Genomic DNA, 57,671 nt, shown 5'->3' with positions numbered 1-57,671 from the left:
AAGAACTCTAGTGGATAAACGGTGACACCACCTAAGAGATTTCTTTTAAGAGATTCCTTTAAGTAGCCAAGAAAACCTTGACTACGAGATACAGTCACCCAATAGTTTTGCAGTGAGATTAAATACTGAACTTTGGTATTTTTCTGTCAATGCTATAGGTTAGGGTAATTCTGTTGAAGTACCAATAACCTGCCATGGCTGACAAGCTATTCACGGTGGGCGATCGCGTCACGGTCACCACCCCACCTCCCTATCTCAAAACCGCTGCCTCCATGCCCATGTTGCGCCCCCCCGATCTAGTCAATCTGGGAGAAGAAGGCATTGTCCTTGAACAAAAACTGGGCGGTTATTGGGCCGTTAAATTTGAGAGAGGCTCTTTTCTAATTGATGGCCGCTACATCGACCGTGTTACCACCTAAGCAAAACCACACGACGCATGCGAAGTGGCCATTGTCCATCAAAAACGAATTCCACAGACCCGCAAACCCAAGTAGCCATTAGGCTTAACCCAATTGACCCAAGACCAATCCACAGGTTTTTAAATTTTCTACTCGAACTTGGAAAACATCTGTTATATTAAATAACTGTGTTCGAGATAATTTTCTCAACGCGGGTTGCTAGCTCAGCGGTAGAGCACTCGGCTTTTAACCGATTGGTCCTGGGTTCGAATCCCAGGCGACCCATATTGTAAAGCTCGTTTTAAACTTGTTTTGATTCGAACTAATTTGGTTAGGCCTAAAGGGCCTGATGGGAAGGTTTCTAGATTTTTATTGACAAAGGAATTGTCAAAGTTACCGATTCCACAGAGCCATTATTATGGATGCTGCTATCCTTAATGAAATACTCAGGTTTCAGAAACAACTCGTCATAAGTTCGGGGTTGTGACCTAATATTGATGAGTAGGGATACCTATTCGACCCTTTAATTGAAGCTGCCAAAACGGCGAAAAGTACTAGGAGGATTATATGGCGCTTGTACCTATGCGGCTCTTGCTGGATCACGCCGCTGAGAACGGCTACGGCATTCCCGCTTACAACGTAAACAACATGGAGCAGATCCTGGCAATTATGCAGGCTGCTGATGAGACTGATAGTCCTGTAATTTTGCAGGCTTCCCGCGGTGCCCGTAAGTACGCTGGTGAGAACTTCTTGCGCCATCTTGTTTTGGCGGCTATCGAGACGTATCCTCACATTCCGGTGGTTATGCACCAAGACCACGGTAATAGCCCTGCAACTTGCTACTCTGCAATCCGCAATGGCTTTACTAGTGTGATGATGGACGGCTCCCTTGAAGCTGATGCCAAGACTCCCGCTAGCTTTGAGTACAACGTTAACGTAACTGCTGAAGTGGTTAAGGTTGCTCACTCCATTGGTGCCAGTGTTGAAGGAGAACTGGGTTGCCTGGGCTCCCTAGAGACTGGTCAAGGTGAAGCTGAAGATGGTCACGGTTTTGAAGGTACTCTTAGCCATGACCAGCTCCTGACTGACCCTGACGAGGCTGTACAGTTTGTAGAAGCGACTCAGGTTGATGCCCTGGCTGTTGCCATTGGTACTAGCCACGGTGCTTACAAATTTACCCGTAAGCCCACTGGCGAAATCCTAGCCATCAGTCGCATTGAAGAAATTCATAAGCGTCTGCCCAACACTCACCTGGTAATGCATGGTTCTTCCTCCGTTCCCCAGAAGTGGTTGGACATGATTAACGCCCATGGCGGTAGCATTCCTGAAACTTACGGTGTACCTGTTGAAGAAATCCAGAAGGGTATCAAGAGCGGTGTTCGTAAGGTGAACATTGATACTGACAACCGTCTGGCTATCACAGCTGCTATCCGCGAAGCCGCGATGAAGGATCCTGCCAATTTTGATCCTCGCCACTTCCTCAAGCCTTCCATTAAGTACATGAAGCAAGTGTGCTCTGATCGCTACACTGCATTCGGTACTGCTGGTAATGCTTCTAAGATCAAGCAGGCTGGTGTTGAAATCTTCGCTGCTAAGTACGAAGCGGGTGAACTTAACGCTAAGGTTGCTGTTGCTGTTTAAGTTTCAGCACGCGTTAGTTTAACTGAAGTCGTTAACAAAGCTAAGTAAAAGGGGGATGGCTGTGGCCATCCCCCTTTTTTATTAGCTGAGAAAGTTTTTAGCGGTTAACCCACCCCCGAGCCCCTTGTATGTTGAGAGAAGGAAGCGAAAAGAACTCGGTTGGTGTTTCAAAATTGGAACAGTGCTGGAAAAACATCAAGCCTTCTTCGCTACCCAGTACTTACTCATAAAGTGGTTGGACATCTCTACACTTTGGAATCCTGCAGACTCCAGACGAGCCTCAATATTATCCGTGCTGTACTGACGGTAGTAGGGCTCGTGGAAAATAGTAGGGAAGTTTTCCATCATAGGTGCAAACTCAGGGGCATCGAGTTTTTGGATCGAATCGCAGATGACAAACACCCCGCCAGGCTTAGTGACGCGGTAGCACTCATTAATCACGGTCTGGCGCACCTCGGCAGGCAATTCATGGAATAGGAAGACGCTGACCGTGGCCTCAAAGTAATTGTCCAGATAAGGCAGCGCTTCAGCATTCGCCTGAATCAGTTGAGGCAGCGTGCCTGGCTCCTTACTCAGCAGCTCATTAGCTTTACGTAAATAAGTAGGAGATAAATCCACACCATAGAGTGATGTTTGGGGTAGAGTATCCCGAATCATCTTGAGGGTACGCCCGGTACCGCAGGCAACATCCAATACTTTTGGATTACCCGCCAAGTTATCGATATGACGCTTCAACGGAGCCAGGATGCGACGACGCATTGGATCGGCTGAGCCGTTGAACAAGAGCTCTACCTGGAGGTCATACAGATTAGCCGACATCTCACTCAGGTAACCATCGGTTTGATGGTGAAAATTTTGCACATAGTAGCTGGGATAGCCTTCAGTGCTAATCTCGGAGTCAAATTCTTGATACTGCTTATTTTTTGAACGGTCCCATGCACTGGGCGTATCCAAAACCACCATGGGGTAATACTTAAAAAAGTCATCCCAGGGATTATCAAACAGCAAACTTTTGGGATATACCCCAGATTCTGCATCCTGCCAATCAACTTCAGTCAGGTCATCTAGTCGCTGCTTTAGAAGCGCCAATGTAGATGCGGGAAGTTCAGATCTGCTAGTCGTTTCCACTGGAGAAACTACATCGCGTAGACGATTGAGCACAGTTTTGTGGGTGTAACCAAAGGCTTGTTTACCCTGCTGAAAGGTTTGGTAAACGAATTTCGTCAATGTATCTGGCATAATTCTGATCGAACAACAGGGGAAAAGGTGCTTAAGTGATGGGCCAGAAAACTCAAATGAGATAGCGTGCTGTCAATGATTAGTGGGGATGGTCCCCTAACCTAGCCATCAACCCGCCATCCCACAAGCTCCGATAGTTTATTGTAGAAAGCCTTACAAATAAAGGTATACGGAACCCTATTTAATTTAGAACTGGCCACAAAATATTGGTATATTAATCATTGTAAAAGTTTATGAGAACGTAGGCAGCGCGAAAAGAAGATTTGCGTTGTCATGACTGCCAGTAAGCTGCGTTAGTATGGATAGGTTCTAAAAAACCGACCCTAGAGGACTCCTTAATGAAGCGTCTGGCAATCGATACCACTCAGATGATGCGCCGTACTGAAGACCTAATTAGTGCAGCATCAAACCGCTATCGCATCACTGTTCAAGTGGCCAATCGCGCCCAGCGTCGTCGTTTCGAAGAGTTTGATAACATCGATGAGTCTCGCATGAAGCCTGTGCTGCGCGCTATCGTTGAAATGTCAGATGAGCTGACTCAGCCCGAGATTATTGGCGAATAAAGCACTGAAGAAACTGGTTTACTACACCGATAAACCAGTTTTCTTCGGTATATACAACTAGAACTACCAGATATCTTTCTTTTATTTATTACTAATCGCACTAATGCTCAGCGGTATGGGTAAGCAGCTCAAATTTTTATTCCTGGCCACTTTAGCCACCCTAATGGTCTTAGCTGGCAGCATTTTACAGGTGGGTGAGCCTCTGATGGCGGCTCAGACTCCACAGGCTAACTGCCAAGTCGTCGCTTGCGCGACCACTAAGCTAGCAGACCAGCTTTACGGTAAATATCCCGATATTCCCCGAGCAACGGCGGAGAACACCACGCTATTAAGTCGCTTTATTGACTACCATCTCGATACTCAAGCTCGACCAGCTCAGTATCACCTTGATTGGGAGTTATCCATGGCTGATTATCTTGATGCCCCTTATCATCGAGGTGGCTCCAAGGTATCTGTCGTCACGAGTGCTGACAAGCAGGCGATGCAGACCCTAAGTCGTCAGCAACGACATGAGCTTGTCCGTAGTTTGGAGCAACTTTTCAATCAGTAATGACTGCATTGCTCAGGGAAGGTAAGGGTTGGCGATTAGGTTGGGATGACGATCGCGCTAATTTTAAGGCCTTAGTTGGCGGTGAGCATTGGGCCATGGAGCTGACGCAGTCTGAGTTCGAATCCCTGCGTCGTATAGCCCAACAGTTAGCAGCCACGATGACGTCTATGGCCACCGAGCTGATGCCTGATGAGCACATAACCTGTGAACAAGAAACCCCTCAGCTTTGGATGGAAGCCGAGGGGTTTCATCATACCTATGGCTTGCGCTTTATATTACTCAATGGGCGTGGTGGAGAAGGGGCATGGCCTCCTAATATTGTTCCAGAGGTTTTAGCCGAATTAGACCGTATCAACGTATTTTGATATGGACATCGACCGATTGCTTTACACTGGGCAAATGTATGGTAAATCTCTGCAACATTGAAAGTTTTCATTGGGATTAACCGGGCATGATGCTCTAGTGATCAGGGTGTAAAAACGATATGAAAAAACTAAAGGTCGTTAGCGATACTCAATTCAAACTTCGTCCTGGTCTATCTACCGATCTGGCAAGGCAGGAGAAAGTATTCGTTGCCAATGGTACAGAGTTTGATCTGGCTAAGCTAGACGTTACGCGAGATGGTCACTATAAGGTGACTCTGGTCGAACCCTTGGGGCCAGCGAGTAAAAAAGACTGGTATGTGTATAAACCTGATGCACGGGTTTATGACACTAATGTCAAGCTGACGGTGATGAGCGATACCTTGTTTAAGCAGCGTCCTGTATTGTCAAATCAGCTGAGCGATCGCGAAAAGGTGTTTGTTCCTAATGGCACAGAGTATTACCTACAGTCTCATTTACCAGCGGAAGGGCAGCACATTAGAGTTGCGATCGCAAATGCATTTCTGGGTCCCGAAAATCGGACAACATGGTACGTCTACAAACCAGATGTGCGCATTGTGGGCGACACCATTACCCTAACGGTCACTAGTGATACCCTGTTTAAAACATCGCCCCAGATGTCGTCTAAGCTCAGCAACCAGGATAAAGTATTTGTTAAAAACACAACTGAATTAGAGCTAATCAGCCATGAGCTAGCCCCATCGAACCATGTCAAAGTTGAGCTGGCAGAACCCAGTTTTAACAATCGCCCTGAACTAATTTGGTACGCCTATAAACCCGACATTGAAATTGAGGGCAACGAAAAAGATAACCAGCCCAAAAATGAAACCCCACGGCCAAAGCCCAGTGGTCCCTACATTAAACTGCCCGGGTTTCAAGGCAACTTCTATTTATCAAACCCCATTATTCCCAACGGCCACTTCACCTGGGGAGAAGCCACCCATGGTGGCAGTCGTATTCCAGTCAATCGCAATGTAGTGTACGGCATTATTCGCATTGCCCGTGTGATGGAAGAGGTCCGCGATCGCTTGGGAGGGCGTCCCATTACCATCAACTCCTGGTACCGCGATCCAGTCACTAATCGTCGTGTGGGCGGCGCTAGCCGATCACGCCATCTATCCGGTGATGCCGTTGATTTTGTGGCCTCCGGTATTCATCCTTATGATGTTTACGATCGACTTAACCGTTGGTGGGGATCTAAAGGTGGTTTAGCCAGCGCTACTGTGTTTACCCACATTGATACTCGGGGTTACTATGCCCGTTGGAGCTATGGATTTTAGTGGGTATTGGCTCAAACAGAGCTTAACCCAACACCAGAAAAGCCGCCTTTATTAAAGTGTCCCAGTACACCATATTTGGTGTACCTATAACCTGACCGTATGCTATGCTAGTCAAGCGTTAAAAACGCATCGGGGCGTAGCGCAGCTTGGTAGCGCACTACTTTGGGGTAGTAGGGGTCGTGGGTTCAAATCCCGCCGCTCCGATTCTTGAAAACATAGGCCATGCAGCCATTCTAGGGCTTGGCGAAATGAATGTCTTAGTAGGCGGTTGTGATAGAACCTGTGCTTAGGCGTTCGGAAATGCTGGGTTTCAGGACAAAATTGTGATAAGTGTGTGATAAAGATGCACTCTAGTTTTTCCTGTGATAAATGGCTGCAAAGGTTTCTTTAAATGCCTGTAATGGCCGCCTCCGACTCGTATTTAGAGAGCCAGGCACAGGTGAGCGACGCTTTAAGTATCTGGACCTGGATGACACTGCGCTGAATCGGACGATAGCCGAGCGCACTCGTTCAACTGTGGAAGGTGACATCATCACCGGCAACTACGATCCGACCTGGAATAAATATAAGCAACCTGAACAGCAAACTGAAAATTTGCCGATAGCTAACTTATTTAATCAATACAGGAACTACAAGGCTGATCGCAATCTTCCAAACAGTGCCGAAAAATATGATTACACGTTAAAAAACATTCAGAAGTTCTTCGGTAAACGAAGCCTATCGTCACTCACTGGGCGGGATGCCAGCAGGTTTGCAAAATACTTACTTGACACGCTAGCTCCAATAACTGCAAAGCAGCGACTGAGCTTGATTAAGGGGTGCTGGGAATGGGCCATTGAAAAACAGATGATACAAGGGCCGAATCCATGGAAAGAAGCTCACGGCGATGTCAAAGTACCTCCAAAACAACGTACACAGGCATACCCGATAGATACGGTGCATCAGATAATTGCAGCATTCAAGACTAGTCACTATTACAGCTATTACGCTGATTTGGTACGTTTTCTTTTTGGATGTGGTCCTCGGTTCGGTGAAGCCGTCGCTCTACGCTGGGAGCACCTTAGTAAGGATTGCAGGCATGTATGGATTGGTGAGTCTTATAGTCGAGGATATTTAGGCGCAACCAAGACAAATGAACAACGCGAGTTTGACTTGCCAGTCACTTTGCAAAGCATGCTCCAACAGCGTTGTCCGGTTGATGCCAAAGGCACAGACCTGATTTTCCCGGCCCCTAAAGGTGGCTTTATATGCGATCGCAGTTTTCGGAATCGGGCTTGGAAGAAAACTATTGAGGCTGCAGGTGTTGATTACAAAAAGCCTCGGATTACTCGATCAACATTTATCAGTCACTGCTCGGCACACGGTTGGAATCCCGCTGATATTGCAGCAGTGACAGGACATGATCCAGAAATCTTGATCAGACATTATCTCGGTGGTATTCAAGGCAATAAGACCGTGCCAGATCTTTTTAGTATGGATAATGTGACAGCACAAAGAGTTACGGAAAGGGATTTTAAACAATCAGGTGAACCTCTTGATTGGCTGAATGTTTAGGCTACTTTCCCAACCTGCTTAACCCATTTTTGGCAGAATTGATTGTGTGCTCGTGCATCGCCTCGACTGTTCCACCAATGGTCAATCAGCCGCCAGTTGTAAAGACCACCTCTCTGGTAATGGAGTCCTTCTTTCCATGAGGCAGATCCATCAGACCATGTGTTGCGTCTTCGATAATTTCGAAGTGTGCTGTCGTCAAGGCCCCACCTTTTAATGGCAGCCTCAGTATTGATCCAATCTGGCGGGGGAGGACTACCAACTTGAGATAGCTCTTCTATCTTCTCGACTAGAAGCATGTTCTGGTCGAGGATTCGATGCATTTTCTCAGCTATTTCGGCTAATAGGTCGCTAGTGTCAGTCATAGTTCTGTAAAACGACTCCAGATACTCAACAATTCAACAAATCACCTGAGAAAGCTTTGTTTATAAAGGTTTTTGTCTGTTGAAAATCACTCAACAACCTACTCAACATTGCCAATTTGTTGAGTAAATTTAGATTTAGGCAGCATTGTTCGTCTCCTGTTCAATGGGCATAGATGATGAAAGCGTATTCACATCTGCAAGCTCCTCAATGGGTACCGAGGCGTCTGGCTCAGATAATTCTGACAGTGCTTCCGGTACCGATACCGGCATCTCTGATATCACTGCTGGCCCAGTTGGAGATTGGTTGCTCGAATATTTATCACTGTTGAGTGTCACCCAACCCTGCTCAACAAGGGCAGCCAGTAATTCACGAATATATGGTGTCTTTCGTTTAGATTTATCAGAAGCGCGATCGAACAATCGTGCCTGAACAATCTGCCGAACTGTACGTTCTGGCCTTCGCTCCAGGTATTGGTGAAGTTGAAGAAGGTCACCTGTGAGCCCTTGCTGAGGGCTATTGGTTGCCATTAGGAGTTTGTATTGACCGATGTAATACTCCGTCCACTGTCTTGCCAGTTCAACTGTTTGAGCTGAAACGATGAAATCTGGCTCTTGCCTCGCTAAGGCAGCATTAATAATATGTAGGAGAAGACAGAATCGGCCAAAATAGGTCTCAAATTTTGGAAAAGCAGCCTGCAAGCTAGGATGATCGGTAGCCCTTCCCCTGTCAGTTAATTGATGTTGATACTGCTCGAAGACTCGCTTGGCAGAATCACACAGTGAATAATCTCGCTCTGGCAGCTCATCAAGATACTCAATCAGGTCTATCAGGCTCTTTTGCAAACCAATATCCCCAACATCCTTAGCGAGATTTAGGTAACTTGGTGGTGCTTCAGCAGCACAAAAAAGATATCTAGCAAATTCCCCACAAGCATCGTGATGGGTGCCCATCAACTCCTGCAATTTGGCATATTGAATTGCACCTGTTCTGCTGATTGCTGTTTTAGCCAGAAAAGTTGAGCCATCACCTTTGCGATCTCGATTAATTGAGCCACCATTAAACTCGCTGAGATCCGCTTCAGTTTCCCCACCATCACCTTTTCCACGGTTAAAGCGACCTCTCTCATTGATGAAAGCACTACCCTCATCCCGATAGAGCAGTAAGCCCCTAGGATTTTCTGCATGAATTTGAATACGGGCAGCCAATGTATCATCAGTTGAGAAGTAGCGTTTCCTGGTAGGACTTTTCGGTTTTGGTTCCTCAGCCCGTCGCTCTTTGGGTAAGCTCTCCCATCTATTCATCTCAGCTTCATGCTGCTCCAATTCCAATTTATATGTCTCGTGATGAATCTCTTCTAGGCACTCCAATGCACCAATAATTATTTTTTGGGCTGGTGTTTTTTTGCAGCCAGTTTTAGCAACGATCAGGGTTCTAAAGATTGCCTTTTGCGTATACCCTCCTGTATCCAATATTCTCAGAGTGCTACTAGTGCCAATACGACTAGCTAGCACTGGAATGAGCGTGGTCACTACAAACTCAGTAGCTGTGGGCATAGCTTCGGCAGTCTGTATTAGGATGCGAGCCAGCTGCCCACCATCTCCGTAAAGGCCAGCCTCAATCGGTAGATGACTTTGACGAATTGTATTCAGCTCAACCAAGGCGTTAGCGACCTCACCTATAGCTTCCTGCTGAGCCTGTTGGTGCTCTGTTGCCTGGTAAATTCTATTGATCTGTTGGGGGGATTGGCCTTGCTCTAAAGCAATGCGAGTAAGCTCAATCTGTTTATCTGCTTCGTTTGGATTACAGTGAGCTAAGGTCGATAACTGGTGTCGTAACGTATCTGGAGTAAATTTACTTGGGTGATTAACAACCTTGTTCGGAGATTGAATAGGTTTCGCCTCTGAGTTCTGACATGCCTTGTCAATTGCTACCTGAATGGCAGCTCTACCTTCACTAGAGGAAATATCAGAAGTAACATAGTCAGCTATGTCCCACTTTTCAGGCGGATTTGAGACAACATCGCTCGGCTCAATAATGATTGCGTTAACGTCAATTGATTGACATGCACTTAACAGTTCTGTTGCCATTGTGCGACCGGCTTCATCATTGTCAGGCCAGATAGCAAGCAATTTGGGGTTTAGCTTTTGGAGTCTGCTAGCAGCTTCATAAAGCCTCTTCCCTGTTGTTTCCCCTCCTTGCATACAAACAGCAGTTAGCCCTATTTTCCTAGCCGCTTCGACACATGTTTCACCGCCAACAAAGAGGACAATATTTTGATGATGAACTTCGTCTTCACGGTATAAAGGCCAGGGCTCGCGTCCTTTACCCCGTTGCCAGGATTTACCATCCCGGTATTGAGGACGAACGAATTTATTCTTCAGTTTGCTGCTCTGACCCTTGTAAATCTCGCGTCGGTCGCTCCACTGACGACGGATCACACGCTGTGTTGGACTATAGATAAAGATGATTTCCTGCTCGAAACCTTTACCATCATATTCGCCAGTACGTTTCCAAACTGGACTGTTAGTGTGAGCCTTAGTTTCTAGATAGGACTTTGGAGATTCGGGTCTAAAAATTCTGCCCTCTGATGGTCGGGTTGGAGTCTCTATCCAACCTTTAGGAGCTGAACAGTTCCGTTTGCAGTTGTATGAGATGCCATCATCCAATCGGAAACACCAGTCTGGCTTGCCACAAATAGGGCAGGGATTGTCCTTGCTAACTTCCCTTCCAGGTCGATTTCCCATCACAGCACCCCCCGGAATAGAAAGAAACTCAGCAGGTTGATATATACGCTAGTTACTTTGTTGTGTGGTCTATGATGAGGTTTAAGGTATACCCCAAATAGTTGTTCACTGATGGTCAGTGGATTAGAGATAATCAGACAAGCGTCTTGTACCAGGAGTACCTTTTTCGAACCCCATGGGATATATTTGTCGTACATACTTTTCAACTCCATCATATTTTTGGAATGGTGGACTTTCCCCGGCAGTTGCGAGCTGTCCGGGGAAATTTTTTATTCAGACTTGAAGCAAATTTAGGAAGATAAATCCTAAAGCTGCATGGTGTTCAATTTCGTTCGATTATGCGAACAACTGTATTGGTCCAGCAAGTAAATAACGACTAAACTCATTTACGTAACGATTTCGTTACATTCTTTGGATCTTCCTAGCCACTCTTGGAGCTTTACGGCCAAAGGGCAATAGCCTGCCATCCTCGAATTCCATTGAAACGTAACTACTATCGTGACGGATGCGTATCCCAATCTTTCGAACTTCATTTTTGAAGTTGCGATAGGCTACACTACGGTTCCTGAAATCAGGGTTCTGTTCTGCTAGTTTTTTGGTTAAACGGCCGATCAGATCAAGGGCAGGGACTCTCTCTTCTTGTTCCTGTTTGTAATTAATGAATCGCGATGGATAAAAACCATCTTTTATAGACATAGATTTTCGTCTTTGTGATTCACCACCCAAAAATTGGAAAAGGTATTCAAAAGTTTCGTATGTGTCGTCCTTGGATAGGGATATTGTTGGCTTTCCCCTAAGTAAACCCGAGATCCAGATTTTGGCACGACAACGCTGTATTTCAGCTGTCAGCCATACATCTGTAGGTTTAGTAGCAGCCCCAGAGGCGCATAACTCCTCCGGAAATCGTGGAAATAGTTCAGCAGCGATATCTAGAATTGATTTTGAATAATCAGCGTGGGGCTTTAGTTTTAAGACGTCAGGATGGTTAAGTTCAGGTGGTATGGGTTGATGCCTAAATACCAAGTAAGCCATCCATAGCGCTAAGGCTGAATACTGATTATTTAGTAGCTTGACATAATACCTCTCATCATCCGTGGTGGGTTCCCACATGTAGTGCTGAAGTATGAGTGTTGGGGTAAGGCTCAGAACATTCAGGTGGTCCCAGAAAGTTGATGTGCCTGATTCAATTTTGCTTATCGAATCAGTTAACACTTTTACAGTCTCTGGATGTTCTGGATCTAGCAAATTAATCATGATCGCCCCCTCATAAGTCCATTACTAATGCACTGAATCAAGAATTAGAACTACACCCTTCACAAATAGTTGCGATCGCAACCGTTAACCCTGCGTTTTCGTATCGGTCGCTGAGGGTTGATCGCTGGATTGCTTAGATTTTCGCTGCTGCACCGCCTGCCTAATGAGCACCTCACACAGGTTGGAGATGGAACGGCTTTCTTCCTCGGCCCATTCCTCTAGGTCGGCTTTGAGTTCGTCATCAGCGACAAACGATATGCGTGGTTTCTTTGTGGGCACTACGGACTCTGGCTTTGCCTGCATTTTAATCACCTCAATACTACTTCAGGTACAGAACTAATAGCATAAGTTCAGCACCGTGTTGCACAGTTCAGAACTTATGCTAGCATAGCAGGCATGAGGCGGAAAACGGTCGATGAAACCACTCTGCAGGAATTTAAACCGTTGGTAACCGTCGAAAAGACTATCGCTGAAAAGTTTTAGATGTACCTTAACTCAAGACATATCAATGCTTATAGCTGAATCTGCTCAACAAATTACTTCTCAATCTGTTGGTTTCCTTGGCCGCTCAAAACCAACTGCAACCGCTGTTAACCACATAGGATTAGCCGTAGGGGCTGGTTGGGTCAAAGCCACGAATGGTAGCCAGGTTGTTAAGGCTCGCTCGCTGGTTTTGGAGTCTGAGCCCACTGATTTCTTTGGTACCAACTCTAAGAACTGGCGGGTGGAGCTGCTGAATTCTCCGATTGGCAATGGTGTCTTCTACGTTGGCAATAAGGTAGATGGCAATCCTGGGACTAAGTCTCTTGCCAATGGTGAGAAGGGCAATTTTTACGCGGTACTGGGGCTGGCTGCGATCTCACAGCTGTTACCCAGCGATCAGCCTAACCGTATCCATACGGTTGAGGTGGCTTGTTCCATTCCTACCCAGGCAATGAAAGGTCAGCTAACTGACCTCAAGGGCCACCATCTAATTGATGTGAATGGGGCAACTGTTCAAATAAATGTCTCACGGGTGGTTGCTTATCCAGAAGGGTTTGGCACTTGTGTGAAAATTGCTAGCTTACAAACGGCTAAAGGGGCAACCGCTGCATCGTTCGCTGTGCTGGATATAGGCTTTGCTAACACGACAATTACAGGACTGGATGAGGAGAATACATTGCTGGGGTTCCACTCCACAACGCCTGGTGTGGCAAAGCTGTATGAGACGATTGCTGGTCGGCTGAATACCAATGGCCATGCGGCTACGGTTGAGGAGGTGCGCTTGGGGGTGGAAACGGCTGGGGGTGCAACATTCTGTCTGAAAGGCCATGGCACTACAAACTTTGAAGCTCTTTATTTTGAAGAGTTAGAACGCTGGTTTGATGCTCGTTTATCGGCTATTCAGACTGGGGCACAGGCCATTCTGGATAAGGCTCAACACAAATTTATTGCCGGTGGCGGTGGCCAGCTGCCTGGGGTTAAGGAGTTGGCGGCTAAGCGTGGCTATGGTGTGGCTACTGAACCACAGGGGAAAGAAGTTCAGGGGCTTTATCTGTTGGCTCACTAGGGGTTGCCCGCAATTGGAACACCATTATTGACGCTTACCCATGGCAAAGACTGAACGTAAAGAACATCGCATTACCCTACCGCAACACTTAAGGACTCGCGCCCAGCAGCGGGCTGATGAATTGGGCTATAGCTCCATTCTTGAGTATGTTTCTGAACTTGTTGTTGTCGATACGTCACCACTGATCGCCCGTGGGATGGCCCAAGTTCCACAGTCTCCATCTAATCAGGAGCAGGCCACGATCACTGTGAGTAGCGGTGATTGGGGCTCTGAAATTTAGGGGCATCTGTTGAGTTTTGATAGATCACTGAAATTAGAAGAAGGACATGGATATTAGCAGACTCAATCAACTCGCTCAAACTGTTCCCAAAGCCAAGTATCAGGTCGGTCAGATTGTTGAGCTAACGCCTGAAGAGTTTGATGTTTTCGATACTGGGACCCTGGGTTTAATTCTGGCGGTTAATGCGTTTAACGATGCTGAAGTCCCGTATATCGGCTATCAGGTACAAATCGACGATGATCCGCCGAGTGAATATAACGACTACTTCGATGGGTTCAACTATGAGCAGATTGAACATATTTTTGAAGCCCAAATTATCAAGGTGGTTGCCTAATTCATCAAAGGGATAGGAAGCCCAGAAAAAGCCCTATCTCCTTTATTTCATTGAGAAACAGGATTTTTAACCTTATGCACATCAAACCACTGGAATACAGGATTCATATGGCCTTGTTGTTCTGTATCAGCCTAGCGGGACTATTCAGCACCCTCAAGGTGAACAACACAATCATTGCTTGGAACGCACAACGAGAAAATAACCGAGCCCATCAAGCTGAGATAAATGCGATTGAGCAACGAGCCGACATTGCCCAGACGGCTATTGATAACAACGTAAATCGCTATGACTCGGTCGTCATTGCCGATTACATCTGCGATCCAGACAATGCACCCGTCTTTATAACTACCCCCTATGTGGATGACGAGTATCTCGTAGTCGCTGATCAAAACGATCGAATACTCGGCTATCTCGAATACGGCAGATTTACTTTTCAGCCTCAAAACTGCAATTAGGAGTTTCGTTGATGACAGCTACCACACCCAACCAGAAAAGGTCTCAAAATAATCCTCCTGGAGTTCCACGAAATCCCAGAGTTGAAAACCCTCAGCCCACCATCAGAGATGAACACGTTCTCGTGTCGATGGTGATGTGTTTGCCACGCTGGGGGCAGCGTTCTTATCGACATTTATCCAGCGTTAAAGGGTTTGGCATCATTGCCAGCCTGATGACGCTTTACTGTGCAGGGCTTTCAATTGAATCCATCATGGTGTCGATGCCTGCAACGATGCGGATGGGGGACTATGCCGGTATCGCCAGGGGCAGAAGCTCAAAGGCCCAGCTAGAGAAGATTAAGCGTCAACGTCGGTTTGTGCCTAAGCCCTATGTCAATGATGGGGCAGAGCTGGGCCGACTTAACCCATGGCCTAATCTTCAACGAGCCATCCTGCAAAACTACTTTCAGTGGTTGCCGATGTGGGTTAAAGGGCGTGTTGCGTCTGATTACTGGACAGTGTGGAATCAACCGGCAATCCTTGCTTTAGCGGCTGTTTTTGCCATCACAATTCAGCGGTTTGAGGGGATGATCTGGCGCAAGAAGAGTACTGAGCAAACTCTTGCAGAGTTCCAAGAGGCCAATCAACAAAAGCAAGTAGAGGCTGACCCAAAAGCGATCGCACTGGCCCAATACAAAGCTGCTCAGCATAACTCACAGGGTATCGGTGGGATTGTTGGGACATTTATTGCGGTTGTTTTGCTCTATGGGCTGGAAATAGCGGCCTTTGTGGGGTCCTTTGCGGGGGCTGGCAGCTGGGTGGTCAACACAATTTATGGATTCCTGAATATATGCGGGTTTGAGCTGTTTGATCGCATGGGGGATGAGCGGTGATGCACTATCAAAACGCGTTTGTATCAGAGTCTCGTCAGCTTAGGAGCAAAGGCCAGCAGCTTAGCCAGCTACATCAGATCTATAAAGCGTTGGGTCTGGTCACCACGGGGGTAAGTGGGTTAGCGCTCGTTACCTCTGGAGGTGCCCTATTGCCCCTGATTGCGGGCCTAGTGGCCTATGGCGGCTCAGTTCTCAGTGAGAATCAACGAACTCGTAAGTTGAAGCCGTTGCCCTGGGTATCTAGTGACCTGGCTGCGATCGCATCGGGGGCACTCCATCAACAGACCCAGGCCACACTGGGTACTCAGGCCCATCACTATTTAGCCCCTGAGGATAAGGCGTTGTTTTACCTGACGAACTTTCAGGGACATCGACTTAGCCAGCTGGCTGAACAGATGGAGCCTGATCAGTTCACCCACATTCTTACCAACCTGGTGGATCACTTGGTGACAGCCCATGAGCCTGCTTTGAATCATCCTGAACTATTGGGTAAGGCATTACAGACGGACTTTTTTGAAAGTGCGATCGCGAATCTGCCCAAGGTCGCATCCCAGGTGGTTGGGGCTAAGACTCGGTTGGCTGCGGTCGATGTTCAGGCACTGCCGGTGGCGAGTCAAACGGCTGAAAGTGCTGGTTTATCAACGTCCTTAAAACGTGAAGCGCCAGGCGGCTTACCGATTCGTAACGACTGGCAGGTTGTGTTTAGTCGTGTGGTGAATCAGGCTGAATTCCCCAGTGTGTTTATCTATGGCAGACAGGGAACTGGCAAGACGACCACGGTTAATTATCTGCTTAGCCTAATCACTAACCGTAAGGTTGTGCTCGATCCGCATTATCGCTATGGGGCTTGGAAAGGCTGTGAGATTAAGGGTAAGGGTATGAACTATCTGGAGATAGATGAATTTATCCAGGAATGTTTAGACGATATCCAGACGCGCTATCAGCTCTATGCAACAATCCCTAACTATCAGCCCGATATTGTCACGGTGGTGTGTGAGGAGCTGACCAACTGGGCAGAGCACATTAACAAAGGCAAGGCGTTTACCAAGGCATCGCTTAGCGATTTTAGAAAAGCTGGCTATCAGTCGATTAGTGTGGCCCATGGGGAAACGAATACGGCCCGTGGGGGTGCTGCGGGTACTCGTAAGATGCGGGATGAGGGTGAGGTACACATCAAGCTACTGGCTAAGGGCAAGGCTCGGATCACGTTTCCGGATGAGGAGCCTTTTATCCTTCTCTATCCTAATCTGGAGCCCTATACCCATGTGCCCAGTCGCTATCTGTCAGAGCATGATGCCTTACTGGATGAATGTGACGATCCGAGTCAGATAGTTGAAGGCCAGTCTATAGCTAAGCCGCTCTCAGCCTGGGACATTGCCAAGGCTCAGATGGTGAAAGTGAGTTCTCCGTTATTGCCAGTAATTGAGTGGATTGAGAACCGTGATGGTAAGCCGTTTACGCTGACGTTGGCTAAGGAGAATAAACAGTTACGGAAGGCGGTTGATGGGGTAATGGGCCTTGAAGGGGATAGTCCTAGAACCAAGATTGAATGGGCCATTCTCACCCTTTCGAATAGAGGGTTACTTAATGAATCGGGCGGTAGTTACACCCAGGGTTAAACCGTGCTTGGGTGCTTGGCTGGGTTGGGTTGGGTCAGTTCAAACCATGCTGGGTCAACTGTGGGTTAAGCGTTTCAGTGACCCGACCCAGAAACCCAATGACCCAACCCAAGAGCTGACATGAAGCAACAAATTGGCTTCACTCTCTATGTAAATGAACAACCTTACTAAATTCAGGAGAACGTGATTAATGAACATCCTTTTTGTAGATGCTATTCAATATCGAGCGGAAGGGCTGCTGTATAAGCTTGAGCAGTATGGGCCTGAAAATGCGTGTGTGGTTGATTTTCCTACCCAGTCAGAAAATTATAATGGCCTCGCATTTATTTTTAGAGAATCGGTTAGCCTGGCTCAACTATCCGCGCTCGTTTACCACTGCTATAAAGATGGTCGAAGTACTGGAGGGTATTTCTACAACAATTTGAGATATTTTGTTCATGCAGAGCAACTGATTGACCTAACTCCTTCTCCTTCAGACCAAATGTGCTGTCTTGGAAGCAAGGTGTTTGATATTGAAAGTAGTCTGCTTGAGCGGAAGGATTATCTAGAACAAATACTTGTCAGTCAAGGAGTTATAGAGCGCTTCACCTCGTTCACAGCGCCTAAAGAGTTTTTGCAGGAACTCATGGCTAGGCAAGGGGCTGACTATTGGGGAAACTGGCGGGGTTAAGACTATCTATTCTGTGAAGAGTCTTTTGGTATTTTGGCTGACCGTAGCCAGGTAAGTAAGTAGACACAATTAACGCGATGTGCAACTTTTCTAGAGCCTTTGATTTCCAAGGCTACCAGAAATACAGATTCACGCAAAAATGCTTTAGAGCTTTATTCCCTAGTTGAAAGTTGCACATGCCGTAATTAGCTATCAGATATCGAGGCCCTCTTTTTATGGAATCATCTACGTCTTCCCAGTTAGACATACTGGGGTTTCCCCAAGTTTGGGAGAAGCTAGATTCAGAGCCCCCAGAGTTGGGAGTTTGGGGGCAAATACTAAGAATTTAAAGGGCCTGTTTGTATCCTACAAAAGATTGAGTTTGCCTACTTAACAACCATGTTGAATACTTGTTTTATGCGCCATGTCACAGCTTTTAACAAGAGCTGTGCTGATTATATATGCGAAAAATGCCGACTCAGACTAAGCTTTCTTATCGGCTAGATATTACTAAAGTCCAAGGACTCTATCTAACTAGTTTCTGCCTTTAGGCACTGATTTAGAGATTCCTTGAGATACTCCAGTTTGGCAAAGCACTTTCTCATCCTTTGAGTGTCTGGATTACTCATGTAGCTGCTCAGCTAAGTACAACCTCAAAGTATTATCTGTAAGCTTTACATAAGCTAACAACAGCTTTACGCCACTGAACTGTTAATGAGGACATCTAGTCTTTCGCTAGAAGAAGATATCTTGCATAAAACAAATCGTACATAAATTGCAAATTATCAATAGAACGAGCTTGATAACCAGCCGACTCATAGTATGATTCTCCATCAGCATCTGGGAGAGTTACCCAGTAAGATGATGCGTTATAAATGGCTGATTTAAAGTTTCCTGCTTCTATCTGGGCTAAAGAACCTTTTTCGCGCAGTAATTCAATGGCCGCTAAATCTTGTGATGCCGGTGAGAAATCATTCAAACCAAGCTGATTAGCTACCCTATCCCAAGTCTGAGGAATCATGTGATACCTTCCAGCAGAAGATCCACATATCGCCTCCAGTCCAAAATAACTGTCTATGCAAGTTCTCTTACGAGGATGATCACTGAAATCCGTAAATTCGCTACCATCTAGAATAATGTCATAGTCACTTGGTAAACTTTGAGTCCTTAACGACCATGCAATAGTATCTAGAAAAGCCTTAACTCTTGGATCAAGATCCTTTTTAGAAGTCTTTGCTAATTGTCCTAGAAATAAGTCTTCAAGCACCTTGCGCTGCTCTTCAGCAATTTGGCGTTGCTCTTCAGCAATTTGGCGTTGCTCTTCAGCAATTTGGCGTTGCTCTTCAGCAATTTGGCGCTGCTCTATTGCTTGACGTCTTTGTCCCTGAGCAAGTCGACGTTGATGGTCTGCATAAATGGAAAATGGGATCAATAGAATCACAAAAATAACAGCACTTAGAGAAGCTGTTGCTTTGATTTTTCTAAGCCAATCAACAGAAAGATGTTCATAAATCCACCTTCTACCAAATACGGTTTGATAGATTTTATTCCTAACCTTTAGAAATTTGCCATTTTTCTTAACGATGCCTGATAACTTTAGATGAGACTTAACGATTGATTGCGCTTCATCTTTTACATTTCTTCGACCATGACAAATTTTGCTATAGATATTTAATACTTCTGATTTATAACCATTAGGACTTTGTCTAATCAACATATCCCGAACAAACTGCAAATTATTATCTTGTTCGCTCTTCATTCCAAAGAAGTTACGACTTACAATCCTGGCAGTATCTATATCTGTATCTGTCCAGGCAGTTAGCTTTTTTTCTTCTTGTAAATCTCTAGCAATATCCTCACAAACTCGTTGAGTAAGATAGGGATGTCCTTCTGTCCATTCCAATACCCCTTCTAATATTGCTCTAGCCTGCTTATCTTCTAAGTCCAGACCATATGCTAAAGGTTGTGCTTCTTCTATTGTGAAATCTGTCAAATCAATGCGCTGTCCGATATTAAAAGGAGTACGCTTAGGGTCACGCATTAAATCAGCTGGAGTAGCTACCCCGATTAAGACAAAAGAAATTTTACATAACTCAGGATCTGTTGCGCGGGCCACGTAGAGATAGCGAATCGCTGCATAAAAATCATCGGTAAAGTCCAGACTCAGAGTGGTGTCAATCTCATCCACAAAGATCACCACCGGATCTGAAATTTCTGCCAGTACCACCTCCTGAAAAAAACTGATAAATCGACGCGTAAAGCCAGATTGACTATTGGCCTGCCACCATACTTTTACATCCGTGCTCGGCATCAGCTGGCTCGCTACCAGATCCAGAAAATCGCTATACCACTCATCCGCACTTACCTGAGTACCAATTTGAGTCAGGTCGACGATGACTGCTTGAATTCCCTCCTCGATCAGCTGTTCCGCCGTCCTAATCATGAGGCTGGACTTGCCCATTTGGCGTGGTGTCAGTATGTAGGCAAAAGTGGATTCTCGACACAGCCTAAGCAACGCTGTATCTGCCTGGCGGGGAATATATATTCCCTTCTCATTCGCCTGAACTGTTCCACCAACGGTGTAAATCGATGCATCAGTCATGGAGATGCTCCCGAAAGTAATCAGCGTAAAGTTGACAGCGGGGCACCACCCGTTGATCGTCTCGCAGCACTAACCCAGCTGCGATCAGAAGTCGGGCAATCCGTTCATTTGGGCAGGTATTTGCCCGAATCACTTGCAATAACCCTTGCACTAAGTCCGGTTTGACATAGATGCGAAATAGGTGATACCGCAAATGATCACCAAAGGGACCCCGTTCCTTAGCTGCCTGGGCCAACAATGCCTCAAAATTAAGTTGTTCACTGGCCAAGAGATAGAGTGATCGACGGACCAAATAGGGATGCCCATTGAGTAAGGCCATTAACTGACGTTCTTGGGCAGGCATTAAAGGTGAACCGTGACGCTGGTTCAAATCGCTCACCTGCTCAGCTGTAAAATCAGTCAGCAAAATCACCTCCCCTACATTGAAAGGAGACTGATTTAAATTGGCAATCAAGTGATAGGGCTCAGTCGCTGTTACTAAGGCCAGATCAAACTGTTTCCACACGCGCCACATGGGCAAAGCACGATTGTTATGCCAGTTACGCAACATGCTAAAAAAGTCAGACCGGTAGTCCGCATCGAACATCCGGTCCACCTCATCCATGGCCAACAACAACGGCCCACCCACTTCCTTCAAAATATGGGTTTGCATGTAGCTGGTACAGCGCTGGACATTCCCCCCACTACCCTGCCAGTGTTCCGCCACCCGATCCGGCAGTCCTAGCTGGCTACTCAAGCTGCTACAAAACTCTCGATAAAAGGTATCCGCTGTTTTCAACACATCCTGATCAAACAGCTGAAAATCCAGATAGGCGATCTGCTTATCCGCTTTCATTGCCGCATCCAGGGTACGGATCAGCAATGAACTTTTGCCCATCTGCCGAGGCCCCTTAATCGTCAGCGTCACCCCCTGACGCTGAATCGTCGCTGAGGCAATCTTGTCAGAAGGCCGCTCTACATAGAACTTAGACTCCGGGTCCATAGTGCCTTCGGCAGGCTCCAGCGGTGCAGCTGGTGTGGACCTAATTGCATATGGCTGGGCCGATGATAGGGGCCGAGGTATGTCTGTCTTTGTATCGGTTCGCAGCAGATCAGACTTTGACTGGTCACTCCCCATGGACAGGTCACCCCCTGCCAGGGCCTGGGTCAGTTCGTTCAGCAAACCAGGCGTATCCGCATCCGTATCCCAAAAAGCCCAATTAATGGGGTTTAAATAGGCACTCAGAGGATATACAAACGGCTCTCGATAGCCCACACGCACGGGCAGAATAAGCGGCTTCCCTGACTCTTTAGCCAGGTTATGGGCCGTTTCCACCTCTCCCAGTACCATCTCGCTATGGACTGAATGGGCCGATAAAAACGTAATCAAATAATCAGAACGCCTTAGCTCTTGCTCAATTCGTTCTGCCCAGGGAGTCCCAATCGCCATGGTCTGGTCAATAAAGACATCGTGGTCTTGACTGAGAGATTGATATATCGCCAGTGCCAGCTTTTCATCGGGTTCAACACCCCGCTTGTAGCTAATAAAAACTCGCGATCTCGCCCCAGACTTAGCAGGCTGAACGTTAGGAGAAGGTGCTACATTATCAGCCTTAACTGCCGTCGTTTTAGATGTAGTATCAACCGATGTCACAGAAGTGGAAGGCTTGATCGATTTGGGATGACGCTGTTTCAAAACAGGGGTACCCGTCTCTGGGATACCCTCCAGATCAATACCCGTCAGACCAAACTCAAACGCCTCAGCATAGGAGCGATCTGCCCCCAGGCCATCATAAAAACCCACCGCAAACTCAATAGCTGCCCGGTCCCCAATGGCCTGGCTCATGCCAATCACACAATCAATGTGCTTATGAATCGCCTTAGCCTGCATCTCCGAATAGCAGGCATTCAGCAGTACACACTCCACCTTGTCTTTAAATAGGCTGAATAATCGCCCTAAGGACTGGGCCGTAACACGTTTTGCCTGGCCCGCATTATTTTCAAGCACCAGGCCATCGGCCCCCACCCCATGCCCAGAAAAATGCACGATCTGGGGCTCATGGTCCAACAAGGCCCGCCGTAAGTCATCTGGCCTTACAGCCCATTTAGAAATGATTTCAAACTGATCTCGACTACGTGAGCGCTGTAAACCCTCCTGAATTTCCCGCACCTCTTCATCCAGACGCAGTTTCTCCGTCTGCTTAGGATTCGATGTCAGAATCAGGATCTTTTTCACAGGGGCATGAGCAGTTGGGGCATTACCCAATTTTAGCTTCAATTATTCATCAGAAACTCAAGAGGGGCTAGAAAAAGAGCCTGATTCTATTGCGTTTCGGGCTCTTTTTTAAGTCTTTTTTGAGTTTCTGATGAATTATTGGGGTTAGGCCCCGCTTCTTTGGGATAAGGTACCCCCTTTTTTGAGGCTTAGGTACCCTACCTTTTCGGGCTACGGCCCCTCCTTTTTGGCTATGGCTACCCCCTTTTTTGGGGTCTAAATACCCCCTTTTGGGGGCTTAAGGGTGCCCCTCTTTTGAGAGCTTAGGTACCCTACCTTTTCGGGCCACGGCCCCCCTTTTTCTGGCTAGGTCCCCCACTTCTTGGTCAGGAGTCGGACCGACATAAGGTCCCAGTTGGAAACGAGCAAAGGCTTATAAAAAAAGGGCTGTAGCAGGAATCTATACGGTTGCGATCGCTGTGAATACCCCCCTCTTTGATAATTAATTACCCCCTTTTTGGGGCTTAGGTATCCCCATGTTTTGGTCAGAAGACATCACCTATGTCACGGTGGCCATTTTTGCGGCGGTGACTGCCTGGGCCTTTGCTCACTGGGCCAGTAAGGGAGCTATCTAGCAGGCCATCCTGTACCTGGACGCGGTAGGTATATCCCTGTTTGCTATCGAGATAGCCCAGAAAGTCATAATCATGGGCTTTGCCTTACCCTATGGCCCCATCATGTTGGGGGTGCTGGCTCCAGTGGAGGGGCCTACTTAGAAACATGATGAGCACCGCCGATCATTCCTGTTGGATCCCACCATCTACGGTGCCCCCCTGCTAGCTGGCTGCATCGTCTTTGAAGTCTGGTATCCCTTTACCTGGTCCCCACCTAGCGGCTTCCCATCTGTGCCGTGGCTACCTTCCTATTCAGAGCGGCGGCTATCCACTGGAAAATTAAAAAGTGGAACCCTTGCTAACCACTTTTTTGGGGGCAAGTTCTTACCCCATAAGGCTTTGACCTTGCCCCCAAAAAATCTAAAATCGGCTATCGGTCTGACCATTCCCCAGGTATCCACTGTGTAAGAGGCAGTACCCAGGCCCATTACTAAGAAATGAGATCGCGTTATTTTCACAACAGCAGCATTGCCGGGGGGGGATTGCCATAGCTGAGACATGGGGTGGCACCACCTTAGTCACCCATACGAGGTGGGTTTGCGGGGGGGCAGGTGCTTTTAGGCGGGGGCACTTGGGGGGGGGTGCCTGGGGCATTGGTAGGGGGGTAGGGGGGCTTTATTCCATTGTGCCCCCTGGGGTCAGGTAGTACTATTTGAGTAGTACACCCTGAAACACCTGGTCAGCTTGCGTTTTAAGCGGGCGTCAGTATTATGGGTTTTAGAAAACGAACCCAAAACGAACCTAAAAACGAACCCAAAATTAAAACGGTTCAATCTGGGGGTAGCGCTGGCAGATGACTAACAAGGAAATCAAAGAGAAGTTAGAAGGCTACTTTGCCCAGGGAATGAGGGCTAAGGCTATTCTGCTTGAATGGCCAGAATGCCCCCTGACCAATTCAAAGATCAAACAGCGGCGGCGGCGGTGGGAGCGAACCCAGGCCACTAAAACCCCTGAAAATACGGGTATCCTCGAAGGAAAAAACCTATCCGAACCCAAAACGAACCCAAAAGATCAGGCCCACCCGGTAGAGGTTGAGATCGCATCAGAGCCCCAGGCCAGTGGTGAACCAGAAGACGAGTTAGCTAAGTACCGGGCCAAGCGTCAGGCCCAGGCGGTAGGGGTGCCGAGTGATAACGAGACGGTTAAGGACTTGCCCCCGGGGTCAGCGGTGGTGATCTTTCAGCATTTGCTGAACTCGCCTAATATGACCACGCTTAGGGATTTCATCTGGACAGATATTATTGCCACTACGGACGCTAGGACCAGAGCGAACCTCTACAGCACCTACATTAGGGCCTATATGGCAGAACAGCAGACCGGGGGCGGTGGTATCGGCACTGGAGCCGGTGACAGTAAGGTAGGCGCAACTACGTTCTTAGATGATGACGGTGAAGTTCAAGTAATGACCGATGACGAACGTGACGACATGATCGCCCAGATGATCAAAATGGGCATCGAACGGTTAGGGGCTGGTTGATGAGCCAGTTAGTATTGCCCGGGCGTCAGACCATCATTGACTACAAAAATATGCCGGTCACTGACCAGGCGGCAATACTGGGAACGTTTAGCGATGAAGAACTACAGCGCTGGCTAAGGTTATGGCGGGCGCGGGTCATCCTTAGCGATCGCAACATTGCCCGGGGGCGCGATAGGTTAATTGAGTTTGTCAAAATTTGCTGGCATGAATTAGAGCCGGGGGCATTTGTCGCAAATTGGCATCATGAGCTGGTTTGTGAATACCTTGAATACCAATTTCACCACCCGCTGGAGTTCAATAAACTCCTGATCAATGTCCAGCCACGGGTGTTAAAGAGCATGATTTGCTCTGTGTTCTTTCCGTGCTGGGTATGGTTGCACAGGCCCGGTGAAAGATTTCTATGCCTGTCCTATGCGGGCCAGTTAGCGAACAACCATAATTTTGCTCGAAGGATGTTGATGTTGTCGGATACCTACCGGCAATTATCAGCGGATCGGCCTATCCACCTGTTACTGGGTAAAAATCGGATCTCTGAATTTCAGAATACTGAATTTGGAGAGATGATCAGCCGTGGTATGGATGGCGCGGTTACCGGGGTGGGTGGTACCTGGTTGATGAGTGATGACCCCAATAACCCAGAAACGGTTGAAAGTGAGGTGCAGCGGGAAGGCAATGTAGCCAAGGTTAAAGCCTACTTCACTACCAGAAAGTCAGACCCAGACGCACCGATTACGATGATCCAACAGCGTACCCATAGCGCTGATGCCAGCGGCTGGTGGCTGGATGAATATGGAGACGAGATAATTAAACTCATTTTGCCAAGCCGGGCACATGAGGATCAGATCCTCTACTTCCCTATGTCTAAGGTCCACAAACGTAGGCCAGCCGGTAAACTCCTACATGAAGAGAGATTTAACGAGAACCACGAACGGGAAGCCAAGAAATTAGGCACACAGATCTATAATGCTCGCTATCTCCAGAGCCCGATCCCACCGGGTGGCGGGCTCATTAAGTCAAGAGACTTTCCCAGATACAAGACTTTCCCCACTGGGATCCAGTTCTGGATCGTCAGCTGGGATACTGCCCAGGAAAAAGAAGAAACCAGCGCGTTTTGGTCTGGCATCTTAGCCGGGGTCAAGCAGGGTAGACTTTACATCAAACAAGTCTACACAGAACAACATCAATACCCAGATGGGGAACGGGCCTTAGTCAGCCTGGCTAAGAAGTGGGGTCTGAGAAGTCTTCCCCACATCATGAAGATTGAGAGAAAATCAACGGGCACTACTCTCATACAACGGCTGGCAACAGAAAAAGAATTTAGACACCTACGGCTTAGGGTTGTTGGTGAGGATCCTTGTCAGGACAAAATTACTAGGATGTGCGTTGAAGTGCCCACGATTGAAGCCGGGTATGTCTACCTACCGGAAACCGCCCCATGGCTGCCAGAATTTGAGGGTGAAATTACTAAGTTTCCTGAAGGGCTCATGGATCCCGTAGATGCCCTATCACAGCTATTGAAATACTTTAGGCGTGGAGGTTGGAAGCGTGGCTAACCAGATTGCGATCTCAAGTGAGCCCGGGGGCCAGTGGTATCTTGGGTGCAATCTCAGTAATTTTAATCACCCATAGATGGGGATATTCCATGAGCATTCATCCTTAAGTGAAGTGGAGCGTAGCCTTGGCAGATGTGAACTAAGACCGAACGGATTCAGTAATCACAGAGACCGCACCCAGGCATAACACTAATACAAAGGCACGAGATAATATATGCTCCAGAATTGCCACCATCAAGGTGAGCACAATTTCAAAATCTAGAACAATGGAGATTACGGAAGCGATGGTACAGCCTGCGAGGCTCAATAGGAAATACTTCAGAGCCTTAGCAGCTATTCGCAATAACCAACTGTAGGAATATGGATGTCTCATGATGCTTGCCTTAACGAATTGACCCTAGTTTGAGGACTCAACCTTGAATTTCCTAGGAATCTTCGGTAGGTAAGCAGAAAGTTGCCTGAAAGTTTATCCGATATTCCAAACGCCTTTGTTGAGGCAGATTACAGCAACTAGAAACTTCCAGATAGATGGAATACTATCGGCTTAGATATCGGAAACTTTCCCTTAAGTTTCCGATTTTGCTGGTTCATCATCTGCTCAAAACCATGGGAAATCGTCAACGTGGTGTTGTCCTGACCGAGTGCGGCAAGGAAAAATTAGAAGTTGAGATCGCAGCAGCTCAAGAAGCCGAAAAATACGGTAAGCGATTCACTCAGGCAGAACTCTCGGAACGGGCTAACCTCAGCATCAAGACCATAAAGAAAATTCGGGCTCGCCTCCAACCAACCGATGAAGGTTCAGTGCGGGCCTTATTCAAGGCATTTGGTCTAGAACTACAAACTGCTGACTATGGTCTCCCGGAATTACAGGGTAAGGAATCCCAGAAGCTAACAGAACCTCAACATCTTCCCCATCTGGATCTCATAGAAGCCCCAGATGCCTATATTTTTTATGGCCGGGAGGCAGAATTACTCCTGCTGAGCAAATGGATTGTACAGGACAAATGTCGATTGATAGTACTGATTGGAATGGGTGGAATCGGCAAAACAGCTTTATCAGTCAAGCTGGGAGAAAGCGTTCAATCAGAATTTGACTACTATATTTGGCGCAGCCTGCGAGAAGCACCTCCAATAGAATCTATTTTGACTGATCTGATCAAGTTTTTATCAGATCAGCAAGAAACTGACATACCTGAGACTGCAGGAAAATCAATAACACGTTTGATTCACTATCTCCATACATCTCGTTGTTTGCTAATACTGGACAATGCAGAATCTATTCTGGAGAGAGATAACCAATCAGGAAAATATCTTGAAGGATATGAGGAGTATGGAACCCTATTTCAACGTATAGGAGAATCACGACATCAGAGTTGCCTGGTAGTCACGAGTCGAGAAAAACCCAGAGAAGTCAGTCGATTAGAAGGCTTCCATCGTCCAATAAGGTCATACAGGCTGTTGGGTTTAGAGGAATTTGCAGGACAAGAATTTTTAAAGGCAGAAGGGTTGGATGGAACAGATTCCCAATGGAAAAACGTATTTAACTACTACAGTGGAAATCCTCTAGCACTGAAAATTGCTGCCAATACAATTCAGGATTTATTCGCAGGTGATATCGCCAATTTTCTGCTCCACGGATCTGGAGTTTTTGGAGATATCAGAGACCTACTAGAACAGCAGTTTGAACGTCTGACTGATATGGGAAAGTCAGTGATGTATTGGTTGACTATTAATCGAGGATCCACCTCTATTAAAGAACTAAAACAGGATATTCTTAATGCAATTTCAACTCAAGAGCTGTTAGAAACCTTAGAATCTTTGCGGAGACGTTCTTTGGTTGATCAAAGTAGTGAAGGATTCACGCTTCAAAATGTTGTAATGGAATATTTGACCAACCAATTTTCCAGCAAAATACTTCAAGAAATCCTTACTCAAAGAATCTGTTTGTTAAATAGCCACGCTTTAATAAAAGCTACAGCTAAAGACTATGTGCGCGAAACTCAGATTCGTTTAATCCTAAAGCCTATAAGGAAAGCCCTCATCAAAAACAATGACTTCGAAGAACTCTTAAAGGGGGCTTTGTCGATTTCAAAAGAATCTTTTCTCTGCGGATACGTTGGTGGTAATATCTTAAATCTACTTGTCAGCGAAAGATGCAAACTGAGCGATTTTGACTTTTCAAATTCAACTATTTGGCAGGCTTATCTACAAGGTGTTGAGCTTCATAACATTAATTTTACAAACTCTGATCTATCAAACACAAAATTCACAAAGAGTTTCAAAAGAGTTACTGCTATAGCCTTACATCCTGATGGTAACGTCCTTGCAGTTGCACATTCAGGTGGAGAAATTCAACTACTAGAACTTTTTAGCGGTCGACAGATAGCTGTTCTTAATGGCTATACTGATTGGGTTATCTCCATTGCTTTTAGCCCTGATGGATGTTTACTCGCAAGTGGCGATTGTAGTAGTACCATCAAATTATGGGATATCAATGGATATAAATGTTTATGTACAATTCAAGAGCATCAATGGAATGTTTCTTCAGTTATTTTTCATCCAAATAGTCAACTCCTTGCAAGTGCCAGTTACGATGGAACTGTTAAGTTATGGGAACTGGGCACTTATGAGTGTCTAGAAACTTTCAACAGTAATGTTCAGGATATATGGGCAATTGATTTTAGTTCTGATGGAAAAACACTAGCGATCTCAGGTCTCGAATCAATTATTGAATTATGGGCAATCGACCAAAAAAAATGCGTAAGAGCACTGGAAGGAAATAGTCATGGAAGTTCATTTGTTAAATTTACATCTGATGGAGAGAAACTGATTAGCAGTTGTCTTGATAAGACTACTAGACTATGGGATGTTAGAACTGGTAGATGCTTAAAAGTAATTGACAAGGAAACAGCTATTGCTTTAAGCCAAGACCATTATTTCCTTGTTACTTGTCAGGATAATATCAACGATTCAATTGTTAGAATTTGGGATCTTAATAGGAATAAATGTGTTGTTTCCTTTGAGGACCCTGGAACAAATATCAATGCTATTTTTAATCCCGAGTGTAATCTTTTAATAACAACAAATGAGTTTTGTTTAATACAAATTAGAGAAGTTAAGACTGGAAATGTTTTGACTTCAATTCAAGGTTATGAAAACTATGTTTCTTCAATATCATTTTCTGATTTCTCTGATTTTATAGCTTGTGGCTATGCTAATGGCAAGATAAAAATTTGGAAGACCCCAAAATATATCCCACATCAAGCTATTCAAGCTCATAAGGCTCTAGTCAGAAATTTAGTCTTTAATCCTAATAGGGAAAAACTAATTAGTTTTGGCTTCGATAAAAGCATCAAGTTCTGGAGCACTGACACCTGGAAATGTCTTAAGAGTTTACCTCTAACAGCTAAACCATACGGTTGCTATAGTCTCAATCAAAAAATATATGCTCATGATGGAGGGTCTCTTGAAGAACCTGGAATATCAACAATTGAAGTTTGGAATCTATTTGAAGGCCAGCATCTTAGAACTCTTAAAATGGAACTCGGTGGGGTTTGGGATATGTCTCTTAGCTCTGACGGTGATAGGCTAGCTATTGGTGTCAAAAATAGAGTAATCAATATTTTTGATTTGAAATCAGGAAATTGTCTTTTTCAGCTTGACGGACATAAGGATACTATCTTTGATATTGCTTTTAGTATTGACAATAAGATATTGGCAAGTAGTAGTTGGGATAAAACAATTCGACTATGGGATTTAGAAACTGGGATATGTTTGAACATCTTGCGCGGACATACTGGCAAAGTGTATTCGCTAGCATTTCATCCTAATGGTAAAACAGTTGCCAGTTGTGGGGATGATGAGACTGTTCGAATCTGGAAGATCTCTACAGGTGAATGTTTGACTAAACTTAAATGCAAAGGTGGAGTCATTCGAAAAATTTGCTTTAGCCCAAATGGAAATTTTTTGGCCGTTTATCTACCAGTCCCAGGAATTTTAAATCTTTGGAATTTAATAAGCCAAGAGATCGTAATAGCCTTAGATTCTCGAAGTTCACAATTTTCTTTTAGTCCTAATAGTTTGTTTTTTGCTAGCTCTTCTACTGATGGTTCAGTTGAAATTTGGGATCTTCAGTCACTTTCTCTTCAGCAAAGACTACCATTGCCTAGATTGTACGAAGGGGTCAATATAACTGGAACAAAAGGATTAACGGAGGCACAGAGGTCATCTTTGCTTACCTTGGGAGCAGTTGATCGGTCCTCTGAAAATAGTCTAAGACTTGAAAGTTAAACTTCTGAATTCTCAAGAAAGCGCCTAAAGATAAGCCAAACTTATACTCTGTGATCCAAACAACACAGCTGAAGCAATCGGCCGTTAAAAACCCCATTTTCTCGTTAGACCAATGATAAGTGCAGACTATCAGAGTTGCTAATAAGAGACACATAACAAACTGGACAGCTACACCCCCCTAACTTCATGAACAAAGTGCCATACTTTGTTCAAAGGCAAGTAATTCTCACCCGCTACAGATCATGACTGCCGCTGCTATTCTTTCAAAGAAGTCTAAAAAAGTTCGTCGAGTCAAAAAGCAGGCTCGTGTTTTGAACTATGAACAACTCAATCTGTTGTTCCAATATGGTGCTCCTTACTCTGATTTGTATCGCCTGGCCTATTGGTCAGGTAGTCGGTGCTCGGAGATTCGTGAGCTGACTGCAGATGCTCGTAGGGATGGGCAGCTGATCATTTTGCAATCCAAGGTGAGTGCTGAGAAGCGTTTGCCGATTGATGGTGCGATCTCACCCGTATTGGACCGTTTACCATCCACTGGCTACCTATTCCCAAGCCCTACCCACATCGATACACAACGCCCCATTGGTCGTACCAGCATCCACAATCACCTATCAGAACTAGCTGCCGATCTAGAATTGCCAGGAGTCACAACTCATAGTTTTCGTCGCAGCCGTGCCACCCATCTCTATCGGGCAAAGATGGCTCCTGCCGCCATTTGCAAGATAACAGGGCATCGATCGGTTACTCAGCTAATGGAGTACATTGATATTGCTATAGATGAGGCCGCTGCCGAGGCGGCTGCTATCACTGCTGCTGCATTCCCTGACGGATTTGGTAACAGCCCAAGTTGACATTTTCCTCTGACCGATTGACAAAAGCTTTCCGTTAGTCATACGAAATCAGAAGAAGTGATGTATCACAAGATACCTATCAAAGCTCTTCAAAGTTAGGTATTCCTGTTAACTCAGCCATATTGAAGCAATTTAGCAATATATTTTGACGTTTGACATGACTGTAGCCGCTTCCATAAGGATACATATTGCAATGTGGGTAGTTTAGCCTTAGCCATAGACATAGATATCGATACCAATCTTGTAGCTAGTGCTTCTGAAATTAGCTTGAGTTTAGGCAATCTATTGATATACACCCAGTACTGGGGGAAGATAGCACCTGGCTTTTAGATACTTTTGAAGGAAAACTATCAGGTTCATCACCAGTAGTTTCAGGATTACAGTTAGGGAATTTCAAGCTTGCCACGCATTTTTGACAACATTGACCTTCAGCTTTTAGAAACACTGAAGGATACGCTCAATCAGGCGACCCGAGCTGATTTTTGTGTGGGCTATTTCAACCTGCGTGGATGGCGCTTAATTGATCCGACTATTGAACAGCTAGCTGGGGAAGACGATGCTCGCTGTCGTTTGCTGATTGGGATGCAGCGGCTACCGAAGGATGACCTACGCAAAAATCTAGCCATTATCAAGGACAACAAGCGCATTGACCAAGGAGAAGCGCTGCGTCTGAGAAAACTGATGGCCCAGGAGTTCCGTGAGCAGTTGATGTTAGGGGCTCCCAGTTCAGAGGATGAAGCAGGGTTACAACGCCTCAAGGCACAGCTCCGGTCAGGCAAGCTGGTGGTTAAGCTGCATTTACGCTATGCCTTACATGCCAAGCTTTATTTAGTCCATCGCTCAGACCATATCGCACCAATTGTCGGGTTTGTGGGCAGTAGTAACCTTACCCTGTCTGGGTTACGTCAGCAGGGAGAGCTGAATGTTGATGTAGTGGAGTCCGATGCTGCTCAGAAATTACAGCGTTGGTTTGATGACCGCTGGGGTGATCGTTTTTGTCTGGACATATCAGAAGAGCTGGCGGACATCATTGACGAAAGCTGGGCCAGGGATAAGCTGATCAAGCCCTACTACGTTTATTTGAAAATGGCTTACCACCTGTCTCAAGAAGCACGGGATGGCTTAAGCCAGTACCAGGCTCCTCGCGACTTTGGACTGTTGAAGTTTCAGGAAGCAGCGGTGCAGATTGCGGCTCACCATGTGAATAAGCGTGGTGGCGTTATGGTGGGCGATGTGGTGGGGCTGGGGAAAACCCTTGTGGGCACTGCTGTGGCCCATCTCTGTGAAGAGGATTTTGGAGTTAGCACCCTAATTATTTGCCCCAAGAACCTGGTCAAGATGTGGCAGGGCTATGTCGAGCGGTTCGGGCTGCGTGGCAAAGTGATGTCTGTTAGTCGGGTGATCCAAGACTTGCCAGATGTTCCAGCTCGGTTTCGATTGGTGCTGATTGATGAAAGTCATAACCTGAGAAATCGAGAAGGTAAGCGCTATGCCGCTATCCGGGACTACATCGAGCAGAGCGGCAGCCGATGTATTTTGCTAACGGCCACCCCTTACAACAAAACTTACCTCGATCTGTCGGCACAGCTACGCCTGTTTGTCCCTGAGGATAAGGACCTGGGCATCAAACCCGAAATCTTGATTCGGGAGTTAGGCAATGAGATGGAATTCAGGCGTAAGCATCCCCAGACGCCCGTCAGGTCCCTAGCTGCATTTGAAAGAAGTGCGTATGCGGATGATTGGCAGCAGCTCATGAGCCGCTACATGATCCGACGTACTCGCAGTTTTATTAAGCACACCTATGCCGAGCAAGACCCGGCTGATGGCCGCTATTTTCTGGAATTCCCCGACGGCAGTCGTTCCTACTTCCCTCTGAGGCGACCCAAAACGGTGCAGTTTGCCATCGACAGTGAGGACACAGACCCTTATGCCAAGCTGTATTCAGATCGGGTAGTGGACATTATCAATGACTTACACCTACCTCGCTATGGATTGGGCAATTATGAACTAAGCCGTCATAAAGAACCACCCGCCCCAGCTGATCAAAAAGTCTTAGAAGGATTGTCACGGGCAGGACGACGGTTAATGGGGTTCTGCCGTACAAATCTGTTCAAGCGATTAGAAAGTAGTGGCGAGGCATTTATCCTATCCCTGGAGCGTCACATCCTCAGAAACTATGTCTACATCCATGCCATTGATAACGGTCTGGAAATTCCAATCGGGTCTCAGGATGCAGAGTTTCTCGACACCTGGAACAGTGATGAAGATGCTGACTCTGTAATGTCCCTGGGGCTAGATTTAGAAGTCCAGGAGGACAACGAGCAGCTGGATGATAGCGAGCTGGCTCAGTTGGATGCTGTGGAGCAGAAAGAGAGCAGCTATAAGCAACGGGCGGCAGATATCTATCAGCTGTACATCACTAAATATATTCGCCGTTTCAAATGGCTACGGCCTACCTTGTTTAAGAAAACCCTGAAACAGCATCTGCGGCAGGATGCGCGAGCGCTGATCGGTATTTTGCAACTGTGTGGCCAATGGGTAGCTGATAGCGATCGCAAGTTCCTAGCATTAGCCCAGCTCCTAGAAAAAGAGCATTCTGGCGACAAAGTACTGATCTTTACTCAGTTTGCTGACACTGCCCGATATTTAGGACATGCTCTAATTGAACGGGGGTTAAAGCAGGTAGCAGCGGTTACTGGCAGTACTAATGATCCAACTGCTCTGGCCTGGCGATTTAGCCCAGTGAGCAACGATAAGCGCGATCAGGTACCGGAAAATAAGGAACTTCGAGTATTGGTGTCTACCGATGTTTTGAGTGAAGGCCAAAACCTACAAGATTCGTTCATTATTTTGAACTATGACCTTCCCTGGGCCATTATCCGTTTGATTCAGCGGGCAGGGCGGGTGGACCGTATTGGGCAAAAGGCCGATGAAATTTTGTGCTATTCGTTCTTACCTGCTGAAGGTGTTGAGCGGTTAATTAACCTGCGGGGGCGGTTACACGCTCGTTTGAATGAAAATGCTGAGGTGGTTGGAACCGATGAAGCCTTCTTTGAAGATGAAGTTCAACGGGAGTTACTCACTAATCTGTACCACGAAAAGTCTGACATCTTAGACGAGGAAGATGACGGGGAAGTGGATCTCACCTCAGAGGCTCTTCAGATTTGGCAAAACGCGGTAGACGCCAATCCTAAGCTTAAGGGACTGATCGAGGGCCTACCTAATGTGGTCTACTCATCGCGTGTCCATGAGTCCAGCGTTTTTGACCCAGAAGGAGTATTGGTCTATCTGCGCACCTCTGCTGGTACCGATGCTCTGGCCTGGGTTGATAAAGACGGCAATAGCGTCACTCAATCACAGATGCGAATTTTGCGCACGGCACGGTGCAGCATCGATACCCCTGGAGTACCGCGTCATCCCAACCACCATGAGCTGGTGCAAACCGGTAGCCAGCTGATTGCCAAGCAGGAACTGAGTGTAGTGGGCCAGCTGGGCAGCCGCCGTAGTGCAGCGTCTAGAGCCTATGAGCGACTAATGGCCTATGTTCGAGACATTGAGGCAAATTACCCTGTACTGGCTATTGGCCCAGAATGGGAAAGCCTAAAACGAGCCATCGATGAAATCTATAGTTTTCCGCTACGGCAGAATGCCATTGCTAAACTAAACCGCGAGTTCAAAGCGGGCATAGATGATGAGCAATTGGCCAAGCTGGTGGTGTTTCTGCGAGAAAACGATGCATTGTGTGTGATCAACCCGGAGGATGAACACCGCGAAGCACAGATTATTTGTTCGATGGGACTGGTTAAGGGGGACTAACGAATGCCTGTAAATCGTCAGTGGGTCAGAACTTTTCTTCAGCAGTTTGACTTTGAGTCATTGTTTATCGAAGAGTTAGGCTGGGATACAGTCGATCTGAATGTAATCCCCGTGGGCATTGATGATGAGCCCTATCAGGCCCAGGCGATCGCACAAAAGCGCGGCATGGTGGTTTACCATTGTCAGTCAGAAAATGGGGGTAATATTCCCGGCAACAGTACTCGACGCAAGATAGACCACCAGATTAATCAGTACACCCGTGAACACCTGATTATCTACAGCGATGAGGCACAGCAAAATCAGATCTGGCAATGGGTACGCCGCGAGAAGGGAAAACCGTTAGCTGCGCGGGAGTATCAATACCACATCAATCAAGATGGTGAAAGCTTGGTTCAAAAGCTTGAAGCGTTAGCCATAGACCTCGATGAAGAAGAAGCACTTACGCTGACCGAAGTCACCAAACGGACTAGAAAAGCCTTTGACGTTGATAAGGTCACAAAAAGGTTTTACGACCGTTTCAAGAAAGAGCACGGGCGATTTCTGGACTTTATCAACGGTATTCAAGAGCAGTTTGATCAGGAGTGGTACTGCTCCATCATGCTCAACCGGTTGATGTTTGTGTATTTCATGCAGAAAAAGGGGTTTCTGGATGGAGATAGTGACTATCTGCGGAATCGTCTCAATACTTGCCAGCAGAACCAAGGCAATGACGAATTTTACTCGTTTTATCGTTATTTCTTATTGCGGCTGTTCCATGAGGGCCTAGGTAGCCCAGATCGAGACGATCCGACATTAGAATCCCTAATCGGCAAGATTCCCTATTTAAACGGAGGATTATTTGACGTACATGAATTAGAAGAACGCTATCCCGAGATTCAGGTGCCGGATGAGGCATTTGAGGCAATTTTTAACTTCTTTGATGAGTATCAATGGCACTTAGATGATCGCCCCCTTCGAAATGATAAAGAAATTAATCCCGATGTGTTGGGCTACATCTTTGAAAAGTACATCAACCAAAAGCAAATGGGGGCGTACTACACCAAAGAGGATATTACCGATTACATTGGCAAAAACACGATTATTCCCTATCTATTTGATGCCGCTAAAAAGGAGTGTGCTATTGCGTTTGAGCCCAATGGAGAAGTTTGGCAGCTCTTACGGGATAACCCAAACCGCTATATCTATGATGCAGTTCAGAGAGGAGTAGATTTAGAGCTGCCGAAAGAGATTGCAGCAGGTATTGAAGATGTGTCAAAACGGGATACCTGGAATAGGTTTGCAGAGCCAGACTATGCCTTGCCAACGGAGCTATGGCGAGAGCATGTAGCCAGACGGCAACGGTGTTTAGAAGTACGGAAAAAGCTGAGCACTGGCGAGATTCATGAAATCAATGAGCTGATTACCTACAATCTGGATATTCGACAGTTTGCTCAAGATGTGATCGAGCAATGTGAAGGACCAGAACTGCTGCGGGGTTTTTATAAGGCCATTAGTCAGATTTCGATTTTGGACCCGACTTGCGGGTCAGGGGCGTTCTTGTTTGCAGCACTGAACATCCTAGAGCCATTGTATGAAGCATGTTTGGACCGAATGCAGGGATTTGTGGATGATCTAAATCGTTCAGCAGATAAACCTCATCCAGAAAAGTTTAAGGATTTTCGTCAAATTCTAGAGCAGGCGGCAAAACATCCTAATCGTCAGTATTTCATTCTGAAGTCCATTATTTTAGGGAATCTCTATGGTGTAGACATCATGGAAGAGGCTGTGGAGATTTGCAAGCTACGCCTTTTCTTAAAACTTGTCTCTCAGGTAAATGCTAAGTCTGACAAGCCTAATTATGGACTGGAACCCCTACCAGATATTGACTTCAATATTCGAGCAGGCAACACATTAGTAGGTTTCTCTACTTATGATGAGGTCAAAAAAGCGGTAGAAGGCGATGACCAGCAAAAGCTTGATCTTTTCAGTGATATGCAACGCATTGATGAAAGCGCAGAGATTGCAGATCGTGCATTTCAAATGTTCAGAAAACAGCAAACTGAACTGGGCATGAATGCAAGTCAGTTTAAGGCTGCAAAAATTGAAGTCAAGCAGCGATTAGGAGAGCTTAATAATGAATTAAACAGATATTTAGTCAGAGAATATGGAATTAACATCCAAAAACCCAAACTAGTCAAAGAATGGGTTGAAACGCATCAACCTTTTCATTGGTTTGTTGAGTACTACAGAATAATGAAATGTGGAGGTTTCGATATTATCATTGGTAACCCTCCATACGTTGAATATAAAAAAACTAAAGTAGGTTATAAAATCAGGGGTTATTCGACCGAAAAATGCGGAAATTTATGGGCATTTGTTCTAGAAAGAGCAACTCTACTACTAGGAAACAAAAGAAGGATTTCTTTAATAGTCCCACTTAGCCTTGTTTCAGCATCCAAAATGCGTCCTGCTCTCAATTACTTAGATACCCAGAGCGATTATTGTTCTTTACTCTCTCTTTCAGGAGACGCTCATCCTTCCGTACTTTTTGACGGAGTAAAAATGAGCTATGTGATTTTTACTCACAAAATATCAAGATATAATCCAGAACGCAACATCTTTTCGAGCAAGCTTTATCGCTGGCTTTCTAAAGAACGAAAACATCTTTTTTCGATAATCGAATATATTGACTCACCTACTATAAGACCCTTTGACTTATCACCAAAGATTGGAAGCAACACTGGGAAAATAGTCTTTGAAAAAATCTGTTCTAAAGCCAGGAAAGTTCATGAAAATTCTATCAAAAAATCTGATTATAAAATTTTATATCATAGAATTGTTAGACACTTTGTGAAGAGCTTGATTAAAACGCCATATTTTTTCAATGAAAGAGATGGCGAGAAAAAGTCTGAAGATTATAAGGAGATATATTTTCAAGATTTAGAGTCTTCGCAAATCGCTAGATCAATACTGGTATCAAGCATTTTTTATTACTTTTTTATTTCGCTTTCTGACTCATATCATTGTGGAAGAAAGTTAGTTTTAGAATTTCCTATTGATATTTTAGAGATCAAAGAATATGGCGCAAGAGAGTTAATAGGAATAGGTGAAAAATACGAAGAAAGTCTTTTTGAAAATGCCCAAAGAAGGGAGATAAGGTATAGAGCAACTGGGTTAACAAAATATGATGAATTTTACCCTAGGCTCTCTAAATATATTGCTGATGAAATAGATTTTATTTTAGGGAGCTATTATTCTTTAGATGACTATGAGTTAGATTTCATTATTAACTATGACATTAAATATCGCATGGGACTAGACAATATGTAGGTGTAGGGAACTGGAGGTTCATTTTTTAATTCTTATAAGACTCATTATTATGCCTTTTATTATTCAAAATCTTATTCCAGAAACTCAAAATCTAATAACAATCACTGAAAGCGATTCAGGTCAACTTGCTTTATCGCTGATGATCGAACATGACTTTAGCCAACTGCCGGTCATCGATACCAGCAATACGCTAAAAGGCATGATTACCAGCGACTCTATTCTCAGGGCCGTTAGTTACTTCAAAATCACCCCAGAAAATCTCAAAGTTTCCCACGCTACCCATAAAGTCAAAGCCTGTCGCATTGACGATGACCTCTCTGAACTCCTCAAAGAACTAAGAGATACCAATGCTATCCCCATCGTAGACAAACAAGGCAAACTCAAGGCCATCGTTACCAGCTACGACACTGCCGAATACTTCCGCCGCCGTGCCGAAGACATCATGCTGGCCGAAGACATCGAAACCACCCTACGAGACTTCATCGAAAGCAGCCATCGCAACGAAGCCGGTGAAGTCGATGAGGACGCCCTTACTCAAGCCATTCAAGCCATTACCCCTTCCAGCAAAGAGCTGAAAAAGAAGTTCAAGTCTGCCCTTCTTAGCTACATTGGTCAAACTAGCAGTGGTACATCCACACCAAACGACCCCATCCTCGATTCAGTATTTACTAAGCATCTCGATCAACCCATCGCACCCAAAGCCTTTGAAGAGCTAACGCTATACGAATTTATCCAGATTTTCAAAAACCTTTGGCCCCAACATAGTGCGGACTTTAAAGACCTTACCTGGGATGCTGTCAATCAACTTCTAGAGGATGTTCGCCTGACTCGAAATGCGATCGCCCATTTTCGCGAGGTGACCCCACAACAGCGAGAACAGCTCAAATTCTGTGCTGCTTTCCTAGACCGTCATCGACCTACAGTTGATACAACAGCAGAGGAATTCACCGCAGGAACTATTTATCAGGGAGGCTCCAATACTCCTACGATTAATTATCATTTTCACGGCCCAATCGGTAACGTCGCAAGTACCAATCATGGCAATATGCACGATATCCCTGCTGAAAATAAGGTTCAAAGTGACGAGATTAATGATGACGATGGAACTTTGAACCCTACAGATGAAGAAATCGATGAAAATGAGAGTCGCTATGCACCTCTAGCAGTTTGGTTACAAACCCAAATGAGCGATAGGGTTACCTGCACTTTCAAAGAAATTGAGAATATCATTCAAGACGAACTTCCACCGTCAGCACGTCAGCATCGCAACTGGTGGGCGAATGACAGTGTTAGTCATGTCCAATCAATTCAATGGCTAGAAGCAGGTTGGCGTGTCTCCAGCGTCAACATGTCCACAGAGCGCGTGGTCTTCTCCCGTATGGGAGACCGACAAAGCAAATACATCGACTTCTTCAGCCAACTTCAGGAAAAACTTCAAGCCTCAGAAGAGCTTAACATCAAGCCTCAGACTAACCCTCAGGGTCGCCACTGGTTTGTTCTCTTGGTGGGACCAAAGAACGGTGCAGCATACATACCACCCTGGATCGTCTTCTCATTTGCCCGTAGATCCCGCTTCCGCATTGAGACCTACATTAACGAGCGAGAGAAAAAGCACAACAAACCTATTTTTGACCTGCTATATAGCAAGAAGAAAGAGATTGAGGCTGATTTCGGCACAGAACTAAGTTGGGAACGGCTAGATGGCAAAGCCGGGTCACGCATCGCCTATTACCGAGCAAACTCGTCGATTACAGACGACGATGAAACACTAGCTCAGATCCAAGACTGGGCTATTCAGATCCTGCCAAAATTTCATAATGCCTTGTCTGAGAGGTTTCTAGGAGCAAAACGGCAGGTAGCAGCTGTAAAGAACGATAAAGACGACATCTCTGCAACCGATAATACTGAGAGTCAATAACAGCGGGCTAAATGTTACCAAGCATCAGCTAATCAAACACAGCTACTTACTAGTTCATTTGAACTATAGGCTATCATTCAGTTATGAAAAGCGCATTAGACATAGCCACCTATTTCCTCCATAGAGTAGATCGAGAAGCAGGCGACACCATTTCTGCCCTCAAACTTCAGAAGCTCGTCTACTATGCTCAGGTCTGGAGTATGGTGCTGCGCGATCAGCCGCTTTTTCAGCAACCCGTTGAAGCCTGGAAACACGGCCCAGTAGTTCGGGAGCTATGGGAAACCTACAATGACTATCGCCATGAAGCGATTCCTGCACCCTCAGCTCAGTTGCCACCCTTTGCCCCAGGAGAACTGGAAGTTTTAGACTTCGTCTGGGCGCGCTACGGCGAACTCAGTGCCCACCAGCTACGCGAACTTACCCACTCTGAACCGCCCTGGCAAAATACTCGTGACGGTCTAGCCTCTGATGAGGCCAGCAATCGGGTCATTTCTCTAGAGGAGATGAAAACGTTTCACTCTGCCGAAAGCCCCTGGGGTGAGGTCACACCCGAGAGCCAGCGTATTTGGGAAGCGCTTGTCTACGAACTCCTGTGCCGCCCCGAAGAATTTAGAGCCGACCTCGATCCCAATCTCGAAAGCTTGAAGAATGCCCTATTAGACGCTATTGAGCGTGCTAGTCCTAACTATGCTCCCGCCATGACCGAGGCGCTTACTGAAGCCATGGCACTCCCTGATGACGCCCCTACGATGGATGCCGATGACTTCAGAGAATGGCTCACCCAGGTATAGGGTAGTCCCATCAGACAAATTTACCAGAGCCCTCAAAACCCTCAAAAAAAGCTACAAAAGCCAGCGGGAGACCAAAGCTTTTACAGATGCGATTGGTGACATCGTCGAGGGCCTGACCCACCAGCCAAGATCAGATAGCTCACGGCTGGAACCATGGCCAGCTAATCTCAATTCACCTGACGATTGGGAGTTTCGAAAGCTAGTTTTTCCCGTGCCCAAACGCAAAGGAGCATCTGGGGAAGGCCGATTGATGTACTTGGTCAGCGATCAGCGTCTAATCATCCGCCTAGTCTGGCTTTATACCCACGAAGAGTTTAAAAAACGCCCTCCCGATAAAGATCTGAAAACCCTTATGCGAGAATTACTTGACGACCCAGAGAGCAACTAGATGGATAAACGTGCATATGGGCTATGCCTATTCAACGCGGACACCTGGCCCGAGTTCCTAGAAGCCGGAGGTGACACTGTAGGCTATCCCCACACCCAGCACAAAACCGTCTTTCGCATTAAGCCTGGTGACTATATCCTTGCTTACATGACCAAGGTTTCTAGATGGATCGCTGCCATGGAAGTCACTTCAGATCCATACTTCGACACCGAGACAAAAATCTGGAAGCAGGCCCTCTTTCCCTGTCGCCTCAAAGTCAAAATCCAGCATCAGCTTGCCCCCGAACATGGCATACCTGTCCTATCTCTGGCTCCTCAATTAGAGCTGTTCGATAACCTTAAATCCCCTGCTCACTGGGGTCTGCTCTTCCGCTCTGCCCCCCGAGAAATTCCCCAGTCCGATGGCCAGATAATTATTCAGGCAATCCACAAAGCCCAATCCTCATCCTAGTAGCGACTTGTCCTAATACCGTGCTTCAAGTTGTACCGATATCCCCGAAACACCCTTCCTATCCCAAGGCATTGCAGCAGTATTGGCATCAGCCATCTCTGAAGACACTGAATACAATCGGCAACCTGCAAATTTTAGAAAACCGAACGCTAGCAATTTTTTGCTCAGTTCAATGCCCTGGCGATCTCATCCTAAATACTTACGACTTCGCCCGTACCCTACGCGATACCGGCACAGCTACCATCAGCGGCTTCCATTCCCCAATGGAAAAGGAATGCTTGAACCTGTTACACCGTGGGGCACAGCCTATCCTGTATTGCCCTGCTCGCAGCCTAGAGAAAATGCGTCTATTTAGGGACATCAAAGCTGCTATCGAGAATGAGCGTATGCTGCTTTTATCCCCATTCGCAGTCAAGCAAAATCGAGCAACAGCGGCTCTAGCCCAGACCCGTAACAACCTGGTCGCCGCGTTAGCTGATGCCATCTTTATCGCCTATGCCGCTCCTGGCAGCAAAACTGAAGCATTGGCCAAACAGGCCGTTGCCTGGAGGAAGCCGCTGCTAACCTTTGAAAGCTCTGATAATCAAAACCTACGTGATCTAGGAGCTCAAGTAATCACCCCTGCCTTTGGCAGAAATTTTTGGCAATGCCTAACAGAGAATGCCAAGGTCCCTTTGCTCAACGGATAGCTCTAACTCTGTAGCTGAATTACTGACCTCACATCTGACAGACAAAGAATACCTTGCGCCGTTGTTGAGGCCTGTTGAGTAGGTGTTGAGCAGTTACTCAACACCTCAAAATCTACTGATATCAAGAGGTTGGAAGTATTAGTTATGTAGCAGTTGAGTGTGTTGAGTAATTCAATCCTTTTCTGAAGATGGCTAATGGAACATCTTGGTCTACTTATTTATGAAGGTTTTAAGCATATCTTTCCAAACGACCCCTACTTATCCTACGTAGTGGTCTAGCTAACCGACACATTTATGCCAACCCTTGATTTATGGCGATAGCTGTGGCATTTCCGATGTACCAAACTAAGGCTTTCAGCTAATCAGATATCCCAAAATTGGGCAGGCAGGCAAAGGTGATATCAATAGTTCGAGGCATTTAGGCCAGGAAGTCAGGATGGTAATCATTTAAAGCTAGAGATTATCCTCTCTTCAAATAAAAATTGTGATAGCCTTGTGATAATGCTCCTTCAAGAATCTCTGGAATATTTGAAATAAAAGGTTTTCAGGAAATTGCTTTCCACTTTGGGGTAGTAGGGGTCGTGGGTTCAAATCCCGCCGCTCCGATTGATGAAAACCGCTGATATCAGCGGTTTTTGTGCTTTAAACATTGGCTTACCTTTGGGTGCAGCCATTTTTGTACTACCCGAAACTTGACGAAAGAATGCGGGTTTTACAGGATAAAAGGGTGCGTGATTGGTGCGCCCTATGCCCAGAACCCAAAAAGGACAAGTCAGCATCCTGAATAAAGATGGCTGGATTCAGCTGCGTTGGCGATACCAGGGGAAACGGTATTACCTCAGTCCTGGCCTGATCTATAGCAATGTTAATGTCCAGGTTGCACAGCAACGTGCTGCTCAAATCCAGCTAGATGTCATCTCAGGCAACTTTGACACGACGTTAGCCAAGTACAAGTCTGATGGAGATCCTACGCGCACCCATTCTGCCGTCAGCTTATTCAAAAAATTCATTGAGTTTAAGACTAAGACACTGCAGCCGAGGTCGCTTGATAAATATCGAGGTCTGCTTAACTGGTTAATTGAATTCTCTGGAGACCGTTCCATCAATAGCAATGATGCTGAGGTCTTTCTTGATTGGCTGGGCGATAACCTCAAGCCGATCACACTGAAAGAGCGGTTGAGCTTGCTGAATGCTGCCTGGGAGTGGGGTATAAAGCAGAAGTTGGTTACCGATAACCCTTGGAGCGAATTAAGTGTAAGGGTTCAAGCACAGCAAAAACCCCAACCCTTTACTAGGGATGAAGTTAAAGCCATTATCAACGCATTTAAAGCCAGTCATTATTACAGTCACTACGCTGACTATATTCAGTTTAAATTTGGGACTGGATGCCGCACAGGTGAAGCGAATGGCTTGCGATGGCGACACTTAAACCCTGACTGTACTGTCGTTTGGATTGGTGAATCCCATACCCATGGTCAGTTCAAGGATACGAAAACTGGCAAAGCTCGTGAGTTCAAACTTTCGGCGTCATTATCTCAAATGTTGAGAAACCGCCGACCAGTAGATGTTAAACCCGATGATTTGGTATTTCCTGCACCTAAGGGAGGTCCTATTACAGAGGGTAATTTTTCTCGTGATGGTAGGGCATGGCCCACAATTTTGAAGCAATGTGAGATTGAAAATTATCGCTCACCATATAAGACTCGACATACGTTTATTAGCCATGCTCTAGAGGCTGGTATGAGTCCTGCCGAGGTCTCTGCCATTACCGGACATGAGTTAGAGACACTATATAAGCACTACGCAGGAGTCATTAAGAGTGCACCCGAGGCTCCTGATCTGTTTGCATAATCAACACTCTGTAAATTCTAGTTTTAGAGGTGTTTGCGTTTTCTGACCTTTCCACTCGGCAAGGATTTTCTGAATAATTCAATTGCCTTTTGGTGCGCTTCAAGGTCATCTTGGTTAAGCGACCAATCTAAAACCATTTCTTTGATATATCGAATTGGAGCGGTAGGCCCTTTACTCAGACGGGTATAGTGAACCCCACTAATCCACTCTTTACGTAGTGACTTAAGTTTGTCTTTTTCGCACCGAAGTAACATACAGCACTCTTCGGTTGTCATAAAGGTTATTTCCATCTTCTCTTCTAAAAACGTGTCGATCGTGTCTGAAAAATGCAAAATCCTTTTACAGCAACGGTTTCAGCCAAAATAACCGTGTCTAAACCGTGTCTGAACCGTGTCTACACAGACACGATTGTGTCTATTTTTTGAAAAGTCAGGCTTTTCTGAGGGTTGTATTTTTCCCCTCGGACAAAAGAATGCCTTCCCCATTGGCTGCAAGGTCTTTAAGTGCCTGTCTAACTTCATCTATAGAGAATTTCCCTGGCCATTTTTTAGCCTGGTTGTAAGCCTTACGGATTTTCTCGTCAGTACACTCTGTGCTGCCATTCTTAAGCTGTTTCAGGATATACAAGTGCAATTTGCTGTAATTTTCGTCTCCACCAGATACATGGATTTGCAGAAGACGAAATTGGCTAATGTAGTAATCCAGCAAATAAACCCCTCGGTTGAAAGAGACTAATGTAACTTCACCAGGGTCTTCCTCTTTGTAGTAACAGGCTATCCAGTGAGAGACTAAAATTAGCCGAGCTAAGTGTCCAGGACATTTACCGATGAATGCGGCTAGCCCAGGATTATTTTCCCGATTATCTTTTTGAATACGTCTAAACGCTTCGTATCGCTTGATAAAGCGTTTCTGTGCAGCACGATTCATTTTGCAACGTATGGGCTCAGATTCAGGATCACCTTGTTCTTGTAAATATCGAGTTAATCCGTCTAATTCATTAAAAATGTTGACTAGTGTTTCTGACCAGATAGCAAAATTTTCAGGTAGATCTGGGTACGCACATAAAAAACGTGACCCTAAACCAGACTCATCGTATTGAGGATCGAATAGATGTTTGATTCGTGATAGCTGAATAGAGCCAGCTATACATAACGTGTGATCTTTAAATACAATCTCCCCATTATCTGTACTTGATCGTTCCTCTGTACCTTTGAGAGGGGATGTCATCGCAGTCAGTAGGATATTTTTGAAATTACCTTTCCCATTTTTGTATTGGTCAGCCCCAGCTAATAAACCTGCGAGTTCATCACAGATGTAAAGCATTCCTGATCTCGGAGGGAGTTCAGAAATACGCTTCATAATGCCTTCCGAGGTTCCCCCAGTCACGAATAACTTCGGCGGTCTTTTAGGTTCCGGCTGTAGTTCGTTACCCTCTCTGCGTGCTATCCGACAACACTCCTCATAGAGTTCTTTGTCTTTTAGATATTCGTTGTATTGCTCGTTTTGTTGAGCTGTCAGGGGTGCGGCAATCGTCCGGTTAGTTTGAGATTTATTTTCAGATGGATTACCGATATCAATGCAGCTGATAAGCGCGTATTCTCTCCACTCCTCATCTTTATGAACAGCTGGTTTAAGGACGATGCAAACCCTGGAGCCAAGTTGCGATGCTAAACACGGTATGAGAGATTGAGTCGGTCGAATAGGATCTAGCCGGTCGGACTCACATTTAGTGGCTATTGCACTGGCTAGGGCTCTAGGGAAGACTTGATTGAGATCAAGCTTTTGATTCTCATCCTCGATGAGTTCAGAAACATTAACTTGTTCACGGGTTTCTCGTTTTTCAGCTTCTTTCTGAAGCGACTGAATGATCTGCTTAACTGCATAATCATTCAATCCATATTCTTTTGCTAAACGAGGAATTGCGATCGCAATCTCAGAATCACTTGCACCTTCATCAATCAGGGCTTGTAGCCGATTTTCTATGGGCTCTTCAAGTTCATTATCTTGCTCGGTGGAGTCTTTAAAGGTTTTTGGCGGATAATACTCGTCATATTCCTCAGGGCAATTCTCATACAGCCAATCATGGACATCTTTGAGCGTTTTATGTTCATCGTGTCCGTGATGACATTTGAATCCTAAACCACCACCAGGGAGGATTAATAGTGCTGCACCGTTATCGACACCCCCGGTATGATCGTCTACCCATGGACATGTGATTTCAATTTTGTGACCCTGTATATATTTAATGAGACCCAACGAATCCAACATCTTATATATGGGGTCATTTTGAGCTGTGAGAATATCAAGCTGATCGATATCACCTTCAATACTGCCTGTGTGCGGACTGGCAACGGCTGCAAGGTCTAATTTAAATTCTTCAACGATCTGTTCTGCGGTGTAATAGTTGCACCCGCGAATATCTTTATATCCTTTGACTTGATGGGGCTCATCTAACGATTCTTTATTATTCCATCCTGTAGGACCCCGACCGAAACGAGTTGCCCCCTTCATTCCTGGATCCGTACCATCGGTAGCAATCCCTTGAGCGACCATCGCAATTTGAATCGATTCAGCATGGGGTCTATCTGTAATAGGCTCTTTTAGAAAATACCAAGCCTGGAAATTACCGGGAGATGTTTCAATCCAATAGGTGGGTGGGATGGGAATATTTTCAAACGGTACTTTGGTCCCTACGTCATCAACCATGATGGCAACCATGGCGTTGAAGTCTGTTTTACGCCGACGGTTACCGCTAAATGCTGAGATAGTTACGTAGAAGTTTTCGTTGTCACGCTCATCTAAATCTTCTTTTCTAGGTACTCTTGCTGACCATGTACCTTGCTTAGCTGGCTGCGGAAAGCTGGTGACCAATATGTTTCCATGACCACGAGCAAGTTTCTTCAAACCTCGCATGAAGGTTTTATTCGATACTGTCTCTGAGCTTATGTGCTCCTTAGACGTTACAGTGTTGTTGACTTTATTCGATTTTGTTAGAATTGCAGACATGGCAAATTGGAACCGCCTTTCGGCAGTTCTTCCATATTCCGACCTGAATAAACTCTTTTCTCTCGGACCCTCGATGTCTTCACCATCGGGGGTTTGTTGCATTTAGAGAATGGAGAAATTTAATTCATAGTCGGGTTTACAAAGATAGATGTGTGTTGAGGGATTTCGATGAATCCTGTGAATCAACCATAGCGCTAAAAAAAGCTTAGAAACGAGGGTTTTAGGCGCGATGACACTAATGGCTAGAACCCTCTCATAGAAAGCATTTCAGAGGGCTCAAATTTACATCGTCTAGTTTCCGGGTGGCTCTCCCCTTACCTGAGAGTTTGATCACCCATGTCCCCTGGTCAGATTTGAGGGCTGCCCATTTTTCACTCTCAAGCTCTGTGGCCAGACTAGAACGTGCTTTTAAGAAATTAGCTCGAACATTTTTGTTGAACCATGGATCCTTTTTCCCCATGTGGTTCATGATTTCGATCAGGTGCCATGTATATGAATAACGCTGTCTATCAAATGGATTCTTGCTAGACCGGATCATCTGAGTCTGTTTTCTGAAACCCGTTAAGCTCCTTTTCTTCCCGCCTTTTTTGCTGGCTTCAACGCCAAAGCCTTCGATAGTTCTCTCAACGACAACCTGAGCAAACCACTCAGTCGCATCCGTAACGCCATCTAGCACAACCCAACCAAACCCATGCTCACACGACGTGGCAACCCATTTGTAGAGTTCTCCAAAGGGTTTATACGCTCGCTTGAAGCCATGGGGCAGTTCGAGACTGGGTTTGCGCGTCTTGTCCCATTTTTGAGTGATGAACGCATCTAGCATCCATAGCCGATGACAATACATCAACAGGTTGTAGCCTGTAGGCTCTGTTGCCCAGGTCGGATCAAATAAGTGACCTGGATTAGTCAGCTTTCTCAGCGTACGTTCCCACGGTGGCTTGGGAGGCAAGTTCCCTGGCATTTGTAGAGAAGTGAGCCCTCCATACTGATTTATCCGGTCCAATATCACCCGGTTGATTGGCTGCTCAGCCATGATCACCTCCAGACTGGTGTCGTCGTTCTCCTTCAAATACGGAGATAGTAATGTGAGCCTTTGAAATCCATCTATTGTTGGTTTTATTCAATTTTGTTAGTATTGATTGCATGAGAATTTGAACCGCTCCTTGGCGGTCTGTGAGTTTTCCAAATTTGAACTAACTTTTTTCTTTGAGACCCTTGATGCTAGAGACATCAGGGGTTTTTAATGTTTGGATGTTTGTCGGGCTTCAACAACCTTGAGACCTTCAATGATCAACCGTCGTGCATTCGCGTAGCGGCTACCGGGCATAGCGTCAATACGACGTGCATACTCATTAGGAATACGAGTACGAAAAACGGTGTGATGGTCATAAGCGGCTTCACCACGTCTACGTCTTCCGGCCCCATTAGGATTTCGTGTTCTTCGGTGACTAGGATTCACAGCTTTTTAAGTTCCTACGAGACTAAGCAAAATCTAGCATAAACAAAATTGTTCAACTCTCCTGAAGCCCTTGAAACTCAGTTAATTCAATTAATAAAGGCGACTCTCAAGTTGTTAAATCGCTATATATAGTGATCTATCTTCTAAAAGGCGACATCAAATCTATGCCAATCGGCATATGTCAAGAATTATTAAAGTTATTCAAAACTAAAACTCCAGTGACCATTTAGGAACTTGGGTCCTAAATATCAGACTGGCGTGATTACTCCCTAAGGCTTACGTCGTCCGTCCTCGAAGTCTTTGGGGGGCGGGAAGTCCGGCACATCCTCATCTATAGATTTCAGCCAGCTTATTAATGCTTCCTCTACTGCCTCAGACATATTGAGTTCTCGCATCACACAAACGCCCTTAATCTTAGCCACCAGGATTTTGTGTAACTCGATGCTGTTTTGAATGTAATCGGGATCTCGTCTTCGGCTCCTAGCCACGCTGTCATTAACCATAGAAATTTCGCTCCTATTTTGACACAAGCATGTGTTCATGAAAATTTGAAGGAATACTAGCATGTCGTATTGCTATCTTGCTAGCAAGATGCTAGCTTATAAAACATAAGGCCGCAAATCGGGGAACGTTACACCCGAATTAGGCCAATCGTTATTCAGGACAATGAAAATGACGCTTTCTGTAGAGAAGACAGTCCCTAAATTGGGGCAAGGTTCACCCGAATTAGGGAAGCCCACTGTTTTGACACTTGCGGGTGATTTTGGATACTCAACCGCACAACTTTTTGGGTCATTGGTGCGAGTAAATCAGCCTAGTTATCTGCTCCCGTTGGAAGTTGAGAAGTTACCTGACACACCGAAACAAGGTGTTTTTTCCTATGTCGATGGTGATGCTAAGGGCATGGTGGGTAAGTCCTTTGCGGTGGGGAGTGTGGCCCATGCAATTGATGCGGATGCCTGCCGAAAGAATGCTGATAGTCCAGAGAACAAAATCGACAATTCTTTGATCATGTTGCTGGGTTTGTTGACCTACCAACAGGGATTACCCAGTGATATTGAAATCAATCTGTTGACTTGCTTGCAGAAGGTGACGACTGAGTTACGGGAACAAGTCACGACAGTTTATAAGGGTCGTCACACGATCTCCTTTGGTGGTCGACTGATGAGCGTCACAGTAAAACCTTTGGGTGTTGCGGATGAAGGCTTAGGTGTACTGGCGACCACTCCCCACGCTGCAACAGGTAAGGATACGGTTGTCCTTTCGATTGGTGGTGGCACTGTCAATGTGTCTCAGTTCAAAGGCGGTAAGTTAATCACCCAAAAACCGTTTTCGGGGGGTGTGATGCGGTTCTATGAGGCTCTTGCTCTCGCACCCTCGCTGGTGAAGAAACTCAAAGCTCAAGGGGATGCCCACATTATTCGTGATGGTGTGGAGCGTCGAGATTACCTCTATGGCAAGAATGTCAACATTCAGCGCCATTCCTTTGAGGATGACTATTTAACCGAATTGCCCAAGTGGTTTGAGTCCGTGTTGAAGCGTCCACTGCAACATGCCACACCCTTGTTAACCGCTGCCGATGCGGGTTTGGTATTCGGTGGTGGTGCGATGCTGCCAGGGATTGAAGCACTACTTAAAAAGTGTGGCTACACCGTCGTTGATGATCCGGTAAATGCCAATGTTAAGGGCCTTTATGAAGTTGCTAAAGCCATGGTGGCTAAAGGGGGCACTCATGGCTAAAGTGTCCATCCGTGACGCTGTTTTAGACGAGTTGAAACAGCGATACCCACAGCCCGGTTACACCACATCAGACAGAGTTTTGAAATTACTGGGTGAGGTTGAGGCATTGGGTCGGGTTCCTTGCAAGAGTTCAGACCCTACTGCACCAGATGAAGAGATGCCTACTGGCTCTCTTAGTGACTCTCTTATGGACAGCTTGATGAGTTCCGTAAGTGTCGAGTAGCCATGATGCACCACAGTACGCGCTTACACAACATCCCATCCCACACATTGAGGAACAAACCTATGCAAGCAACAACTAACACACTCACCTCAATCTCCATCGAGCTAAACCTTTGGCACGATGACGCTGCCGAGAGCACAGCTCCTGACGCTACCCATGAGGGTGTCCTTCAGGTGCCAGCTGAGTTGGATGCTCACGCTATCGGACAACTGGTCAATCAGTATTCATCAAGGTATGCCAAGGCTCACGGTTACAGCACAGAGACTTTCAATTGGGAGTGGGATTACACCCTCAGCCCTTAGGAGAAACAACCCATAGACATCCCCAACAGATACAGAGGATGAATTCTCGCAGATAGCGGATTGGAGCTAATCCCATGCCTAGAAGAACACAGAAATATCTCAAAGCCTTGGAAACTGCTCAGGGCCTCAATATCTCTCAAACTGAGGACCAGAGCACGCTGTATGTAGCCTTGAATGAGAAGAATTTCTTTTGGGACTCGGGCGATCAGCGGTGGGTGCCTGGGATGGAACCTAACCCAGCTAGTGACCTGATCAGAATTCGAGTCTGGGCAGCGGCTGAGACAGTAAAAGATGCGGCTCAACTGATTGTTCGTCGTCTGACCCGAGATGGATTAGAGCTAATCGAACAATCTGACCCCTATCCATGCAGACCCCCAAAGCAATTGGAATCAAGGATTTACCTAACGTTTAGAGAAGACTAACCGCTTTTAGGCCAGCCCCCAGGTTTGCAAGCGGAGAGCTGGCCAGTCGTCCCCCTGAAAAGGAACACGTCAATATAACCATGAAAAATATCGAAATCCAATTTGATTGGGCCAACAGACCCAACTCGGAACTCACGCAATCAGAGCGAGTGTTCATTCAAGTGCCTGATCGTTTGAGTGAAAAAGACATCGAGCTATCGGTTTACTGGGCTGGCAAGTCTCATGGACTCCAGACCGGCTATGAGCTAAAAACTCAAGACTGGGAATGGTGGGATATCGACCAAGAAATCCCGGATGGTATCCCCTTTATGCCCATGGGTATAGGTCGCCTGCAGGAATTGGCAAAGACTGTCGCAAAACCAAAGTACACGGTGGGTCAGATTGTTGAAATCACGCCTGACGACCGTAACGAATTTCATCCGGGCACCCGTGGGTTAATCGTGGCGGTCCATGCCTATAACGACGATGAAACGCCCTACACGTCATACATCGTGCAGATTGCAGACGATCCACCGGGTGAGCATAACGACTTTTTCAATGGGTACGTCTACGAAGGCCCGTGGACGACTTCCGTGTTCGAAACCCAGGTAAACGAGGTTCTCGTTTAGGCGTCAGAGCGTCTGCCAAGCGAACAATTTCATCAATCAAACCCATGCGCAAACGACTAAAAAGAAAACCAAAACTGGGCTCAGCTGCAGCCCTCACTCTACCCGCAGGACTCCGATATAACCTAGCCCCACTACTGGCAGGCACAGGCACCCTATTTATAGCTGTTGCTCTGCTAGTGGCTTACATGTCTCCCACAGCACGATATAGACGAGCCGCAAAGCGCCAAGTCGCTCAACAAAAAGCGGATGCATTTGTGGCCCATGAGCGCTATCGATCGGGCTGCACAATGCCGTGGGTCTATCGCAAGGATGGGTCAATTCAGGCCATCGCACTCTCTCGGAATGTTGCCTATACAGACGGTAATTTCGGGGTTTCTATGGCTCCCGGTGACTTGGTCTGTGACGACAACGGCTTATCCGGAGAGATCGGTCAGTCAGGAATGCTGGAAGACCCTAGACGCGCGAGTGACATGGCGCTCGTTAACCAGCGGTTTGATGATTCCATGGGCTGGCACCCTCAGCCAGTGCGATCCAATGCTTCGTTTACACACTCAAATTAAGGAGACCTTAAGCGATGACAGCTGCAGCAAATAGTAGAGCCCCCGGTAGTGGCAACAGACGCAGAGGTTCTAACAGCAACAATCAATCCACAAGCGACCATCCAGCCAACAGCCAGAGCACTACCACTAACCAGAGCACTACTGAGCCCACATATCGCACATATACCCGTAAAGCCCAAGGTCATGCAGACAAGGCTTATAAGTACGTCAGCAAGAAAGTAAATCTGTGTCTATGGGGATTCATCCTGATCATCCTGGGCGGGATTATCGCCATGCAAGTCGGTTGGCTTGGCGATATTGTCGGCTGGGTCGGTCTCATCTGCCTGGTGATCAGCACCTGGCGTTTTCTGACCAATTCATTTGTTAACACCTGGGCGATTATTGCCACGTTCATGTCGTTTGTGGCGCTAATTGTGCTGGGTCTGTTGTTTTTCCAAAGTGCCCATATCTATGCCACGGCTGGACGTGCGATCGCACCCGAATCCGGGTTGATCAATCTCCACAATCTGGGCGCTGAGATTTTCAGTGGCGCTCCGTTAATCGGGTGGTTTGTTGGCTTAAGCCTACGGGGATTAGCTGGTGTAGTGCGTAGCCTGGAACTAACAGCGTTTGGCCTATTAGGTGTGATGGTGTACGCCATTATCCAGTCGGGTGAGGTTGCGCCGGTAATCTTCAAATCATCCCCAGAGACGCTTAAAAATCTGATTGGAACGCTTCAGAAGTTCAAGAAAGTTGAAGTGTCCGGCAACGAAAGCGCAACGGTTAGAGAGCTAGCCAGCATCCACAACAACTACTACGAAAGCTTGATCGATGCCCTGGGCTGGTGGCGTTGTATCTGCTACCTAATCGACTTTCTGGTGTGCGCCTGGTTTGCCCCCTGGATAGTCGGTGGCTGGAACAAGTTTGATCCCATGCTGGGTTGGGGTAATGCTGACTGGGCAAACATCGTCCGGGGGCTGATCTCAATCGTGTTCTTTGAGGTGGCTGTCCGTCTCTGGATTATGGCCCGCAAAGGGGTTTATCTATTTGGCAAGAAATAACAGGTACTGGCGGATGGGCCGTGAGCAAACTTTCCACCCGCTAGTGCAGCAACCATGCAAACCAATACACGAATCGCTACAGGAGAATTTTAGCCATGCAAGCCGCCATACAGCTTGTCCCCTTCAAAGACAGAGCTGCAAAAATTGAACAATTTAATACAGACCTAAAAGCGGGGAAGTTAGATATATCAGAGCTTTATTACAAGGCAGTCAGGCAGCGAGAACACACAAAACTAACGAACAGTATCCCGGAAGGCTTGGGTATGGGTGGGATTGCCGGGGTCGCTCTAATCGTGATGGCCGGATCTCCCGTGGGCTTAGTTTTACTCGTTGCAGCCGGTATCGCTGGCAGTAGAACTTACTTGGGTTTCAAGCGCTGGGGGGAGTTTAAGGACGCTGTCAGGGAAAACGATTTCACTGAGTATCTGACCGACCAGGAACTCTCTGAACTGGAAGACCTGCTAACCAACTCAGGTAAGCCCGCTACGCCCGCTTTAGCACAATCCTATGCCCAGCTAATTGAATCTATGGATGACGTGGTTGAACTGGGCGATTCGCCACTCCTGAAGCTGGCCAAGCAGTTTAGAGGGCAAGACACCAACGCTAGTGACGCTGTAGTCGATACTCTCGCTAAAACGGTCAATGAACTCCCAAAGGATGATACTGCAGCCAATGCTGATGCTGTTGCGATCGCAATCCATGACGATACTAAGAACACCAGTGAACCTAAATTCATTGGTAACCCCTTCCTAAAACCAGCTGACACCCTCCCAAAGCTTGACCCAACTGAGCTAATCTACCCGCCCATTACGCTTGTCTGGGGCGGTCAAGGCAGCGGTAAAACGACGTTAGCGAATAAAACCATCTACATAGCGGTAGAGCGTGGCTACCTCGTCTGTGTGGCTGACCCACACTATGCGCTAGGTGATTGGCCAGGTCTGCCAGTGTATGGCAAAGGTGCCAACTATGAAGAATGTGATCTCGTCATGCTGGCCATCCTAGAACTATCAAATCAGCGCTACCAAGAACGGGTAGAAAAAGGCACTAAAGAACACGAATTCCAACAACTTTTAGTCGTGCTTGAAGAGTTCACAGACTGGTCTGATGAATGCAGCAATTCAGCTGAATTTATCAAGAAAGCGTGTAAGGATTTTCGTAAGGTTGGGATACACGTTCTGATGGTTGCGCACAACGACACAATTGCGGCGACTGGTGGTGCTAAAGGCAATAAGGAAGCGTTTAACAAAAGCAGCCTACAAATTGAGTCTTTTAGTGAAATGAAAGACGTTGTAGTTAATGGTCAAGCTACCAGAATGTTACGCCCGATAGGTGAGTGCAATGTTGTTGCCCAGGGTAAAGAAATAGGTAAGCATTTACTACCAGATCTGTCTAACTGGAAACCCCCAATGGATGCAGCTATCCAGCCATTAATTATTGACTTAGAATCCCTACTATTACCAAGAAATGATGGTGATTTTACATCGAAGGAAGCCAAGTATCCAGATGTTTTTAGCAAAGCTATTAACAGAATTGAGTCAGGGTCAGTAGACCTGAAATCTGTCTGCGAGCTGTCATCCGATGCCATTATTCGGGTTATCAAGTTTGTCTCTAATAGCTATAGAGGTGAGGAAATAATCCCTCGTACTGTGACCAGCAACCGCAAAAATAGGGACGCAGGTGTAGGCACTTCAGATAATGCGAAAGAAGCCCTAGATATGCTTGTCTATCTAAAACTGGCACACTGTAAATCCGGTGGTGATTCATACCTAATTGCTGACTAACTAGTGTGGTTGTGGTCATGTGGTCGTGTGGTTAGGGGGGCGTTTTTAAGGAAACCAAAAGGACCACAGCAACCACAACCACAACCACACGTATAACCACACCACACCACCACAACTAATTTAAGGATGACCCCATGGCCCGATTTTTATACGGTGGCTCTGAAGCTGGCACAACCCATAAAGTTGAAAAGAAACCCATAATCTACCTGTGTTGGTTACTTTTTGATGAGGCCACAATTGACAGCACGCCTTATCAACAGCTCACAGCACTCGGTCAGAAGATTACGCTACAGCTCTACGACACTGCGTTAGTAGATGATATGTATATCTACGAGGGATACAAATGGAAAGTAATCGAACGGATTCAGTATCCTTATAAGCCCTACAGCAAGGGAAAGAAAAAAGTAAGTGAGCTTAAGCTTGAGTGCTTAGGAAGGGCAGACGATAGCGATGAGTAAACCTGCCTTAAGAGTGTCAATTGCGATCTGGCTTCTAGGACTATTAAAGTTAGCATTCGATCAGAGTATTCCGCAGGTAATTTAATGGAAAAAAGTGAGCTGGATAACACGAAGAATTAGGCCGTCCAGCCGCGCTCAGCTCAAAAATCCTCCAAAGCTTAACCCAGCATTTTAGGTTGCATTTTCATAGTTTTGAAGAAATAGAAAAACGTTTAGATTGAAGGCATTCCGATGAAACTAAATACAGTTCCTGAAATAGTCATCACAAATAATTTTCAAGTAGCTAATAAAGTATGGATTGAACGACCCCATACGCACCTAATTTTCAACGGTCAGTATTGGGGATGTCGAGCTGATTTTGAGGCTGTATTTTTGTACGATAATCAATAAAGTCAGTCAAAATAATGATTGATTTTCGGGCACCTTTATAGCAATACGCGCATCTTGCAGACTGCGTAACAACTGGCAAATAATCACATTGTAAAAACCTGAGCCAAGGGGGCTGAGCTTTTGTGTTGTAGAGCTAATCCACGCCCTCACGCTTCCACGATAGCTGGGCTTGGGGGTAGTCGTTGATTTTAGACCCTTGCAGTATGTGATGGTGATGCCGATTGTGATCGTCTGTCTGATGGCGTTTTGTATCGTGCGGTTTATTGAGATGACAATGAAGCAGCTAGGGCAGGTGATAGAGGCGAGGAAGCGGTTGGGGCGATAAGTATCTGCGGATGCCACCAAGCATAAACGCCATGCTTTATTCCTGGCGGCATCACCTATATCACACCTATTTTCCTAGTAACAAATTTATACGACAGGCGATGGCACAATAGCTCAAGTCAAGAGACCAAAGTACGTCATATCCACAAATTCTCCAGCCCTTCCATTTTTCTTTATAGTATAGAGCTGCTCGCTTTTCAGCGATGTCATCTAACCAGTCTTCAACTTTATCCCATGGTAGAAACAAGTAAGCTACAGGTTCTGCTATGAGGTAGGTCGCTGGCGTTTTCAGACAACTCCTATGATTCCCAGGACAGCAATCGGTTCTGGAAATCCAAAATGTCTTGAATAACTTCTTTTCCTGTTTTAGTGAGGCTGTAGTATTTTCTCCGTGCACCGCATCGTTCGTCTGGGGGAGTATCTCCAAATCTTGAGATGACGAGTTCTTTTTTCTCCAGGTTATGTAGTGTTGGATAGAGAGAGCCGATGCTAATTTTTTCAGCACCATTACTGCAGTCTTCGATGGCTTTTTGAATAGCCAACCCATAACGCTCTTGATTGCCGATAGCAAATAAGATGAGGCGTTCTCGCGGCGTTGTTTTTGGCAGCCGTTGAATTTCATTTTTACTTATTTCTTTTCGTAAAGGAATAGGGGCTGCTCTGGAACGCTGAGCAACCTTCATTTCATCTGAAACCATGTGCTTTTTCCTTACTGGATTACTTAGCATTGCTCACAATTGAGAGACGCAGGAATGTGCTATTTGACCACTGGAGATTG

The 57,671-nt window shown here is 46.1% G+C and carries 49 protein-coding genes and 2 tRNA genes; 38 read left to right on the top strand and 13 right to left on the bottom strand.

The window, feature by feature from the left end; translation table 11 throughout:
• The first annotated feature begins 194 nt into the window (after nt 1-194).
• The 3 genes from sipA to fba all read left to right on the top strand — a co-directional run bounded on the left by sipA (nt 195) and on the right by fba (nt 2,039).
• Nucleotides 195-419 carry a regulatory protein SipA gene (sipA, locus tag SPB21_RS19265; protein ID WP_006516028.1) on the top strand — a complete coding sequence of 75 codons (225 nt, stop codon included), beginning with the start codon at nt 195-197 and terminating at the stop codon, nt 417-419.
• A gap of 192 nt (nt 420-611) precedes the next feature.
• Nucleotides 612-683, top strand: a tRNA-Lys gene (locus tag SPB21_RS19260).
• A gap of 282 nt (nt 684-965) precedes the next feature.
• Nucleotides 966-2,039: a class II fructose-bisphosphate aldolase gene (gene fba / locus SPB21_RS19255; RefSeq protein ID WP_163659084.1), complete on the top strand. Its 1,074-nt coding sequence runs from the start codon at nt 966-968 to the stop codon at nt 2,037-2,039.
• A gap of 195 nt (nt 2,040-2,234) precedes the next feature.
• Here the strand turns inward: fba and SPB21_RS19250 are convergent, their stop codons facing one another.
• Nucleotides 2,235-3,278 (bottom strand): class I SAM-dependent methyltransferase, encoded by a 1,044-nt coding sequence (locus SPB21_RS19250; RefSeq protein WP_499867496.1) that lies wholly within the window; start codon nt 3,276-3,278, stop codon nt 2,235-2,237.
• 338 nt (nt 3,279-3,616) lie between these two features.
• Here SPB21_RS19250 and SPB21_RS19245 point away from each other — a divergent pair, with 338 nt between their 5' ends.
• The 6 genes from SPB21_RS19245 (at nt 3,617) to SPB21_RS19220 (ending at nt 7,608) form a co-directional block, all read left to right on the top strand.
• The gene (locus SPB21_RS19245) at nt 3,617-3,841 is read left to right on the top strand and encodes a DNA-directed RNA polymerase subunit omega (protein ID WP_006516025.1); all 225 of its coding nucleotides are present in this window, start codon (nt 3,617-3,619) and stop codon (nt 3,839-3,841) included.
• Between the two features lie 115 nt (nt 3,842-3,956).
• Nucleotides 3,957-4,391 carry a hypothetical protein gene (locus SPB21_RS19240; RefSeq protein ID WP_499867495.1) on the top strand — a complete coding sequence of 145 codons (435 nt, stop codon included), beginning with the start codon at nt 3,957-3,959 and terminating at the stop codon, nt 4,389-4,391.
• A complete protein-coding gene (locus SPB21_RS19235) occupies nt 4,391-4,756 on the top strand; it encodes a DUF1818 family protein (RefSeq protein WP_163659081.1) in 366 nt (121 codons plus the stop codon). Before SPB21_RS19240 ends, SPB21_RS19235 begins: the two co-directional genes overlap by 1 nt.
• Nucleotides 4,757-4,875: 119 nt before the next feature.
• Nucleotides 4,876-6,054, top strand: coding sequence for a D-Ala-D-Ala carboxypeptidase family metallohydrolase (locus SPB21_RS19230; protein ID WP_163659080.1), 1,179 nt, complete (start codon nt 4,876-4,878; stop codon nt 6,052-6,054).
• 130 nt (nt 6,055-6,184) lie between these two features.
• Nucleotides 6,185-6,258 (top strand) — tRNA-Pro (locus SPB21_RS19225).
• Nucleotides 6,259-6,423: 165 nt separating this feature from the next.
• Nucleotides 6,424-7,608: a tyrosine-type recombinase/integrase gene (locus tag SPB21_RS19220; RefSeq protein WP_499867494.1), complete on the top strand. Its 1,185-nt coding sequence runs from the start codon at nt 6,424-6,426 to the stop codon at nt 7,606-7,608.
• Here SPB21_RS19220 and SPB21_RS19215 read toward each other — a convergent pair.
• From SPB21_RS19215 to SPB21_RS19200, 4 genes are all read right to left on the bottom strand, one after another.
• Nucleotides 7,605-7,970 (bottom strand): hypothetical protein, encoded by a 366-nt coding sequence (locus SPB21_RS19215; RefSeq protein WP_499867493.1) that lies wholly within the window; start codon nt 7,968-7,970, stop codon nt 7,605-7,607. The genes SPB21_RS19220 and SPB21_RS19215 overlap by 4 nt on opposite strands.
• A gap of 135 nt (nt 7,971-8,105) precedes the next feature.
• Nucleotides 8,106-10,715: a DUF3987 domain-containing protein gene (locus SPB21_RS19210; RefSeq protein WP_499867491.1), complete on the bottom strand. Its 2,610-nt coding sequence runs from the start codon at nt 10,713-10,715 to the stop codon at nt 8,106-8,108.
• A gap of 402 nt (nt 10,716-11,117) precedes the next feature.
• The gene (locus tag SPB21_RS19205) at nt 11,118-11,969 is read right to left on the bottom strand and encodes a hypothetical protein (protein ID WP_499867489.1); all 852 of its coding nucleotides are present in this window, start codon (nt 11,967-11,969) and stop codon (nt 11,118-11,120) included.
• An 84-nt stretch (nt 11,970-12,053) separates the two neighbouring features.
• Nucleotides 12,054-12,272 (bottom strand): type II toxin-antitoxin system antitoxin, encoded by a 219-nt coding sequence (locus SPB21_RS19200; RefSeq protein ID WP_499867488.1) that lies wholly within the window; start codon nt 12,270-12,272, stop codon nt 12,054-12,056.
• A gap of 205 nt (nt 12,273-12,477) precedes the next feature.
• On the opposite strand from SPB21_RS19200, the gene SPB21_RS19195 reads away from it, so the two are divergent.
• The 7 genes from SPB21_RS19195 (at nt 12,478) to SPB21_RS19165 (ending at nt 17,748) form a co-directional block, all read left to right on the top strand.
• Nucleotides 12,478-13,518, top strand: coding sequence for a ParM/StbA family protein (locus SPB21_RS19195; RefSeq protein WP_499867487.1), 1,041 nt, complete (start codon nt 12,478-12,480; stop codon nt 13,516-13,518).
• 40 nt (nt 13,519-13,558) lie between these two features.
• A complete protein-coding gene (locus SPB21_RS19190; protein WP_499867485.1) occupies nt 13,559-13,798 on the top strand; it encodes a hypothetical protein in 240 nt (79 codons plus the stop codon).
• 46 nt (nt 13,799-13,844) lie between these two features.
• The gene (locus SPB21_RS19185; protein ID WP_499867483.1) at nt 13,845-14,132 is read left to right on the top strand and encodes a hypothetical protein; all 288 of its coding nucleotides are present in this window, start codon (nt 13,845-13,847) and stop codon (nt 14,130-14,132) included.
• Nucleotides 14,133-14,206: 74 nt separating this feature from the next.
• Entirely contained in the window at nt 14,207-14,587 is a 381-nt protein-coding gene (locus SPB21_RS19180) for a GNAT family N-acetyltransferase (RefSeq protein WP_499867482.1), read from the top strand.
• A gap of 11 nt (nt 14,588-14,598) precedes the next feature.
• Nucleotides 14,599-15,459, top strand: a complete 861-nt coding sequence (locus SPB21_RS19175) for a hypothetical protein (RefSeq protein WP_499867480.1) — start codon at nt 14,599-14,601, stop codon at nt 15,457-15,459.
• Nucleotides 15,459-17,078 carry a P-loop NTPase family protein gene (locus SPB21_RS19170; RefSeq protein WP_499867479.1) on the top strand — a complete coding sequence of 540 codons (1,620 nt, stop codon included), beginning with the start codon at nt 15,459-15,461 and terminating at the stop codon, nt 17,076-17,078. The genes SPB21_RS19175 and SPB21_RS19170 overlap by 1 nt, the downstream gene beginning before the upstream one ends.
• 190 nt (nt 17,079-17,268) lie before the next feature.
• The gene (locus tag SPB21_RS19165) at nt 17,269-17,748 is read left to right on the top strand and encodes a hypothetical protein (protein ID WP_499867477.1); all 480 of its coding nucleotides are present in this window, start codon (nt 17,269-17,271) and stop codon (nt 17,746-17,748) included.
• Nucleotides 17,749-18,451: 703 nt separating this feature from the next.
• Here the strand turns inward: SPB21_RS19165 and SPB21_RS19160 are convergent.
• Both SPB21_RS19160 and SPB21_RS19155 read right to left on the bottom strand, forming a co-directional pair.
• The gene (locus SPB21_RS19160; protein WP_499867476.1) at nt 18,452-20,329 is read right to left on the bottom strand and encodes an AAA-like domain-containing protein; all 1,878 of its coding nucleotides are present in this window, start codon (nt 20,327-20,329) and stop codon (nt 18,452-18,454) included.
• A complete protein-coding gene (locus SPB21_RS19155; protein WP_499867475.1) occupies nt 20,322-22,544 on the bottom strand; it encodes an AAA-like domain-containing protein in 2,223 nt (740 codons plus the stop codon). The genes SPB21_RS19160 and SPB21_RS19155 overlap by 8 nt, the downstream gene beginning before the upstream one ends.
• Before the next feature lie 785 nt (nt 22,545-23,329).
• Between SPB21_RS19155 and SPB21_RS19150 the strand changes: the two genes are divergently transcribed.
• The 3 genes from SPB21_RS19150 to terL all read left to right on the top strand — a co-directional run bounded on the left by SPB21_RS19150 (nt 23,330) and on the right by terL (nt 26,227).
• Nucleotides 23,330-23,605 carry a hypothetical protein gene (locus SPB21_RS19150; RefSeq protein WP_499867474.1) on the top strand — a complete coding sequence of 92 codons (276 nt, stop codon included), beginning with the start codon at nt 23,330-23,332 and terminating at the stop codon, nt 23,603-23,605.
• A 385-nt stretch (nt 23,606-23,990) separates the two neighbouring features.
• Nucleotides 23,991-24,674, top strand: coding sequence for a hypothetical protein (locus tag SPB21_RS19145; RefSeq protein WP_499867472.1), 684 nt, complete (start codon nt 23,991-23,993; stop codon nt 24,672-24,674).
• Nucleotides 24,674-26,227, top strand: a complete 1,554-nt coding sequence (gene terL / locus SPB21_RS19140; RefSeq protein ID WP_499867471.1) for a phage terminase large subunit — start codon at nt 24,674-24,676, stop codon at nt 26,225-26,227. Before SPB21_RS19145 ends, terL begins: the two co-directional genes overlap by 1 nt.
• 139 nt (nt 26,228-26,366) lie before the next feature.
• Here terL and SPB21_RS19135 read toward each other — a convergent pair whose 3' ends face one another.
• Nucleotides 26,367-26,600: a hypothetical protein gene (locus SPB21_RS19135; protein ID WP_499867470.1), complete on the bottom strand. Its 234-nt coding sequence runs from the start codon at nt 26,598-26,600 to the stop codon at nt 26,367-26,369.
• A gap of 233 nt (nt 26,601-26,833) precedes the next feature.
• On the opposite strand from SPB21_RS19135, the gene SPB21_RS19130 reads away from it, so the two are divergent.
• The 10 genes from SPB21_RS19130 to SPB21_RS19085 all read left to right on the top strand — a co-directional run bounded on the left by SPB21_RS19130 (nt 26,834) and on the right by SPB21_RS19085 (nt 44,580).
• The gene (locus SPB21_RS19130) at nt 26,834-30,517 is read left to right on the top strand and encodes an NB-ARC domain-containing protein (protein WP_499867469.1); all 3,684 of its coding nucleotides are present in this window, start codon (nt 26,834-26,836) and stop codon (nt 30,515-30,517) included.
• Nucleotides 30,518-30,759: 242 nt separating this feature from the next.
• Nucleotides 30,760-31,368: a tyrosine-type recombinase/integrase gene (locus tag SPB21_RS19125; RefSeq protein ID WP_499867467.1), complete on the top strand. Its 609-nt coding sequence runs from the start codon at nt 30,760-30,762 to the stop codon at nt 31,366-31,368.
• A 399-nt stretch (nt 31,369-31,767) separates the two neighbouring features.
• Nucleotides 31,768-35,184 (top strand): helicase-related protein, encoded by a 3,417-nt coding sequence (locus tag SPB21_RS19120; protein WP_499867466.1) that lies wholly within the window; start codon nt 31,768-31,770, stop codon nt 35,182-35,184.
• 3 nt (nt 35,185-35,187) lie between these two features.
• Complete coding sequence (locus tag SPB21_RS19115) at nt 35,188-38,493, top strand: Eco57I restriction-modification methylase domain-containing protein (protein ID WP_499867465.1); 3,306 nt, start codon at nt 35,188-35,190, stop codon at nt 38,491-38,493.
• Between the two features lie 49 nt (nt 38,494-38,542).
• Nucleotides 38,543-40,411 (top strand): DUF4268 domain-containing protein, encoded by a 1,869-nt coding sequence (locus SPB21_RS19110; protein WP_499867463.1) that lies wholly within the window; start codon nt 38,543-38,545, stop codon nt 40,409-40,411.
• A gap of 83 nt (nt 40,412-40,494) precedes the next feature.
• On the top strand, nt 40,495-41,202 hold the full coding sequence (locus SPB21_RS19105; protein ID WP_499867462.1) for a Panacea domain-containing protein: 708 nt from the start codon (nt 40,495-40,497) through the stop codon (nt 41,200-41,202).
• Nucleotides 41,171-41,590: a hypothetical protein gene (locus SPB21_RS19100; RefSeq protein WP_499867461.1), complete on the top strand. Its 420-nt coding sequence runs from the start codon at nt 41,171-41,173 to the stop codon at nt 41,588-41,590. The genes SPB21_RS19105 and SPB21_RS19100 overlap by 32 nt, the downstream gene beginning before the upstream one ends.
• Nucleotides 41,591-42,040, top strand: a complete 450-nt coding sequence (locus SPB21_RS19095; RefSeq protein ID WP_499867460.1) for an EVE domain-containing protein — start codon at nt 41,591-41,593, stop codon at nt 42,038-42,040.
• 20 nt (nt 42,041-42,060) lie between these two features.
• Nucleotides 42,061-42,729 (top strand): DNA-processing protein DprA, encoded by a 669-nt coding sequence (locus SPB21_RS19090; RefSeq protein WP_499867458.1) that lies wholly within the window; start codon nt 42,061-42,063, stop codon nt 42,727-42,729.
• Between the two features lie 747 nt (nt 42,730-43,476).
• Nucleotides 43,477-44,580, top strand: coding sequence for a tyrosine-type recombinase/integrase (locus tag SPB21_RS19085; RefSeq protein WP_499867457.1), 1,104 nt, complete (start codon nt 43,477-43,479; stop codon nt 44,578-44,580).
• Nucleotides 44,581-45,009: 429 nt separating this feature from the next.
• Here the strand turns inward: SPB21_RS19085 and SPB21_RS19080 are convergent, their stop codons facing one another.
• The 4 genes from SPB21_RS19080 to SPB21_RS19065 all read right to left on the bottom strand — a co-directional run bounded on the left by SPB21_RS19080 (nt 45,010) and on the right by SPB21_RS19065 (nt 49,548).
• Complete coding sequence (locus SPB21_RS19080; RefSeq protein WP_499867455.1) at nt 45,010-47,688, bottom strand: DUF3987 domain-containing protein; 2,679 nt, start codon at nt 47,686-47,688, stop codon at nt 45,010-45,012.
• Nucleotides 47,689-47,839: 151 nt separating this feature from the next.
• The gene (locus tag SPB21_RS19075) at nt 47,840-48,619 is read right to left on the bottom strand and encodes a hypothetical protein (protein WP_499867454.1); all 780 of its coding nucleotides are present in this window, start codon (nt 48,617-48,619) and stop codon (nt 47,840-47,842) included.
• A 207-nt stretch (nt 48,620-48,826) separates the two neighbouring features.
• Nucleotides 48,827-49,045: a hypothetical protein gene (locus SPB21_RS19070; protein ID WP_499867452.1), complete on the bottom strand. Its 219-nt coding sequence runs from the start codon at nt 49,043-49,045 to the stop codon at nt 48,827-48,829.
• 269 nt (nt 49,046-49,314) lie between these two features.
• Nucleotides 49,315-49,548 carry a hypothetical protein gene (locus SPB21_RS19065; protein WP_499867451.1) on the bottom strand — a complete coding sequence of 78 codons (234 nt, stop codon included), beginning with the start codon at nt 49,546-49,548 and terminating at the stop codon, nt 49,315-49,317.
• A 169-nt stretch (nt 49,549-49,717) separates the two neighbouring features.
• Between SPB21_RS19065 and SPB21_RS19060 the strand changes: the two genes are divergently transcribed.
• The 9 genes from SPB21_RS19060 to SPB21_RS19020 all read left to right on the top strand — a co-directional run bounded on the left by SPB21_RS19060 (nt 49,718) and on the right by SPB21_RS19020 (nt 56,179).
• Complete coding sequence (locus SPB21_RS19060; RefSeq protein WP_499867450.1) at nt 49,718-50,785, top strand: ParM/StbA family protein; 1,068 nt, start codon at nt 49,718-49,720, stop codon at nt 50,783-50,785.
• Nucleotides 50,778-51,008, top strand: coding sequence for a hypothetical protein (locus SPB21_RS19055; protein ID WP_499867449.1), 231 nt, complete (start codon nt 50,778-50,780; stop codon nt 51,006-51,008). Before SPB21_RS19060 ends, SPB21_RS19055 begins: the two co-directional genes overlap by 8 nt.
• A 62-nt stretch (nt 51,009-51,070) precedes the next feature.
• Nucleotides 51,071-51,310, top strand: coding sequence for a hypothetical protein (locus SPB21_RS19050; RefSeq protein WP_499867447.1), 240 nt, complete (start codon nt 51,071-51,073; stop codon nt 51,308-51,310).
• 74 nt (nt 51,311-51,384) lie between these two features.
• Nucleotides 51,385-51,732, top strand: a complete 348-nt coding sequence (locus SPB21_RS19045; RefSeq protein ID WP_499867446.1) for a hypothetical protein — start codon at nt 51,385-51,387, stop codon at nt 51,730-51,732.
• 80 nt (nt 51,733-51,812) lie between these two features.
• Nucleotides 51,813-52,340, top strand: coding sequence for a hypothetical protein (locus tag SPB21_RS19040; RefSeq protein WP_499867445.1), 528 nt, complete (start codon nt 51,813-51,815; stop codon nt 52,338-52,340).
• A 44-nt stretch (nt 52,341-52,384) separates the two neighbouring features.
• Nucleotides 52,385-52,900, top strand: a complete 516-nt coding sequence (locus tag SPB21_RS19035) for a hypothetical protein (protein ID WP_499867444.1) — start codon at nt 52,385-52,387, stop codon at nt 52,898-52,900.
• Nucleotides 52,901-52,914: 14 nt separating this feature from the next.
• Nucleotides 52,915-53,940, top strand: a complete 1,026-nt coding sequence (locus tag SPB21_RS19030; protein ID WP_499867443.1) for a hypothetical protein — start codon at nt 52,915-52,917, stop codon at nt 53,938-53,940.
• Between the two features lie 95 nt (nt 53,941-54,035).
• Nucleotides 54,036-55,721 carry a hypothetical protein gene (locus SPB21_RS19025; protein WP_499867442.1) on the top strand — a complete coding sequence of 562 codons (1,686 nt, stop codon included), beginning with the start codon at nt 54,036-54,038 and terminating at the stop codon, nt 55,719-55,721.
• Nucleotides 55,722-55,855: 134 nt separating this feature from the next.
• On the top strand, nt 55,856-56,179 hold the full coding sequence (locus SPB21_RS19020) for a hypothetical protein (protein ID WP_499867441.1): 324 nt from the start codon (nt 55,856-55,858) through the stop codon (nt 56,177-56,179).
• Nucleotides 56,180-57,192: 1,013 nt separating this feature from the next.
• On the opposite strand, the gene SPB21_RS19015 is transcribed toward SPB21_RS19020, so the two are convergent.
• A complete protein-coding gene (locus SPB21_RS19015; protein ID WP_499867440.1) occupies nt 57,193-57,591 on the bottom strand; it encodes a PadR family transcriptional regulator in 399 nt (132 codons plus the stop codon).
• Nucleotides 57,592-57,671: the final 80 nt, after the last annotated feature.

It is taken from the genome of Leptothoe sp. ISB3NOV94-8A, from assembly GCF_043421595.1.
Classification (GTDB): Bacteria; Cyanobacteriota; Cyanobacteriia; order Phormidesmidales; family Phormidesmidaceae; genus Leptothoe; species Leptothoe turfae.
Note: the sequence above shows the minus strand (reverse complement) of the source record. Positions and strands in the feature narration are given on the sequence as shown.

Coding starts and splice junctions, on each gene's coding strand:
- SPB21_RS19165 (WP_499867477.1), top strand. CDS start 17,269: ATGAACATCCTTTTTGTAGATGCTATTCAATATCGAGCGGAAGGGCTG.
- SPB21_RS19055 (WP_499867449.1), top strand. CDS start 50,778: ATGGCTAAAGTGTCCATCCGTGACGCTGTTTTAGACGAGTTGAAACAG.
- SPB21_RS19060 (WP_499867450.1), top strand. CDS start 49,718: ATGACGCTTTCTGTAGAGAAGACAGTCCCTAAATTGGGGCAAGGTTCA.
- SPB21_RS19200 (WP_499867488.1), bottom strand. CDS start 12,272: ATGCAGGCAAAGCCAGAGTCCGTAGTGCCCACAAAGAAACCACGCATA.
- SPB21_RS19015 (WP_499867440.1), bottom strand. CDS start 57,591: ATGGTTTCAGATGAAATGAAGGTTGCTCAGCGTTCCAGAGCAGCCCCT.
- SPB21_RS19195 (WP_499867487.1), top strand. CDS start 12,478: ATGCTTATAGCTGAATCTGCTCAACAAATTACTTCTCAATCTGTTGGT.
- SPB21_RS19030 (WP_499867443.1), top strand. CDS start 52,915: ATGACAGCTGCAGCAAATAGTAGAGCCCCCGGTAGTGGCAACAGACGC.
- SPB21_RS19085 (WP_499867457.1), top strand. CDS start 43,477: ATGCCCAGAACCCAAAAAGGACAAGTCAGCATCCTGAATAAAGATGGC.
- SPB21_RS19095 (WP_499867460.1), top strand. CDS start 41,591: ATGGATAAACGTGCATATGGGCTATGCCTATTCAACGCGGACACCTGG.
- SPB21_RS19100 (WP_499867461.1), top strand. CDS start 41,171: ATGACTTCAGAGAATGGCTCACCCAGGTATAGGGTAGTCCCATCAGAC.
- SPB21_RS19185 (WP_499867483.1), top strand. CDS start 13,845: ATGGATATTAGCAGACTCAATCAACTCGCTCAAACTGTTCCCAAAGCC.
- SPB21_RS19135 (WP_499867470.1), bottom strand. CDS start 26,600: ATGAGACATCCATATTCCTACAGTTGGTTATTGCGAATAGCTGCTAAG.
- SPB21_RS19170 (WP_499867479.1), top strand. CDS start 15,459: ATGCACTATCAAAACGCGTTTGTATCAGAGTCTCGTCAGCTTAGGAGC.
- SPB21_RS19220 (WP_499867494.1), top strand. CDS start 6,424: ATGGCTGCAAAGGTTTCTTTAAATGCCTGTAATGGCCGCCTCCGACTC.
- SPB21_RS19250 (WP_499867496.1), bottom strand. CDS start 3,278: ATGCCAGATACATTGACGAAATTCGTTTACCAAACCTTTCAGCAGGGT.
- SPB21_RS19160 (WP_499867476.1), bottom strand. CDS start 20,329: ATGACTGATGCATCGATTTACACCGTTGGTGGAACAGTTCAGGCGAAT.
- SPB21_RS19020 (WP_499867441.1), top strand. CDS start 55,856: ATGGCCCGATTTTTATACGGTGGCTCTGAAGCTGGCACAACCCATAAA.
- SPB21_RS19040 (WP_499867445.1), top strand. CDS start 51,813: ATGAAAAATATCGAAATCCAATTTGATTGGGCCAACAGACCCAACTCG.
- SPB21_RS19105 (WP_499867462.1), top strand. CDS start 40,495: ATGAAAAGCGCATTAGACATAGCCACCTATTTCCTCCATAGAGTAGAT.
- SPB21_RS19205 (WP_499867489.1), bottom strand. CDS start 11,969: ATGATTAATTTGCTAGATCCAGAACATCCAGAGACTGTAAAAGTGTTA.
- SPB21_RS19080 (WP_499867455.1), bottom strand. CDS start 47,688: ATGCAACAAACCCCCGATGGTGAAGACATCGAGGGTCCGAGAGAAAAG.
- SPB21_RS19110 (WP_499867463.1), top strand. CDS start 38,543: ATGCCTTTTATTATTCAAAATCTTATTCCAGAAACTCAAAATCTAATA.
- sipA (WP_006516028.1), top strand. CDS start 195: ATGGCTGACAAGCTATTCACGGTGGGCGATCGCGTCACGGTCACCACC.
- SPB21_RS19145 (WP_499867472.1), top strand. CDS start 23,991: ATGACTAACAAGGAAATCAAAGAGAAGTTAGAAGGCTACTTTGCCCAG.
- SPB21_RS19240 (WP_499867495.1), top strand. CDS start 3,957: ATGGGTAAGCAGCTCAAATTTTTATTCCTGGCCACTTTAGCCACCCTA.
- terL (WP_499867471.1), top strand. CDS start 24,674: ATGAGCCAGTTAGTATTGCCCGGGCGTCAGACCATCATTGACTACAAA.
- SPB21_RS19245 (WP_006516025.1), top strand. CDS start 3,617: ATGAAGCGTCTGGCAATCGATACCACTCAGATGATGCGCCGTACTGAA.
- SPB21_RS19210 (WP_499867491.1), bottom strand. CDS start 10,715: ATGGGAAATCGACCTGGAAGGGAAGTTAGCAAGGACAATCCCTGCCCT.
- SPB21_RS19235 (WP_163659081.1), top strand. CDS start 4,391: ATGACTGCATTGCTCAGGGAAGGTAAGGGTTGGCGATTAGGTTGGGAT.
- SPB21_RS19050 (WP_499867447.1), top strand. CDS start 51,071: ATGCAAGCAACAACTAACACACTCACCTCAATCTCCATCGAGCTAAAC.
- SPB21_RS19125 (WP_499867467.1), top strand. CDS start 30,760: ATGACTGCCGCTGCTATTCTTTCAAAGAAGTCTAAAAAAGTTCGTCGA.
- SPB21_RS19115 (WP_499867465.1), top strand. CDS start 35,188: ATGCCTGTAAATCGTCAGTGGGTCAGAACTTTTCTTCAGCAGTTTGAC.
- SPB21_RS19215 (WP_499867493.1), bottom strand. CDS start 7,970: ATGACTGACACTAGCGACCTATTAGCCGAAATAGCTGAGAAAATGCAT.
- SPB21_RS19130 (WP_499867469.1), top strand. CDS start 26,834: ATGGGAAATCGTCAACGTGGTGTTGTCCTGACCGAGTGCGGCAAGGAA.
- SPB21_RS19190 (WP_499867485.1), top strand. CDS start 13,559: ATGGCAAAGACTGAACGTAAAGAACATCGCATTACCCTACCGCAACAC.
- SPB21_RS19180 (WP_499867482.1), top strand. CDS start 14,207: ATGCACATCAAACCACTGGAATACAGGATTCATATGGCCTTGTTGTTC.
- SPB21_RS19075 (WP_499867454.1), bottom strand. CDS start 48,619: ATGGCTGAGCAGCCAATCAACCGGGTGATATTGGACCGGATAAATCAG.
- SPB21_RS19045 (WP_499867446.1), top strand. CDS start 51,385: ATGCCTAGAAGAACACAGAAATATCTCAAAGCCTTGGAAACTGCTCAG.
- fba (WP_163659084.1), top strand. CDS start 966: ATGGCGCTTGTACCTATGCGGCTCTTGCTGGATCACGCCGCTGAGAAC.
- SPB21_RS19230 (WP_163659080.1), top strand. CDS start 4,876: ATGAAAAAACTAAAGGTCGTTAGCGATACTCAATTCAAACTTCGTCCT.
- SPB21_RS19025 (WP_499867442.1), top strand. CDS start 54,036: ATGCAAGCCGCCATACAGCTTGTCCCCTTCAAAGACAGAGCTGCAAAA.
- SPB21_RS19065 (WP_499867451.1), bottom strand. CDS start 49,548: ATGGTTAATGACAGCGTGGCTAGGAGCCGAAGACGAGATCCCGATTAC.
- SPB21_RS19035 (WP_499867444.1), top strand. CDS start 52,385: ATGCGCAAACGACTAAAAAGAAAACCAAAACTGGGCTCAGCTGCAGCC.
- SPB21_RS19175 (WP_499867480.1), top strand. CDS start 14,599: ATGACAGCTACCACACCCAACCAGAAAAGGTCTCAAAATAATCCTCCT.